This is a genomic window from Marinimicrobium koreense, assembly GCF_003762925.1.
Lineage (GTDB): Bacteria > Pseudomonadota > Gammaproteobacteria > Pseudomonadales > Cellvibrionaceae > Marinimicrobium > Marinimicrobium koreense.
The window spans coordinates 228210-285880 of record NZ_RJUK01000001.1; the positions used below are offsets into that span (position 1 = coordinate 228210).

A 57671-nucleotide genomic window follows, 5' to 3' on the forward strand; every position below is an offset into this window, starting at 1 on the left:
GCACGGATAACCCAAGGAAACTGAGCTTTGTGACCGAGGCGGTGGTGCAGCAGTGCGGGATGGACGTCTCTTCACTGACCTTTACGTTTGCCGCCATGGACAAGGCCCGGATCGGCAAACGCGAAGCGACCATGGCGGCCAAGGCGCAACAGGCACATCTGGCGTTTGTGGACGGTCAGCTTCAGGCACAGAGTGCAGCGGCTGCCTATGCCGACATGTTGCAGCGCGTCGACAACTTCTGAGTCGCAGGGAGGTGTTTCCATGACGGCATTACAGACAATGACACAAGAGTATGTGTTTTTTGATGTTGACGACACGCTGATCTCGATCAAAAGCATGCTCAGCTTTCAGGTCTTCTGGTATCAGCGAACCGGTGACGATGAAGGGCGGCGGGCTTATGAGCAGGACCTGCATCAGCACTTGCACCCCGGAGCCTCCTGGGAGTTTCTGAACCGCTTGTATTACCGCCATTTCAAGGGCCGGTGTCCGCTCGAGGTTCGTGCCATGGGGAGGGCCTGGTTTGATGAACTGCGCCACGGCCAGGTGCCGTTTTATCACCCCCGTCCATTGGACGAACTGCGAGCCCATCAAAGGGCTGGGCGAGAAGTGGTGTTCGTGTCCGGTTCTTTCCCGGCACTGCTAGAGCCGATTGCGCAGGAGTTACAGGTGCAGCATCTGTTGTCTACTCGCCTGGAGGTCCATCAGGGACGCTATACCGGTGAGATTCTTCCGCCCCAGACCATAGGCTCCGGTAAGGTGGAGGCGCTGACACAGTTCCTGGAAGCTCAGGGCGCTGTGCCTGAACACTGTTTTGCCTATGGCGATGATGTGTCGGACTTCCCGATGCTCAGTGCCGTCGGTCAACCGACGGTGGTCAGTGGTGGACGGGAGTTGGAGGCAAAAGCGAGAGCGATGGGTTGGCGGGTGATTGCCCCTGCCTGAGGCGCTGGTTGAAATAACAATTCAGCATTCTCTTGAGAGTGAACCTTTGACTCCCGCAGCAACCCCTGCGGGAGTTCTTTTATCCATCGGGCTGATTCTCCGAAAATGACGGCAGTTCCCGTACCGCTTTTTCGAGCAGTGGCCGAAGCTGCTCCAACGGCAGAGGATGACTGAACAGATAGCCCTGCCCCTGATCGCAGCCATGAGCCTTCAGAAACTGGCGTTCAAGGTCCGATTCAATTCCCTCCGCTACAATTTCCATACCCAGGCCGTGTCCCATGGTGATGATGGTGTCGATCAGCCGCGCCGTGTGGGTATTGATTCCAATGTTGCAGACAAAGCTGCGATCAATTTTCAGTGTGTGGAACGGGTAATTCTGAAGGTAGCCCAAGGAAGAGTACCCGGTTCCAAAGTCGTCAATCGACAGTCGCACGCCCATCTCACACAGGCGCTGGATGTTTTCCTGCGTAGAGTCGGAATTATCCACCAGCATTCGCTCGGTGATTTCCAGTTCAAGCTGTGAGGGAGTGACACCGTTGGCGGTCAGTTGCTCGGCAACGTATTGATGGAACCCTGGCATTTGCAGCTGTTGGGATGAAATATTCAGAGCCAGCCGCATGGCGTCATTGCTGCCTGAAAGCCAGGGGGCCATGGTCCGTAAGGCGCTGCGTAGAACCCAGTTGTCAATCGCATGGATCATTCCGATCTCTTCCGCCAGTGGAATAAACCGGTAAGGTCCCCAGAGGCTGCCGTCGGGTTGGCGCCAGCGAACCAATGCTTCCACGCCGGTAATGAAGTTCCGCTCGAGCGAGTAAATGGGTTGGTAATGAAGGGTCAGCTCTTCATTGTCCAGAACGCGACGTAGCCGCCCCTCCAGCTCCAATCGATCAATCAATTGTTGATTGATCTCTTCGGTGAAGAAGTGGTATTGGTTACGGCCGAGGTCCTTGGCTCTGTACATTGCCAGGTCGGCGTTGCGCAGAACCAAGTGGGGGTTTTTCCCATCTTCTGGGTACAGGGCAATACCGATACTGGCGGTGACCCGGTATTGTTTGCCAATAATGGTGAACGGCCGCTCGAACTGCTGGACAATCTGCTCAGCCACTTGCTGGGGTTCTCGGGCGGCCACGACCCTCGGCATGATGACCACGAACTCGTCACCGCCCATCCGGACCAGTGTATCTCCGCCGCGGATGCAGCCGCTGAGGCGCCCTGCGGACTCTTTCAGAAGGTTGTCTCCAATGCTGTGCCCGAGACTGTCGTTCACGTTCTTAAAGTGGTCAAGGTCAATGACCAGCAGGGCACACTTGTGATCATCCCGCTGGGCTGCTTCAAGGGCCACGGTCATCCGGTCGATCATCAGCACCCGGTTGGCCAGGCCGGTCAGTTGGTCGTAGTGCGCCTGACGCAACAGTTGTTCTTCATAGCTGCGCCGAACCGTCACGTCCTCTTTGATGACGACGTAGTGGGTGATCCGGTTTTCCGTGTCAGTCAGGGGGGAGACGCTGACTTGCTCCCACAGCAGTTGCCCGTCCCGGCGGGCGCTGCAGAACTCGCCACTCCATTCCCGGCCACCGCTGACGGTTGACCACAGCTCGGATAAAGCCTGGGCGCTGTCCTGGTCGACCATGGAGAAACCCAGTTCGCGTCCGGTGGCTTCCTCGGCGGAATAGCCGGTCAGTTCCTCGAACCGGGGGTTCACATACTCGATGTTGCCGCTGGGGTCAGTGATGACGACGGAAACCGGGCTTTGTTCAACCGCCCGCGACAGCACTCTGACCCGATCTTCGGCCTTGCGCCGTTTGACGCGAATTTCCGCTTCCCGAAGTTCCCGCTCGACAGCGGGCAGCAGGCGTGCGAGCGCATGTTTGTCCATGAAGTCGTGGGCACCCTGCTTGAGCAGGTTGACGGTGTCTTCGGCTTGCACGGCGCCTGACATGATGATGAAAGGGATGTCCTGGCCGCTTCGCTTCAGAGCGGCCAGCGCATCCTCGGCGCTGAAGCGCGGCAGGCGATAGTCGCAGATGATCAGGTCCCAGGGTTGCTCCAGCGCCGCTTCCAGGTCCGGCGCCGTTTCGACCCTATGGCCGTGAGGATCAAACCCGCCCCGAACCAGCTCGGCGGTGGTGAGCTCGGCGTCTGCTTCGGAGTCTTCAATAAACAATACTTTCAGCGATTTGGCCATGAATAATCCGTAAGTGCCGACGGAAACTGGTATTTTACAGGCATCTGGGCTATTTCAAGAGGAGACCTCAAGAGAATAGCCGCACAATCGTTGATGCGTCAGTGGTCGGAACGCCAAACGCGGCCCGACAGTAATTACTGTAGTCGGTTCGCCGGGAAAAAGCGAAGCCCGGTGGTGCCGGCCCGGTTCGGACGGGTGCGGCGCGCATTGAATTACAGGTTGTCATAAAAATGTCATTTTTACGACATAAAATATTCATTTAACGGACATCAGATCGACACCAAAGTGACATATTTGAGCCGGTTTTCGGTAGAATAGCCCGGTTTTCAAATGACGTGGTAGTGACTCTGGTTGTCTTTACAGCCTATTTAAACACCCGACTGCAAGTTAGGAGTATTCATGAAAAAGATTGTGATGCCAATGGTTTTGGCATTGAGCCTTCCGGGCCTGGCGATGGCGGATTTCCGCGTTTATGGTAAGGCCAACGTCTCTCTGCAGCATGCGGATGAGTCAGGCGACAGTAAAATGGAGCTGGTCAGCAATGCCTCACGTATTGGTGTCAAGGGCTCGGAAGCGCTGACCGACGAGCTGGAAGCCATTTTCCAGTTCGAATACGAAACCCAAGTGGACGATGGCGACAAGGGCGGCCAGACCTTCAGCCAGCGGGATATCTATGTGGGCGTGCGCGGCAAGGCCGGTACCCTGATGGTGGGTAAGGTGAATACCCCGCTGAAAAGTGCACAAGACAAGGTCGACCTGTTTAACGACCTGGAAGGGGATATCAACTACCTGTTCAAAGGTGAAGTGCGCGCCAACAACGTGGTGCAATACAAAAGTCCGGTATTTGGCGAGTACTTTGCCGGGTCGGTAGCGTACATCGCCAGTGAGGAAGACGGCGTTGATCCGGGTGTTTCCGCGACAATCAGTTATCGCAACGCGGGGCTGTACCTGGCCGTGGCTCAGGACACCGACGTGCAGGTAGAAGGCGCGGACCTGACCCGCCTGGTGGCGCGTTATTCCATTGACAATGTCCATGTGGGCGCCCTGTTTGAAACCTATGAAGATGCCACCACCGATGAAGATGGCGCCTTCGTTTCCGTCCTGTGGGAAGCCACCGATGTCTGGTCTTTCAAAGCACAGGCTGGCAGCTCCGACATCAATGAAGGTGGCGGTGAGGCCATCAGCCTGGGTGCGGACTACAAACTGACCGACAAGACCAAGCTTTACGGTTACTACACCAATGAGACCAGTGACTTGCTCGTTAATGGCGCCGGCCGTGACGATCAGTATCTGGGCGTGGGCATGAGCCTGTCGTTCTGATCATTTTGTATGACCAGCCCCCAGCGCTGCCGCGCTGGGGCTAACACTTTTTTACAGATCAATGTTAGCATCTACCGTTACACTGACGTCTTGGAGGCGTTGACCGCTGCCGTATAAGGAACATGCATCTGGCCCTCCCGCACGACACCACATCCCAGCCTTCGATGCGTTCGAAGCAGCCGACAGAGGTAGCTTGTAGTGATTGACCCCCGCCGTGTGGCCCTGAGATGGATCAAGGTTCCCGCCGTGCTTTTGTTGTTCAGCCTTTCCGGGCTGGCGCTGGCCAATGACGAGTTTGAAGACCCCTGGGAGGACTTCAACCGCCGTATTCACGCCTTTAATATGACCGCCGACCGTTTTGTGCTCAAGCCGGTCACCCGTGGCTATCGCTTCATCACCCCGAAATTTGTCCAGGCCGGGGTCCGCAATGTCTTCAATAATGTGCTGGAAGTGCCCAGCGCGCTCAACGGTGTGCTTCAGGGCAAGCCCGGATCCGCATTTCACGACTCGGGCCGCTTTTTGATCAACAGCACCGTGGGTGTGGGTGGGCTGTTTGACGTAGCCAAGCACGTGGGGCTGGAAAATGGCGACCATGAGGACTTCGGGCAGACCCTGGCGGTCTGGGGGTTTGACCGGGGTCCCTACCTGGTGTTGCCGATTCTGGGGTCAAGCACCGTTCGCGATACCCTGGCCCTGCCGGTAGACTGGCTCTCCGACCCGCTCTTTTATGTGGATCACACGCGCACCCGCAACAGCACAGTCGCACTGTACTACATCAACAAGCGCTCGGAGCTGATGGAGCTTGAGAAGCACCTCACCGGTGACCATTACATTTTCATTCGCGATGCCTACCTGCAGCGTCGTGACTTCCTGGTCAACGACGGCGAAGTCGAGGATGACTTTGGTTCTGATATGGATATGTCCGAATACGGTGATTTTGACGAAGAGGGCGGTGACCCCTTCTAAGGAAAGGTCGTCACCCGGTATCGGCCGTCCGGGGTGGGTCAGTGGAGGATCTCCAGAATTTCCAGCCCGACCCGGTGTACCTTGCCGTCGGTCTCCGTCCGGACCACATGGGTTTTGGCCTTCAAGGTAGGGGCCTGGCCGTGTTCGGAGGAAATGGTCACTTCCAGCTCGGTACCGGGCTCAAGATAGTGCTCGGTGGCCAGTTGCATACCGCCACCACTCAGCTCATGGCAGAGCCCCTCTGCCGCAACCCCCTCGCCACTGATCTGCGCCCTGAGTGGGGTATCGATTTTCATGCGGATGAAATCCCGCTTCTCCTGATGCGCTCTGTCGACGGTCATCTCTGGCCCTCCGGATGGGTTTGACGTCAGTGGGAGAACCGCTCGGCGGCCGGTTTCCCCGGTTAAACTTAGTCTATAAATCGCCGTTTGAACAGCTTGCGCCGACCCGGAGAAGGGAGTAGTGTATTGCGCCTTATGCAACCCATGACTTTTCCGGCACCCGGACCGACAACGAGATGACCGACGCGAGCAGAAAACTGCTGATCATCGACGACGACGCGCCGGTCCGCCAAAGTATCGTGGCCTATCTCGAAGACAGTGGGTTTGAGGTGCTGGAGGCGACCGATGGCCCGTCCGGGCTGGCGGTGTTTCGCGAGCACAAACCGGAGCTGGTCATAACCGACCTCAGAATGCCCGGCCTGGACGGTCTTCAGGTGCTCCAGGCACTGCACGAAGACGCGCCGGATCTGCCGGTAATAGTGGTCTCCGGGGCTGGAGTGATGGGCGATGTGGTCTCGGCCCTGCGGCTCGGTGCCAGCGACTATCTGATCAAACCCATTGTCGACATGGAAATGCTGGTGCACTCGGTGCGCCGGGCGTTGGAGCGGTGCGACCTGCTGGTCCAGAATCAACGCTACCGGGACAAGCTGGAGTTCGCCAACCGGGGCCTGCGGGAGAATCTTCGGGTGCTCGAACGCGACCAACAGGCGGGGCGCCAGGTTCAGCAGCGGTTGTTGCCGGTTCCCCTGGATACCCCGGAGGGCTATCACGTCGCCCACCACATAGCGCCATCGCTGTATCTCAGCGGGGACTTTGTGGACTATGCCTACCTAAAACATCGGTATCTGGCGTTTTATCTGGCCGATGTGTCCGGCCACGGCGCCTCCTCGGCATTTGTGACCATCTGGCTGAAACACCTGGTCAGCCGTATGGTGCGCGAAGAGGGGTTGTTCTGCGATGCTCAGTCTTTCGAGGATGGCGCGAACACCATGTTGCAGCAGATCAACCGCGAACTGAATGAAACCCGGCTGAACCACCATTTGACCTTTTTTGTCGGAGTCATTGATACTCAGACACGGGAAATGCGTTATGTTGTAGCGGGTCATCTGCCGATGCCCATTCTGATCACCCCGGAAGGGGCCGGGTTTCTGACCGGGAACGGCAAGCCGGTGGGTATCTTCGCCCATCCGGACTGGGAAATTTACCAGACACAGCTGCCGGAGCAGTTCTCTCTGGTGTGTTTTTCGGATGGAGTGCTGGAAGTATTGCCGCCGAAAGTGCTCAAAGACAAGGAGGACAGGTTGCTGGAGATCGTGCGAGATCACGGCGACAGCCTGGAATCTGTGTGTTCGGCGCTGGGTATTGAGGATGTCAGTGAAACGCCTGACGACATCGCGATTATGACGGTTATCAAGAGGTAATTACGCATGCGTCCCGGTCAGATTTTGGTTGCGGATCACGCAGGAGTCTACGTCATCAAAATGGTTGGTGACGTGAGGCTGACGCTGTGCATCTCGTTCGACCAGTTTATTGATACCATGTTCAGCCGGGACGATTTCTGTGATGTGATGTTCGATCTGTCCGAGGCTGAAGCCATCGACAGCACCACTTTGGGTCTGATGGCCAAAATTGCCTTGCAGGGGCGCGAGGAAAAAGGCATCACGCCGGTCATTTTCTCCAATAATGACAGTATCAACCGGCTGCTGCAGACCATGGGATTCCAGGAAATCTTCACAATTGTGAGTGACCTGGAAGCACCCGTGCAGCCTGAGCAGCCCCTGGCGATGGATGCCACCGAGGAGCAGCAGGTAAAGGAAAAGGTGATTGAGGCCCACAAGATATTGATGGGGCTGAACCAGGACAATCGCGAAACCTTCCGGAATCTGGTAAAAATGCTCGAAGAGCGCTGACTGCCGCGCGAGGTTATCTCCTCCCGGGCAGCAGAAAATCAACCGAGTCCGGTCCCGGCACCCTTGGCAACGCATGCAGATACCCGGCTATAAAATCATCGACACCCTGGGCGAAGGCGGTATGGCCCGGGTGTATCTGGCGATCCAGGAAAGTTTCGAGCGCGAAGTGGCGCTCAAGGTTCTGGACCCCCACCTCTCCCGCGACCCGACCTTCGGCGAACGATTCCTGCACGAAGCCCGTATAGTCAGCCGTCTGGTTCACCCGAATATTGTCACGGTCTACGATGTCGGTGTGCATCGGGGCAACCACTTTCTGTCCATGGAGTACGTTCCGGGCCGGGACCTGAAGCACCGCCGCTTTGAGCTGAGCCTCTATGAGTGCATCGGCGTGATCAAGGATGTCGCCCGGGCGCTGGATTATGCGGGTCGCAAGGGCTGTGTGCACCGGGACGTAAAACCCGACAACATCATGCTGCATGCCGAGGACGGGCGCGCGGTGTTGATGGATTTCGGTATCGCCCGCATCGTGGATCAGACCTCCGCCATGACCCAGACCGGAACCACGGTGGGCACGCCGCACTACATGAGCCCCGAGCACGCCCGGGGCGCGGCCGTGGACAGTCGTTCCGACCTGTACAGTCTCGGGGTGGTTCTCTTCCTCCTGTTGACCGGACACCTCCCCTACGACTCGGACTCCGCGGTCGCCATAGGCGTGATGCACATTTCTGACAGCATCCCGCGCTTGCCGGAGCATCTGGCGGCGCTTCAGCCCCTGATAGACCGGATTCTGGCCAAAGCGCCGGAGGATCGCTTCCAGACGGGGGATGAGCTGGTGGAGGCCCTGGAGGCCTTCGATCGGGACACGCTGGACGCCCTCGAACGGGCGGGAGAGCGGTCCCTGCTGCACGAAGCCGACGGTGAATCGCCCACGCTGGTTCAGCCTCAGGCGGTCATGGCCGAGTCCTCGAGTGGCGGTGAGGCGGGGGCTGATGCGGACCTCGGCGTTTCCGGTGATTACCTGGCAGTTCACGATGAGGACCGTATTGACCGGGAGAATAATGCGGGCGAACCCCGCCAGGGGGTGTGGGGCTGGGTCCTCCTGTTTGGGCTGCTGGTCGGTATCGGGGTTTATGTCTGGCAAGAGCCTTTGCGCGCCGAGTGGGAGCGCCGAGTGGCTCCACGGCTGTCAGAGGGAGAAACTCCCGGCCTAGTGGCTGAAGAACCGGAGCCGGTGTCCAGGGCGGCGGGTGACTCCAATGCTGGTCAGACGGTGGCACAGACCGATGATAGGTCGTCGCCCGAGCTTGACGTCGCTGAGGGGCAGCAGGAAACCGCCCTCAATGATCCGGAGACGGCGCTTGCCGAGGAAATGACCGCTGAGCGCTCAGTGGGTGACGCATCTGAAGAGCCTCAGGTCCCTGAAGAAGACGCGGCGTCCGGGACGGACAGAGACGAGCCCCCGTCGGATCCGGTCACGGTGAATCTGCCGCAATCCGATGAGCCTGTAGCGCAGCCGAGTCGGGATGAACGAATTGCGGCGGTGAGCGACGCGGCGGAGGCATTGGCCGGGCAGGGCGATTTGGCAGCCGCGCTGCTGGAAATCGATCGGGCCATGACCGAATTCCCGGACAGTGAGAAGCTGGCCCTGCAGCGTGAGCGACTGGAGGCACAAAGGTCCCGCCTTCAGGAGGCGGAAGCCGAACGCCGGGCCCGGGCGGCTCGAGAGGCGCAGTTACAGGAGTGGATCAGCGCGATCGAAACCCGGCTGGCCAATGACGACCTCGAGGGCGCGGGCGAGCAGTTGCGCGAAGCGCGCAACGAATTTGCCAACAGCAGCGCCCTGCTCGCGTTGGAGGTCGAGTGGAGTGAGCGTCGGGATCTTGCCCAGCAGCCGACCATTGAGCAGGCACAAGTCAGCTCTGAGCCCATGGACAACCTGCAGGGAGAGCAGCAGGGAACGCTGGCGCCAGCCCGAGTGCTCTATGCGGGGTTCGCCTACCGGAATTTCGGTGAGACAAGCTCGGTCATACAGGCTATTCTGTATGACGGCTCACGCCAACTGCAGATTGCACTGGTACCGGTGATCGTCCAGGGGGATGAGGGAGCCCGGTTTTTTCGACTTGAGCGCCCGGTGACCGGTTTTGTCGAGGGCGGCTATCATCTGGACCTGGTCTCGGATGGAGAGGCGCTGTCCAGCGTGTCATTTCAGATCGGTGGCTGATCAGGGAAAACCATCCCAACGCGGCCGTAACGACCCAAAAGAGAGAACAGCATGAAATCAGCGGTGATCGCCAGACGAATCTCGCCTTTGATCGTGACCCTGAGCCTGACGGCCTGCCTCACTCAGCCCAATGTGAAGGCGCTGCGGGATGAAAATAACCAGTTGCAGAGGCAGTTGGATCAGGCCAGCGATGAAATCACCGACATGCGGGTACGCGAGGAGCAGCTGCGTGCCGAGCTGGAGGAGCGCAACCGGGTGATCGATGTGTTGTCCACGGAAAAGAGCTCGCGCGCCCAGGAGTCGTCCCAGCTTCGTGGCCTGGTACGGGACTTTGTGCAGTCCCAGATCGACAGTTACCGGGATTTTCTGTTGCAGTCCGACCTGCTCGACTACGTTGGCGGGGAGCTGGTCAGTCGCGCTCACCGGGGGGAGGAATCCCGCACGCTGGTTGATCTGGCCAACCCGATTCCCAGGTCAGGCACCCTGACGGGGGTGGCGGGCTACTTCGAGTCGCCGGGCCAACTGGTGGTGAAAGTACTGCGCCCGGTGGATGACAGTCTGGTTGTGGTCTGGGAGAGTCTGCCGGTCGAGGCGGAGCAGTCCGGGGTGGTCCGTCTGAGTTTCCCGGTGAGCGTCGGTGTGGATGAAGGCGATATCATCGCCTATCAGTTCGACGGCGTGGTGCCCGTCAGCTTTGATCGGGGGACTGGCGATACCCGCTTTCAGCGCGAGGGGCTCACGCTGGGCAGCCTCGTGGAGCCCGAAGAGCTGGCCGGCGCTGACGAGCGCCGGGCCTACTCCATCGGTGTTCTGGGGTTGTTGAACTGACCGATCAGCCGTCGCTGTCCATTTTGGACTGCAGGTAATTCTGGATGCCCACCTTGTCGATCAGCGACAGTTGGGTTTCCAGCCAGTCCACATGCTCTTCTTCCGAGGTCAGGATGTTCTTCAGAAGGTCCCGGCTGCCGTAGTCCTGTACCGACTCGCAGTAGGCGATCCCGGCACGCAGGTCGGGAATGGCCTTCAGTTCGAGCTTCAGGTCGGATGCCAGCATTTCCTGGGTGTTCTCACCGATCAGCAGCTTGCCCAGATCCTGCAGGTTCGGGAGCCCCTCCAGAAACAGAATCCGCTCAATCAGCATGTCGGCGTGCTTCATCTCGTCGATGGACTCTTCGTATTCGTGATCGGCCAGCTCTTTCAGCCCCCAGTCCTTGTACATGCGAGCGTGAAGAAAGTACTGGTTGATGGCTACCAGTTCATTGCCGAGGCAGGTGTTGAGAATTTCGATGACTTTAGCGTCGCCTTTCATAGCCGTCTCCGTCGATAGGTGGGCGAATGGAATATTCAACCTTCGAGTCTGGGCTGAGACGGTGACGCTGTCAAGTAATGACTAACCCCTAAGTGCTTGATGTGCAAGGGGAAAGTGAATCTGAATAAGACTGATTTTCAGTGCGCTTGAAGGGCCCGGAGTTACGCCACCGCGTAGTGCAGCGGTTGGGCTTCGACGTATTCGGCCTGGGGCAGGGTTTCGTCGATCAGCTCACGGGTCAGGCAGGTGCACTTGCCGCACTGGGAGGCGACGCCCAACGCTTTGCGCAGCTTGCCCACGGTGGTGGCACCTGCGTAGATTGCATCTTTGATCTGATGGTCGGTAATGCCTTTGCAGACGCAGACATACATAGCCAAATACCCCGGAGCACGATTGACGAACAGTTGCATGTTAATGCTAATGAGAATTTGTGTCAATAATGCGTGAGAATAATTAACATTTGTGTTGCTATCTGTGAGGCTCGGGTGATAGTCAGATTTTATATAGTTCAGGCCTTTCACGGTCATTTATAAAATCAATAGAACACAAACCTTTCGGTCTGTATGATGTCGGCCTGCGATCTCATGCGAATCAGCGGTGACCACAACCCGAGCTGGTGGCCGCTAAATCATTGTTTTGTCGAGTATTTGTGATCTGGCATCTCTCCTCGAGCCAATGCCGGAGCCACAGATACGGGCTTTTTTCACCCTTAATGTCAACTTAATCAGGAGATTAAATATGGGCGTATTAGTTGGTAAACCCGCACCGGATTTCACAGCCGCCGCCGTTCTGGGTAACGGAGAAATTGTTGACGAGTTCAACCTGGCTTCTGCCATCAAGGGCAAGAAAGCGGTCGTTTTCTTCTACCCGCTGGACTTCACCTTCGTGTGCCCGTCCGAGCTGATTGCCTTTGACCACCGCGTCGAAGAGTTCCAGAAGCGCAACGTGGAAGTGATCGGTGTCTCCATTGACTCCCAGTTCACCCACAACGCCTGGCGCAACACCCCGGTGGATCAGGGCGGCATCGGCCCGGTCAAGTACACCCTGGCCGCCGACGTGAAGCACGAAATCTGCAAGGCCTACGACGTTGAATCCGAAGGCGGCGTGGCTTTCCGCGGCTCCTTCCTGATCGACGAAGACGGCGTGGTTCGTCACCAGGTAGTGAACGATCTGCCCCTCGGCCGCAACGTCGACGAGATGCTGCGCATGGTTGACGCGCTGGCGTTCCACCAGGAGCACGGCGAAGTATGCCCGGCAGGCTGGAACCAGGGCGACAAGGGTATGGACGCCTCTCCGGAAGGTGTGGCCAAGTACCTGGGCGAGAACAGCGGCAAGCTGTAAGCATCGCTCGGCGATCCCGAAAAACCCGGCTCTGAGAGCCGGGTTTTTTTTGCCCGAAATTCACGTAAACCCTTGTGGTTCCTGACTTTGCGGGCGGTTGGGCGGAGCGGTGAACTTGCTTTGAGCTCTAAAGGTTTGTAAACTATGCAATTCTTTTCAGGCGGATTTGCTGCCCGGCGCAGTGGATCTCGTCCGCTGGCGAGATCGTTTTTTGCCCGGATGAAGCCATTCACCCAGTGATGATAATGAGGATTATTCGATGAGAATTTTTGAAGAGATGGAGTCTGAGGTTCGTGGTTATGTACGTTCCTTCCCCGTCGTTTTTGACAAGGCCGAAGGGTCGGAACTGTTCGACGAAAACGGCAATCGCTTCATCGACTTCTTCGCCGGCGCCGGTACCCTGAACTACGGGCACAACAACCCGAAAATCACCGAAGCGCTGATCGAGTATCTGCAGCACAAGGGCATCGTGCACGGTCTGGACAAGGCGACCATGGCCAAGCGCGAGTTCATGACCAAGTTCCGCGACACCATCCTGGCGCCCCGCGGTCTGCAGTACAAAATGCAGTTCACCGGCCCCACCGGCACCAATGCCGTGGAAACCGCGCTGAAGCTGGCCCGGATGATCAAGCGTCGCTCCAACGTGATTGCCTTCACCAACGGCTACCATGGCCTGACCATGGGTGCGCTGGGCGTCACCGGTAACTACTTCTATAAAGACGAATCCTACGGTTCGCGCGCCAACACGGCCTTTATGCCGTTCGATGGCTTCCTGGGCGAGGGCGTGGATTCCATCGAATACATGCGCAAGTTCCTGTCCGACCCCAGCAGCGGTGTTGACCTGCCGGCGGCGGTGATTGTGGAAACCGTACAGGGCGAAGGTGGCATCAATGTCGCCAGCGTCGAATGGCTCAAGCGTCTGGAAGAGCTGTGTCGCGAATTCGATATCCTGCTGATCATCGACGATATTCAGGTGGGTAATGGTCGTACCGGTACCTTCTTCAGCTTTGAGCGTGCCGGAATTCACCCGGACATGGTCACCCTGTCCAAGTCCATCGGTGGTGGTTTGCCCATGGCTCTGCTGCTGATGCGTCCGGAGCTGGACCAGTGGTCGCCCGGTGAGCACACCGGCACCTTCCGCGGTAACAACCTGGCCTTTGTGGCCTCTACCCAGGCGCTGAGCTACTGGGACAACGACGACATGGGCAAAGTGGTCGAGTACAAGGGCAATATCATCGAGGAAGAGCTGAAGAAGATGGCAGCGGATTTCCCCGAGCTCGAGCCGCAGGTTCGCGGTGTCGGTATGGTCTGGGGTCTGGAGCTGGCCGCCGGTATGGCCAATGAAGCCTCCCAGGAAGCTTTCACCCGCGGTCTGGTGATGGAAACCGCCGGCGCCGATGACCAGGTGCTGAAGTTCCTGCCGTCGCTGTTGATTGAAGAAGACATTCTGCGCGAAGGCCTGCAGATTGTGCGCGACTCCCTGACCGCTCTGGTCGAGAAGCAGCGCAAAATGATCACCGGCGAAGAGAGCTAAATTTCGTCCGAGATCACGGCCCGCGCGGGTTTTCCCGCGGGCCGACTCCCTTCCTGAACCCTTTCTGCAGAATCCCACCCCAGGGTCTAAAATAGTGCTTGCCAAGTGGCGAAAACGTGTATTAAATCGCCGCCCGCGATCCCCGGCGCGCCTTGCCGGATGACGCTATTTTCGACGCCCAGGGGGTGCCATGACCGATTCGCACATTCAGCTGCAGGACTACTACAGCCCGGAAACCTTTGCTCGCCTGAAAAGTTTTGCGGATACCAAAGACACGCCGTTTGTCGTGATCGACACCGCGACCATTGATGCGGCCTATCAGGAACTGGAAGACAACTTTCCCTACGCCAATATCTACTATGCGGTGAAAGCCAATCCGGCACCGGCCATCCTCAAGCTGTTGACCGAGCGTGGCGCAAACTTCGACATCGCTTCCATCTACGAGCTGGACAAGGTCCTGGGCTTTGGTGTCGGACCGGAGCGGATCAGTTACGGCAACACCATCAAGAAAAGCCGGGATATTCGCTACTTTTACGAGAAAGGTGTACGCCTGTTTGCCACGGATTCCGAGGCGGACCTGCGCAATATTGCCCGGGCGGCCCCGGGTGCCCGCATATACGTACGCATTCTGACCGAGGGTACCCTGACCGCCGACTGGCCCCTGTCGCGCAAGTTCGGCTGTGAAATCGACATGGCCATGGACCTGTTGATTCTCGCCCGTGATCTCGGGCTGGAGCCCTATGGTGTGTCCTTCCACGTGGGTTCCCAGCAGCGCGAGATCAGCAGTTGGGATGCCGCGCTGGGCAAGGTGAAAGTGATCTTCGAGCGCCTGAAAGAGGAAGATGGCATTGAGCTGAAGATGATCAACATGGGCGGCGGCTTCCCGGCCAATTACATGACCCGCACCAATGATCTGCAGACCTACGCTCAGGAAATCACCCGTTTTCTGGAGGAGGACTTTGGCAAGGACTTCCCGGAGATCATCATCGAGCCGGGCCGGTCGCTGATTGCCAACGCCGGTATTCTGGTCAGTGAGGTGGTGCTGATATCCCGTAAATCGCGCACGGCGCTGCACCGCTGGGTGTTCACCGATGTGGGCAAGTTCAGCGGCCTGATCGAAACGCTGGATGAGGCGATCAAGTTTCCGATTTATGTGGAGAAGAAGGGCGAGCTGGAAGATGCGGTGATCGCCGGCCCGACCTGCGACAGCGCGGATATCATGTACGAGCACCACAAGTACCCGCTGCCGCTGAACCTGGCCATCGGCGACCGCCTCTACTGGCTCTCCACCGGCGCGTACACGACCTCCTACAGCGCCGTAGAATTCAACGGCTTCCCGCCCCTGAAAGAATACTGCATCTAGGCTATCTCACTCGCTACCGCCCCTATGCTCTGCGTAGGGCGCGGTAAGCGCAGCGCACCCGCCGTCTGTGCGCTTGATGCTGGGGCGGTTTTCTCGATAGGGGATCAATGCTAAATTGACGCGCTGACAAAACAGCTTGGGAAACGTTATGGCGGACGCGCAAAAGAAAATCGATCTTGAACCCAGTTGGTTGAGCCACCTGGAACCCGAATTTCAGCAGCCCTACATGCAACAACTCAAGCAGTTCCTGCGCGGCGAAAAACAACAGGGCAAAGTCATCTATCCGCCCTCCAGACACATCTTCAACGCCTTCAATAGCACGCCCCTTGAGCAGGTCAAAGTCGTCATCCTCGGGCAGGACCCCTACCACGGCCCCAACCAGGCCCACGGCCTCTGCTTCTCCGTGCAACCCGGCATCGCGCCACCGCCGTCGCTCAAAAACATCTTCAAAGAACTCGAACGCGACCTCGGCTGCCCCGTCCCCAACCACGGCTGCCTGCAACACTGGGCGGAGCAGGGCGTACTGCTGCTCAACGCCACCCTGACCGTCGAGCAGGGCAGGGCGGGCTCGCACCAGCGCCAGGGCTGGGAAGCGTTCACCGACCGGGCGATTGACCTGGTCAACCGGGAGCGCGAGGGCGTGGTATTTCTATTGTGGGGCAGCTACGCTCAGAAAAAAGCGGCCTTTGTGGATCGCAATAAACACCTGGTTCTGAAGTCGGTCCACCCTTCACCGTTGTCCGCTCACCGAGGCTTTATTGGTTGCGGGCATTTTTCGCAGGCGAATCGGTATTTGGTGGAGCGGGGTGAGACGGAGATTGATTGGTGTTTGCCTTTGGTTTGACGCATTTTTAGAGCCCGCCGGCTACAAAGACACCCGTTTGCAGACCCGCCGTGAACCCATCCATGGGGGCTTCTCGTCGGCTCCCTGCCTCCGAGAGTCTGCAAACGGGTGTCTTTGCATCCGCCTCAGTGCCATCGATTGCGCGACGTTTTTCCAAAACCCAAGTCCCCGGTGGGCAGGCAGGTTGTGCGAATTTTTCATCAAAAAGGATAGTAGGCACTAAAATTTGGCATTGAGTCGAAGGCGGGGTAGACCAGTTACAGACTCTCGGAGGCAGGGAGCCGACGAGAAGCCTACAGGGACGTATTCACGGCGGGTCTGTAACTGGTCTACCCCGCCTTCGACGGACCTTCTGGAGTAAGGAGTTTCTTAGAAGGAAAGAGGCACCACACAGGTACCCTACGTTTTTTTGAACCAGCGGCGTTTGGGTTGGGTGAAGTGTTCCAGGTGCGCCTCGCGCTGTTCGTCCGAGACGTAAAAGTAGAAATCGTGCTTCGGCTTGCGGGTCAGCAGAGGGTGAACCGTCGCGATATGCTCCACCGACAACTTTGGTAGCCCCGCCTTCCGGTCCGCATTAAAACTCTGATTCCACTGTACCAGAATATCGCGCTTGACCGTCGCAATCGCCAGCTTCTCCGAATCCGCTTTCAACAGACGGCAAGTGACAAAGCCCATCACCGGTTCCGGGCTGCCATAGTGGTCCACCAAAATGCCGCTGCCCGTCAGGACAATCTTGTAATGCATCATAATTTGAAAACGTCAATCCAATTCGGCGTCGCGCTTGCCGTTGTTTGAGCCCGGATACAGCGGGGCAGTGGCCGGTAATTGCTCAAAAAGCTTACTGAAGTGCTGCTGCACCCGTGCGATGTTCATCAGCGACAGACTGCTCGAAAAACCGAACCAGACATAAAGCCCATTCAGATCGCGGAACATCGGCGGCAAATGCCGGGGGGCGGAGATTACACCTTCCAGGTAGCGTTCGTACAGTAGCGGCAGATCATCCAGGGTCACTTTACCCACAAACAACATCGGAATAATCTCCGGAACCCCGGACTGAATGGCGCTGCGGATAAAGTTTACATTTTCCACAAAACCTTTCACATAGGAAATATCCTTGGTGAAAACCGCGCCCCGATCGCCACTGACCTGGCCGCCGCGAAACACCCGTTGGGTGACCCGATAGCTGTCGTGCTCACTGACCCCGCGCTCCAGAAAATAGCGATACACCTCGCAGAAATCCGCCCCCTGTTCTGCCAGGTCCACCGCCACCACCCGGTCGCTGACCCGTCGGGCCCGCTGCGGGAAAGAGCTGAAGGTCAGGGTTTCCATCAGGACCGCCATGCCCTCCTGGATGCCGGTTATCCGGGGCGAGCCCACGCTCAGCCAGGTGGCCCAGGGCTGCTCACGGCCGTTGAGAGTCGTGCCAATATGCACCCAGCCCTCATGGACTTCCAGCACCTGAATGTCCAGCTCGGAGAATGAAGCGCGTCGATTGACCTTGATGGTATCGCCCCCGGCGGCGGCATCGGAGACGATGTCATCGCTGATGCTGACCTTCACCTGGCCCGGGCCAAAGTAGCGGTCCATCCGTTGGCGCAGCATGGCGACGGCGGTTTCCGCGCCAATATCCCGGGGGTAGGGCCGGTTCAGGTGCTCCACGGCGGGCAGAGAGAAAATGTCGCACAGTCGTTCGCCCAGGGTGCGCAGGGTCTTCCGGTCACCCCGGATGCGGTCACTGGCGGAGCCGTAGAGCTGACGGCTGTAGTCCCCGAACTCGGCACGCCCGCGGTGGCGCAGCAGCTGTACCACCAACTGATACTGCTCCACCGTGGATTTGAGAATCTTGCCCAGGGCATCGCCCCGGCCCAACTGGCGCTTGATGTCCCGATCCAGGGCCAACAGTTCGCGGTCCAGGCGCTCGGGGTCAAACCCCAGGGCCTGGCGCTGGTAATACTCCGGGCCTACCTTGGGCAGGGCCTTGCCGCCACTGGCGTGGAAGGCCTGTTCGATCTCGGGCGTCCACTTGATGGCATCGAGGATACGGATCGGCTTCTGCAGTGCCACCAGCCGGTTGGACAGGGTTTTGAGCTGTTCCAGGTATTGCTGGGAGGGCATGGCGAGGCTCGCGTCGGTCGGGTGGTTCAACAGTTTGGCGTACGGGGTGTGCTAGTCTAGCGGAATTGATGGCTCTCGGGGGCAAAATCATGGCGTATCAGGCATTGGAAACTCTGCACCAGCTCTACGATGGCTACCGCCGGGTCTTTCGGCTCGCGGGGCAGGAGCTTCTGTTGTTGCAGGAGGAGGGGCGGACCTACCTGCTGGTCAACCGCTGCCCGCACATGGAGGCGCCGCTGCATAAGGCCAGCGTCCAGGGCGAGGTGTTGCGCTGCCCGGTCCATGGGATCGAATTTGACCTGCTCTCTGGGCGGGCGCTCAACGGCCCCGAGGGGTGTGTGGGCCCCCTGGCTTTTGTCCCCATCGTCTACGAGGGCAATACCCTGGGCGTAGACCTTTAAAACCGCCGCGCCGTCCCTATTTATATCTGGCTTTGCACCGAGTCGCCGCGCGGCCCATTCCGGGCGGCCACGGCGCAGTGTAAAACAGCTTACCCGGTTCTCGCTGGCGCCCCATTGGGTTATAATCGCGCGTTTTTTGGCCCCTGTGGGCATTGCTGGCGATGGTTGCTCTTGCAGAGCATTTGATTGAGGAACACGACAATGCCCATCTACGAATATCAGTGTCAATCCTGTAACCACAATATGGAAGCACTGCAGAAGCTCAGCGACGAGCCTCTGGTAGACTGCCCGGCCTGTGGCCAGGCGAGCCTGAAAAAGAAAATCTCAGCGGCGGGCTTTCGCCTGAAAGGCAGCGGCTGGTACGAGACGGACTTCAAAAAGTCCAACCAGAAAAACCTGGCGGGCGAGCGCGGCGGCAGTAAGAGCGCCGAGAGCAGCTCCGGGGGTGACAAGGCCTCCAAACCCGCCAACTCCAGCGCAGCGTCGGCCTGACAGACAGACGGCGCCGCGACGACTTTGAACCGAGACGGCAAATAACGGGAAAGCACTATGCGCAGTGATTACTGTGGCACACTGACAGCCAAAGACATTGATCGGGAAGTGACCCTGTGTGGGTGGGTTGATCGCCGCCGTGACCACGGTGGTGTCATCTTTATCGACCTGCGCGATCGCGAGGGTATTGTACAGGTGGTGTTCGATCCGGATACCGGCGATCATTTCAATCTGGCTGACCGGGTCCGCGGCGAGTACGTGCTGCAGGTGACCGGTAAGGTGCGCGCCCGGGATGCCGCCACGGTCAATCCCAACATGGCCACCGGTGAGGTGGAAGTCTACGGCACCGGCCTGACCATCCTGAACGAGGCGGAAACCACCCCCTTCCCGCTGGACTCCCACGCGTCCGTGGGCGAGGACGTCCGCCTCAAGTTCCGCTACCTGGACCTGCGCCGGGCGGAAATGCAGAAAGGCCTGAAATTCCGCTCCAAGGTCACCAATCTGGTGCGTAACTACCTGGACGACCAGGGCTTCCTGGACATCGAAACCCCGATTCTGACCCGCGCCACCCCCGAGGGTGCCCGGGATTACCTGGTGCCCTCTCGCACCCACGAGAACAAATTTTTCGCTCTGCCCCAGTCTCCCCAGCTGTTCAAACAGCTGTTGATGGTGTCTGGGTTCGATCGCTACTACCAGATCGCCAAGTGCTTCCGCGATGAAGACCTGCGCGCCGATCGCCAGCCGGAATTCACCCAGATCGATATTGAAACCTCCTTTATGGACGAAGAGGGCATCATGTCGGTCACCGAGGGCATGATCCGCACCATCTTCCAGACACTTAAAGAGGTGGACCTGGGCGACTTCCCGCGCATGACCTATGCCGATGCGATGCAGAAGTACGGCTCCGACAAGCCGGACCTGCGTATCCCGCTGGAGCTGGTGGATGTAAAGGATCTGATGGGCGAGGTGGACTTCAAGGTCTTCTCCGGCCCGGCCAAAGACCCCAAAGGCCGCGTCACCGCCCTGAAAGTGCCCGGCGGCAACGAGAAGCTGACCCGCAAGCAGATCGACGACTACACCAAGTTTGTTGGCATCTACGGTGCCAAGGGCTTGGCCTACATCAAGGTCAATGACAAAAATGATCTGGAAGAGGGCCTGCAGTCGCCGATCGTGAAGTTCCTGCCCACCGACGTGCGCAAAGCCATTCTGGAGCGGGTAGAAGCCGACAATGGCGACCTGATCTTCTTCGGTGCCGATAAGGCCACCGTGGTAAGCGAAGCCTTGGGCGCGCTGCGCTGCAAGCTGGGTGAAGATCTGGAGCTGTACACCTGCGAGTGGGCTCCCCTGTGGGTGGTCGACTTCCCGATGTTCGAGGAAGAAGACGACGGTTCTCTGAACAGTCTGCACCACCCGTTCACCGCGCCTTCCTGCTCCCCGGAGGAGCTGGAGAAGAGCCCGGAGACGGCCCTGTCCCGCGCCTACGATATGGTGCTCAACGGCACCGAGCTGGGTGGCGGCTCTATCCGTATTCACAACCAGACCATGCAGCAGGCGGTATTCCGCGCGCTGGGCATTGGTGAAGAGGAGCAGCGCGAGAAGTTCGGCTTCCTGCTGGATGCCCTCAAATACGGCGCCCCCCCGCACGGTGGCCTGGCCTTCGGTCTGGACCGTCTGATCATGCTGATGATCGGCGCCGGTTCGATCCGCGATGTGATCGCCTTCCCGAAAACCCAAAGCGCCGCCTGCGTCATGACCGACGCGCCGGGTGCGGTAGACGAACAGCAGCTCAAAGACCTGCACATCCGTCTGCGTAAAAAAGAGAAGCCCGCGAGCGAGTAGTTTTTAGAGCGTGAGGCAGTGATTTGACGCCTGGGTTCGGGGCAATACTTCCGGGACACGCCGTGAACCCGGTCCTACGCGCTCCCGGCGCTTACGGACACTTCCCACATCCATGTGGGTCGTCCACGGGGGCTCGGATCGCGGGTCCCCCGCTCTACGGTCCCGGAAGTATTGCCCCGAACCCAGGCTCGCTTGGTCACTCTGTAAGCAGTCTGAGTAGCGAGTAGGTCGGATTAACGCTCAGCGCGTAATCCGACACGCAAACACACAAGAAAACTCGGTGCCTCAATTGTCGGATTACGGCCAAGGCCTAATCCGACCTACGGGGACATGGACTCTGTAGCAGAATGGACAAAAGGTGCTACCAGTGTGCTGAGGGCCGATTTGGGGTGTATGGTTGCCAGACCGTGGAGCGGGGGACCCGCGATGCGAGCCTACAGGGATGTATTTACGGCGTGTCTGGCAACCATACACCCAAAGCGGACCGGACGTGATTTTAGCGACATACTCCGATTAAAAAGCAACTAACCCCGACTTATAACAGACCAGTAAGTGGAGAATATTCATGGCTGGCCACAGTAAATGGGCAAACATCAAACACCGCAAAGCCGCCCAGGACGCCAAACGCGGTAAAGTATTCACCAAAATCATTCGCGAGCTTACCGTCGCCGCCAAAGGCGGCGCCGCGCCTGAAGACAACCCCCGCCTGCGCACCGCCATGGACAAGGCGCTTGGCGCCAACATGAAAAAGGACACCATCGACAAGGCCATTGCCCGTGGCGCCGGGGCCGGTGAGGGCGACAACTACGAAGAAGTCACCTACGAAGGCTACGGCGCCAATGGCATCGCCGTGCTGGTCGAATGCATGACCGACAACAAAAACCGCACCGTCTCCGAAGTGCGCCACGCCTTCAGCAAACGCGGCGGCAACCTTGGCACCGACGGCTCGGTAGCCTACCTGTTCACCCGCATGGGCCAGATCAGCTTCGAGGGCATCACCGAAGAAGACATCATGGAAGCCGCGCTGGAAGCCGGGGCCGAGGACATCGTCACCAACAGTGACGGCACCATCGACGTGCGCACGCCCTTCGAGGAGTACTTCGCAGTGAAAGAAGCGCTGGTGGCCGCCGGCTTCGAGCCGACCAACAGCGAAATCATCATGCTCCCGTCCACCACCATTGAAGTGGACAAAGAAGGTGCTGAGAAGCTGTTGGCGCTGATCGACATGCTCGAAGACCTGGACGATGTCCAGAACGTCTACACCAACGGCGACATCCCCGATGAGGTGATGGAGCAACTGAACGCATAAAGGGGCGTCAAGCCCCAGAGGTGGCCATGACCCGCATACTGGGTATCGACCCGGGTTCGCGCAAGACCGGCTTTGGTGTGATCGAGCGCATCGGCGGCAAAGTGGCCTATATCACCAGCGGCGTGATTAGGGTGCCCGAAGGCAGTCTGCCGGAGCGTCTCAAGGTGATTTTTGACGCCATCACCCAGATCGTCCAGCAGCAGAGCCCGGATGTGGTGGCCATTGAGCAGATTTTCATGGCCAAAAATGCCAGCTCGTCCCTCAAACTGGGCCAGGCCCGCGGCGCGGCGATCACCGCCGCCGTGGTGCAGGACCTCTCGGTCTACGAGTACGAAGCCCGAAAGGTCAAACAGTCGGTGGTCGGTACTGGCGCGGCGGACAAGGCGCAGGTACAACACATGGTCAAGGCCCTTCTGCGCCTACCGGGCACCCCCCAGGAAGACGCCGCCGACGCCCTGGCCGTAGCCCTCTGCCACGCCAATACCCAAGACCAATTGATCGCCTTGGCGGGCAAACGCAGTTTCCGGCGGGGTAGGGTGGTGTAGTTTTTCCGAACCTCTCTGAATTACCTGCAGTGGTTGCGGAGAGTCCGGTCTGAAGTGGGGTAAGGGGTTCCCAGACACGCCGTGAATACGGTCCTACGCGCTCCCGGCGCTTACGGACACTTCCCACATCCATGTGGGTCGTCCACGTAGGCTCGCATCGCCGGTCCCCGGCTCCACGGTCTGGGAACCCCTTACCCCACACCAGACCTCCGAGCGCTGCAGAGAATAATTTGCGCGTTCTGCTCAGTCGTAGGTCGGATTAGCGAAGCGTAATCCGACATTGGGCACGGAATCCCAGAAAGCGTCGGGTTACGCTTCGCTAACCCGACCTACGGTTGTAGGTATTTAAGTGTGGGTTGAAAGAGCGTAAGGCCTGAATTTGGCACTGAGGCCCGATGCGGGGTAACCCCTTCGTGAACTCTCTGAGGCATGGATGCCGATGAGAAGCCCCCATGGATGGGTTCACGGCGGGTTCACGAAGGGGTTACCCCGTAGCGGGCCGGACCGGCTGGAGAATCCGACCTTCTGGGCACGGCGGGCTCTGCCCGGTAGCGGACCAGACTTGTTGATTCAGCAACAGATCAGAATAGACACAGGATGGCGGATGCGGGCTTTCGCCCTTATCCGCCCTACGAGTTACACGAATGCACCGGGGTAAAGTATGATCGGACGCTTACGCGGCACATTGCTCGAAAAACAACCGCCTCACCTACTGATAGACGTACAGGGCGTGGGGTACGAAGTTCAGGCGCCCATGACTACCTTCTACCGGCTGCCCGAACTGGGAGCCGACGTCACGCTCCACACCCACCTGGCCATCAGCGAAAGCGCCCACCAACTGTTCGCCTTCGCCGACCAGCGGGATCGGAGCTTGTTTCGCACCCTGATCAAAGTCAACGGCGTCGGCCCCAAAATGGCCATCGCCATCCTCTCGGGCATGGAAGCCGACGACATCGCCCGCTGCGTGCGGGAAGACAAAGTCTCCGCCCTGACCAAAGTGCCGGGAGTTGGTAAAAAAACCGCCGAGCGGCTGGTCATCGAGCTGCGCGACCGCCTCAAAGGCTGGGAGCTGCCCCGGGAAGACCTGGCCGGCGACCTGCTGCCTGAACCGGAGGCCTCGAGAGACGATCACCAGGAAGAGGCCGAGAGCGCGCTGATTGCCCTGGGTTACAAGCCCGCCGAAGCCGCCCGCATGATCAGCGCCGCCGCAAAACAGGACCCGGCCGCCGGCAGCCAGGAACTGATCCGCCTGGCGTTAAGAGCCCTCAGCGTATAGAAAAATAGCCCTCAGCGTTTAGGACGAACACATAACCGAGTGCCGGTGAACCTTTGCGGGACCGTTTGCCGCAGGGATAGCGGCAACCGAGCCTACAGGGAGGTATTTACGGCGTGTCCCGCAAAGGTTTACCGGCACTTGGCCACAAATTAAGCCTCAATAGAGCCCCTCCCGTCCGGTCTGATAGACTGTGCTCCGGATTGTGACCACTGAGTAGTTCCCATGATTGAAACCGATCGCCTGATTGATGCGGCACCTCGCGAGCGCGAAGACGTGATCGACCGCGCCGTGCGCCCCAAGGCGCTGGCCGACTACATTGGCCAGCCCGCCGTGCGCGAGCAGATGGAAATATTTATCGGCGCGGCCCAGAAACGGGGTGAAGCGCTGGATCACACCCTAGTGTTCGGCCCGCCGGGCCTGGGTAAGACCACCCTCGCCAATATCATCGCCACCGAGATGGGGGTCTCCCTGAAAAGCACCTCCGGCCCGGTGTTGGAAAAGGCCGGTGATCTGGCCGCGCTGATGACCAATCTGGAGCCCGGCGATGTACTCTTTATCGACGAAATTCATCGCCTGAGCCCGGTGGTGGAGGAAATTCTCTACCCGGCCATGGAGGACTTTCAGCTCGATATCATGATCGGTGAAGGGCCTGCGGCCCGCTCCATCAAACTGGATCTGCCGCCGTTTACCCTGGTGGGGGCAACCACCCGGGCCGGCCTGTTGACCTCGCCGTTGCGGGACCGATTTGGCATTGTCCAGCGCCTGGAGTTCTACTCCGTAGCGGATCTGACCCGCATTGTGCTGCGAGCGGCGGAGCTGATCGGGGTCAATATGGAAGAGTCCGGTGCGGTCGAAGTGGCCAAGCGGGCGCGAGGCACCCCTCGGGTGGCCAACCGCCTGTTACGTCGGGTACGCGATTACGCAGAGATGCGTGGCGACGGTGTGGTGACCTCGGAAATGGCCGATCTGGCCCTGAATATGCTCAAAGTGGACGAGCGTGGTTTTGATCATATGGACCGCCGCCTGCTGCTGGCGCTGATGGACAACTTTGATGGTGGCCCGGTGGGTATTGAAAGCCTGGCTGCCGCCATCAGTGAAGAGCGGGGCACCATCGAGGACGTGATTGAGCCCTACCTGATCCAACAGGGGTTCATGGCACGCACGCCTCGCGGCCGTATTCTCACCGCCAATGCCTATCTGCACTTCGGAGTGGATTTACCAAAGCGCCTCAGGGAGAGTGACTGACACTATGAGCCTGATTTCAAGCCGGAGTGAGACGGAGGTCTCAGAGTCAGCCTTGGCGGGTGAATTTTCCTTGCCGGTCAGGGTCTACATCGAAGACACCGATGCCGGAGGGATTGTCTACTACGTGAACTATTTAAAGTTCATGGAGCGTTGTCGAACCGAATTTCTGCGCCAGTTAGGGTATGATAAGCCGGCCATTCTGGATGACGGTCTGCTGTTGGTCGTACACAAGGCCGAGGTGCAGTACCATCGCTCCGCCCGACTCGATGACGCGTTGCGCGTGACCGCGCGGATCGAGAAACTGGCGCGCACCAACGTGGTTTTTCACCAGTCCGTCTGGCGAGGGAACGAACTGTTGTGTGACGGTCTAATCCGGATTGCCTGCGTGTGCGGTGAGAGTTTCCGCCCGCGTCCGATTCCAACGGAAATGCAGAAAAAAATCGCATCCACTACTGAGAGCTGATGATCTTATGCCTCAAGAAAATAACATGTCCATCTGGAGCCTGGTGGCTGAAGCCAGTCTGCTGGTTCAGTTTGTCATGCTGCTCCTGTTTCTCGCCTCTGTCATCTCCTGGGTCATGATCGTCCAGCGGGGGTTGTACCTGCGTAAGGCTCGTGGCCTGTTTCATGGATTTGAACGGCAGTTCTGGTCCGGCATTGACCTCAACCAGTTGTACCGTCAGGGCAATGGTAAAACCGCTGAGGGGGCCGAGAATATTTTCCGGGCCGGCTTCAAGGAGTTCACTCGCCTGCGTCAGCAGAGCGGAGCCAGCTCCGAAGCGGTGATGGAAGGCAGCCAGCGGGCCATGCGCGTGGCGCTTTCCCGCGAGGAAGAAAAGCTGGAGCTGCATCTGCCATTTCTGGCCAGTGTCGCCTCGGTCAGTCCCTATATCGGACTGTTCGGCACTGTGTGGGGCATCATGAATTCATTCCGGGGCCTGGCCAACGTCCATCAGGCGACCCTCGCCACGGTCGCACCGGGCATTGCCGAGGCACTGGTGGCTACCGCCATGGGGCTGTTTGCGGCGATTCCCGCGGTACTGGCGTACAACCGCTATTCGGCTCGCGCCGAGGCCATGCTCAATTATTACCATACCTTCGCGGAAGAGTTTTCGGCCATCCTGCATCGGCAGGTCCACAGCAAACAGGTTTCATCCTGATCAAGCGAGGTTGCCGACATGTCTCCGTTTGGGCGTAAACCCAAAAAGAAGCCTCTGGCTGAAATCAACGTGGTGCCCTACATCGATGTGATGTTGGTGCTGCTCATTGTGTTTATGGTGACCGCGCCGCTGCTGATGCAGGGCGTTCAGGTCGAATTACCTCAGGCGCCCTCCGAGCCGCTGGAAGACGATGACGTAGAGCCGTTGATCGTGTCCATCAAAAAGGACGGCACCTACTACATCAACCTGGGCGGGGATCAGGAGCAGGCGCGCCCGCTCGCGGAGATCAAGGAAACGGTCGGGAAGGTGCTGCGCCAGAAACCCGAAACCCCCGTGCTGGTATGGGGCGATCAGGAAGTGGGCTACGGCTTGGTCGTGCAACTGATGACCGAGCTGCAAAGTGCCGGGGCTCCCTCGGTGGGGCTTGTCACCGAACCGCCACAGTGATCACAGATTTATGACCCTGAAGGCTTATACACTTCCCCTGTTGATCAGCCTCTCGCTGCACGCTCTGGTGTTCGCTCTGGTGTTTTCGACCTGGGACGCACGCCCGGAGCCGCGTGATGTACAGCGGCCCCGTGTGGTTCAGGCCAAGGTGGTTGAGTATACGCCCAAGAGTCAGCGTCAGGCGGAACAGCAAGCGGCGCAACAGAAAGTGATTGATATGCGCCAGCGCCAACAGGAGCGTGAGCGCCAGGAGGCCGAACGTCGCCGCCAGCAGGAAGAGGCTCGTAGGGCGCAGGCACAGCGAGAAAAGCGCGAGCAAGAACAGCGGGCGCAGGCGGAAAAGGAGCGCCAGGAGGCTGAACGCCGACGTAAAGAGCGGGAAGCCGCCGAGCAACGGCGCCGGGAGCAGGAGCTACAGGCCGAACGCGAGCAGCTGGAGCGTCAGCAGCAACTGGACCGCGCCCTGGCGGAAGAAGCCGAATTTTTTGAGGAACAACAGGCCCAGGAAGTGGCTCAGAGCTACGTCGATGTCATGGCGCAGCGCATCGAAAACAACTGGAGCCGGCCGCCGTCTGCCCGCATGGGTATGCAGTGTGTACTGGAGATTCAACTGGTGCCCACGGGGCAGGTGGTCAACGTTACGGTCGTGGAGAGCAGCGGGAACAGTGCTTTTGACCGCTCGGCAGAGCAGGCGGTCAAGCGTATCGATCGCTTCGAGGAGATTCAGGGGATGCCTTCCCACGTGTTTGAAAGTCAATTTCGCCAGTTGCGGCTGGTGTTTAAACCAGAGGATTTGAGATTGTGAGACAGTGTCTGGCATTGGTCGTTTTGTGGGCGCTGTGTTTGGGAGCCCAGGCGCAGCTGACGATTGAAATCACCCGCGGGGTGGACAACCCGACCCGGATTGCGGTGGCGCCTCTGGAAATAGTCGGTGGTCCCGGCCTGCCGGAGGACATCAGCCGTATCATTGAAGATAACCTGCGTCGTAGCGGGCAATTTGCTCCGATAGCCCGTGAAGACATGCTGTCCTTCCCGCACCGGGAGCAGGATGTGCACTTCCGCGACTGGCGGGTGCTGGACGCCGAATATCTGATTGTCGGGCGGGTTGAGAACGTCTCAGGCCTTTATCAGGTGCATTATGACCTCTACGACGTGCTCAACCAGCGCAAAATCCTCAGCAAACAGATTGTCGAGGGCTCTGAACGACAGTTGCGGGATATTGCCCATGCGATCAGTGATCGTGTCTACGAGTCCTTGACCGGGATTCCCGGGGCGTTTTCCACCGAAGTGATCTACGTCGAGGTACTGCGCAATCGAACCCAGGGAGGAGAGGTCAACGATACCTTTCGCCTGATGCGCGCCGATGCCGATGGTGCCCGTCCGACCATGTTGCTCGAGTCCGACCAGCCCATTCTGTCGCCGGTATGGTCCCCCGATGGACGCCGGGTGGCCTATGTGTCGTTTGAAACCACTCGTCCGGCCATCTTTGTGCAAAACCTCGCTACTGGGGAAAGAGAGCAACTGACGGACTTCCAGGGGCTCAATGGTGCGCCGGCCTGGTCGCCGGACGGCAAGAAGCTGGCTCTGACCCTGTCGAAGGACGGCAACCCGGAAATCTACACTCTGGATATTGACTCGGGAAATTTCACTCGCATGACCCAACATTTTGCCATCGACACCGAGCCGAGCTGGACTGCCGATGGAAAAGGCATTATTTTTACCTCTAATCGGGGTGGAAAACCCCAGATTTACCAGGTAACGCTTGCCAATGGTCGTGTGGAACGCTTAACCTTCGAGGGTGATTACAACGCCAGGGGGCGCATCTCCCAGGACGGTCGCACCATGGTGATGGTGCACCAGCGCAATGATGTGTTCCACATTGCCGCACAGGATCTTGAGACCGGAACGCTGCGCATCCTGACAGAGACGTACCTGGATGAATCACCCAGCATTGCGCCAAATGGTGCTATGCTGATTTATGCGACGCGTCGCAACGATAAAGGCGTCTTGGCGGTAGTGTCGCTGGACGCCGGAACACGCTATTTTCTGCCTTCCGAGCAAGGGGATGTGCGAGAACCCGCCTGGTCGCCCTATTTCGACTAGGATGTGGGAGTCGTAAGCTGGTTTGTAAACCGCCCATCGGGCGGACTTGAGAAGATCAACAACTGATGATGGAGTCACACATGATGACCAACGTAAAAAAGCAGGGTTTGAGTCTGGCGTTTGTACTGGCGTTTCTGGCCGGTTGTTCGAGCACCGACACCACCGATGACAGCGATAGTGCCATGGGCGCAGATGGCCAGGCCGGCAGCGGTGTGACCACCGGCACCTCGGACCGTGACGGCGTCAGCTCACGTTCCGGAGACAGCGACGACATGGAAGAGCTGGACACCATTATTTACTTCGACTTCGACCAGGCGACCCTCAAGCCGGAAGCCCGTGCCTTGTTGCTGGCCCACGCCGAGCGCCTGAAAGAGTCTCCGGCAGATGTTCGTCTGGAAGGGCATGCCGACGAGCGCGGCTCGCGCGAATACAACATGGCCCTGGGTGAGCGTCGTGCCAACGCCGTGCGTGACTTCCTGGTGCTGCAGGGTGTGCGTCGCAGCGACCTGGAAGTGGTCAGTTACGGTGAAGAGCGTCCCCTGGCCATGGGCAGCAATGCCAGCGCCTGGGAGAAGAACCGTCGCGTTGAGATCAAATACTGAGAGTCATGATGAAGACCTTGATAACCGCCACAGCGTTCACCGTGATCGCCGTGGCGGCGCCGGTACTGCAAGCTCAGGTCCGGGTGGTTGAGTCTCAGCCGCTGGGCAACAATCAGTCTGCCAATTCCGGTGATGCCCAAGGAGCCTCCAACATGCAGGCGGAGCTGTTTTATCAGTTTCAGGCACTGCAGCAGGAAGTACTGGAGTTGCGCGGCCTGGTGGAAGAGCAGGCGCACGAAATTCAGCGTTTGAAGCAGCAGCGAATGGACGACTACCTCGACCTGGACCGCCGAATCGGCGAGCTGAGTCGCTCCGGTGGTGGCAACCCGGGGGCCAGCTTGGGCAGTGGCAGCTCCGGTGAGTCAGGTGAAACCGGTGATCGGGTGTCTGAAACCCAGATGTATCGCGACGCTTACCAGCTGTTGCGCGATCGGGAAATCGAGCAGTCCATCGAGGCGTTCAACGCTTACCTCGACGCCTATCCCCAAGGTAATTTCGCTGGCAACAGCCATTACTGGCTGGGTGAGATCTACCTGCTGAACGAGGATCTGGATGCTGCACAGGAGTGGTTTGAAAAACTGTTGCGCGAGTTTCCGGACGATCGAAAACGTGCCGATGCCCAGTACAAGCTGGGCCGCGTTTACCATCAGCAAGGTGATGAGCAACGAGCCCAGCAGCTGCTGCAGGATGTTGCCTCGGGTACCAGCGATGCGGCCCGTCTTGCTCGCCAGTACCTGCAGGACAATTTTCAGTAGGCAAAGCAGCGACAGACAGCCGGGTTGATTGTCTTTCGAGGCATCATAAAAACGGGGGTCAGTGCATGGCACTGACCCCCGTCCGGCTCGTCCTGAGCAAGCTCCCTTGACGCTCGAAGAGCGCTCCCTGGCCGGCGCTCCGCGCCGATATCCCTGACGTCCTGTCCCGAGCCCTCCCGGCCCGGTGAAAATAGGCGCTTCCCTTGACCCTTCCTGGTCGACGTCACGTCACTGTGTACCTCCCTGTTGATGAGTATTCTCTCGAATCACCCTCTCTGGCGATAGTCGCCATCGTCGGCAATGTTTGTGAGACATTGACCATGGTTTGCGGCGGCTCTTTCGGACACGCGACGGCAATCGGCGGCGTAATCAGATGATCCGGTAACAGGGGCGATAGGTCCGTCCCGGCAGTTTCATACGGTTTTGCGCCACGAAGGAGGCCAGCAGTTCGTCCACCGGGAGCATCACCTCCGGGTCGCCGTGAATTTCAAAATGCCCGTGTTGCTCAATCGCGCGGATGCCTTCATCCTTCACATTGCCGGCGACGATGCCGGAAAAGACCCGCCGCAAATTGGCCGCCAGTTCGTGGGGGGCCTGATTTTTATGCAACGCCAGTGAGCGCATGTTCTCGTGGTTGGGCACGAAAGGACGCTGGAAGTCCGGATCAATTTTCAGTTGCCAGTTGAAATAAAAGGCGTCATCGGTGTGCCGGCGGAACTCGCGCACATGCTTGACGCCCTCAAGCATCTCCCGGGCGACTTTAGGCGGATCATCCACAATAATCTGGTAGCGTTGCTGGGCCTCTTCTCCCAGGGTGGTGCCAATGAACTCATGGATGCGCTCGAAGTACGCGGCCGAGTCTTCCGGTCCTGTAAATATGACCGGAAAGGGAATGTCACGATTGTCCGGGTGCAACAGAATCCCCAGCAAATACAGGATTTCCTCGGCCGTACCTGCGCCGCCCGGAAATACCACGATGCCGTGGCCGGAGCGAACGAAGGCTTCCAGACGCTTTTCGATATCGGGAAGAATGACCAGCTCATTGACCATGGGGTTGGGCGCTTCGGCCGCGATAATGCCCGGCTCGGTAATACCCAGGTAACGGCCGGCCTTGATGCGCTGCTTGGCATGACCGATATTGGCGCCCTTCATGGGGCCCTTCATCGCACCAGGTCCGCAGCCGGTGCAGATATCCAACCCGCGCAGGCCCATCTGGTAGCCCACCTCCTTGGTGTAATCATACTCCTCGCGACTGATGGAGTGGCCGCCCCAGCACACGATCAGCTTGGGTTCCACGCCGGATTGCAGCGCCATGGCGTTGCGTAACATATGGAACACGGCATCGGTGGTGCCCTCCTGGGTGTCCAGGTCGAACTTTGGATTATTCTGAATCTCCGCGCTGGCGTAGAGTACATCGCGCAATACGGCAAACAGGTGCTCGGTAATCCCGCGAATCATCTTCCCGTCGACAAATGCGCTGGCCGGCGCCCCTTTGATATCAAGTTTTATGCCCCGCTCTTCCTGCAGCACACGGATGGAAAAATTCTTGTAGCGCTCCAGCAACTCCTTGCCGTCATCCATGTAGTTGCCGCTGTTCAGTACCGCGAGGGCGCAGCTGCGAAACAGGGAATACAGGCCGCTCTGACTGGCGTCCAGGAGTTTGGCCATTTCCACTTTGGATAGCACCTTCAGTGGCCCCACCGGGGACACGACGGCATCAATGGTCTGGTACTTTCTCTGCGAGTGGTCCAATACGGACCCCTGATACGGCTGCTGAGAATGAGTCATAAAATTGTGTATTCCTTGTTATCCATGGTTACCCTGAGTGTAGCGGGATTTGGCGGCGTGTGGGTAGGGCTTATTCTGTTTTTGCCAGACGCGTATACTGGGAAACCCTGCGCCGTCAAAGAATCAGGAACTGTTTTATGAGCTATTTACCCTGTGTGGAAATTGAACCCAACGCACCCGCAAACAGCGCGGTCATCTGGCTGCATGGACTGGGGGCCGACGGTAATGATTTCGCGCCGCTGGTCCCGCAACTGCAGCTGCCGGATTCGTGTCATACCCGGTTTGTATTTCCCCACGCGCCGCAGATACCGGTGACCATCAACGGCGGCATGGTCATGCGTGCCTGGTACGATATTCGTGAAATGAGCATCGACCGGAAAGTGGATGTCGAAACGCTGAAGGCGTCGGCGGGCGACGTCCATCGCCTGATTGAGCGGGAGTTGGAGCGTGGCATTGCGGCCGAGCGCATTGTGCTCGCCGGCTTTTCCCAGGGCGGTGCGGTGGCCTATGAAGCGGCGCTCAGCTATGAACAACGGCTGGGAGGGCTGTTGGTTCTATCGTCTTATCTGGCCACAGCGGACTCACTGGTGCGGGCGCCGGCCAACCAGACCCTTCCGGTACTGATTCAGCATGGTGTCCACGATCCGGTGGTGCCTGAGGTGTTGGGGCAGCGCGCGAAGGCGCAGCTTGAAACCTGGGGCTATCCGGTCCGCTACGAGCGCTACTCGGTGGAGCATGGTGTCTGTGCGGAGCAGATTCCGGTGATCAGCCGCTGGCTGGGCCAGCGGCTGTGTGGGGAGTGAGGGGTACACTGTCTCAGGCGCCCAGAATGCCCTCAATGGTGGTTAGCTCGTCATCGGAGAATTCCAGGTTATCCAGAGCCGCCACCGAGTTTTCAATCTGCTCGGGCCGACTGGCGCCAATGATGGCACTGGTCACGGCGTCGTTGTTCAGGACCCAGGCCAATGCCAACTGTGCCAGGGATTGGCCTCGGGCCTGCGCCACCTCGTTGAGTGCCTGGACCTTACTCAGGTTCTCGGCGCTGATGTCATCCTCACTGAAGTAGATCTGTTCGCTGCGCGAGGCCCGTGAGCCCTCGGGGATGCCGTTCAGGTATTTGTCGGTAAGCATTCCCTGAGACAGCGGTGAGAACACGATAGAGCCAACGCCCTCGTGTTTGAGCACATCGGTCAGGCCGTCTTCAATCCAGCGGTCGAGCATGTTGTAACGCGGCTGGTGGATCAGCAGCGGGGTGCCCAGGGATTTCAGGATGGCCACCGCTTCACGGGTCTTCTCCGGCGAATAGTTGGAGATACCAGCATAGAGGGCTCGACCGGAGCGGACAATGGTGTCCAGGGCGCCCATGGTCTCCTCAAGTGGGGTGTCCGGGTCCATACAGTGGGAGTAGAAAATATCAAAGTACTCCAGGCCGGTACGCTTCAGGCTCTGATCGCAACTGGCGATCAGGTACTTGCGCGAGCCGCCGATTCCGTAGGGCCCGGGCCACATGTCATAGCCGGCCTTACTGGAAATGATCAGTTCGTCGCGATAGGGCGCCAGGTCCTGCTTCATGATCTGGCCAAAGGTGGTTTCCGCAGAGCCGTAGGGCGGGCCATAGTTGTTGGCCAGATCGAAGTGGGTGATGCCCAGGTCGAACGCCCGCTGAACCATGGCTCGGGCATTGCTCAGTGAGTCCACGCCGCCAAAATTCTGCCACAGGCCCAGAGACAGGGCCGATAACCGCACGCCACTGCGCCCGCAGCGCGGGTAGGGCATGTTCTGGTAGCGTTCGGGGTTGGGGCGGTAGACCGGATTGGGTTCTGTTGTCAGCATAATATCGCTCTTTTTTGGTGTTGACCGAGCGGACTATGGTAACGCAAAAGCAAATTCGTAGGGTAACGAGCGGGTGGGCTGGTTATACCCGGTAAGCGAGTTGAAGTGGGGCGAGTTGAAGCAGGAAAGTACAGAGGGACGGCCGGAGCAAGCAGGCTCCGGCCTTCGGAACGACCTCAGCCGCGAGCGGCCCAGACATTACACCAGCCGCTGGCCTTGACCTGTTTGCCCGGGAACAGGTTGCACCCCACCCATTCGGCCTCCAGATCACCCTTGGCGTGGATGCAGTTATTACAACGTTGGCCTTCGGTTTCGCTGGTCTCCATGTAGTTCAGCGCCTTGGCCTGCGCATCATCCGGAGATAGCTTTTCGTCCTGAGCCGACACGGTGTGTACCGGGATCAGGGTGGCACCGGCTGTTGCCGCGGACAGCTTCAGAAAGTCTCTGCGCTTCATGGTCTTCTCCTGTTAGTACGGTTAATCACGGTATTGTTTTGTGTTGTGAGGCAAACTCTAGCACAGTTTTTTACCCGAAAGGTCGGGTTTCTATGCTGACCATCCCATTTGGGGTAGGTCCCTGTTAGAGGCGTTTAACCTGTTCAAGTTCTACGTGATGCGGATGTCTTTGGATCCGTTGCGCCCCTGAAAAGGCGGCTTACCGGGGCTCTTGCATAAATTTCCGTGCCAACTGCGCAAAGTGATCGCTGGCGAGCCAGGCATCGCCGCCGGGCAGGGTGTAGTCCTGCTTGCCTCGCGCGCTGTAATCCACACCCACACCGGGCTCCCGACCCATCTGGTAGTAGCCATTTTTGACGATCGCCGGATTGGTAAAGACGCCCTCGTGGACACTGCGCTCCTCCTCGGCCACAAACTCCAGAATATCCGGCACCCCGGCCAGGTTGTCGGGCCCGAACCAGGCCTGCTTGATCGCCTGGACGTTGCGCATCCCCTCGCACAGGCCGATACCGCCGGTGTGAGGGCAAATGCGCACATCTCGCCCCTCCTCCCGGGCTTTCTGGGCCATCAGCAGAATCGCCAGGTTGTCGCCGATACCGCCCACCCGGGAGTAGTCCATCTGGATCACGTCGATGGCGTATTTTTCCCGGGTTTTACCGCTCAGATCCGGGGCGTGCAACAGGTCTTTGAAGGTGGTGGGGGAGGCGCCCTGCTCGCCGGTGGAAATGGGCATTCGCAGGGGCGGGGCGTAGTCCTCGAAGGCGCGGTCCAGCGCCTGTTGGAGCTCCACATGGGCCATGGGGCTGTGCTGGTTGCAGGGCTCCTCAAACCACTCTACCCGGTAGTCCGGGCTGGCCTGGTAGAGTTTCAGGCCAAGCTGATGTGCGAAAATGAAGGCCGAGCGGGTATCGAACACCTGATTGCTGTCGATGGCCACTTTCATTTTGTCTGCTCGAGGGTCTTCCCGCTCAATGGTCTGGTACACCAGAATCATCCGCTCGGCATCCTCGTTGGCCGCTTCCAGGGCCATACGATCGATATCCTCCCGGGTCAGCAGGGTGCGGGCCTCGTCGGCCTTCATCCGCGCGGCGGAATAGCTGGCGCCCACCTTGATTTTGATCTGGGGCCAGCCCGCCTGCAGCATTTTGCGGGTCTGATCGACCAGGCCTTCCTTGCTGATTCCGCTCCAGCCGGCGGTGTTGTACGCCAGCAGCCCCTGTTGATAGATCGTGTGAACCCGCTCCTGTTTGCCGCCCTGGGCCCGCTGGAGCAGGTCCAGGGCCTCGGCCGGGCTTAACACATCGCCAATGGGTTCGAAATCGATGAATTCGAGCAGGTCCCGTGGCTCCATATCCACAATCAGTTGCCAGGCCGGTACCTGCTGGATTTTCGCGCTCAGGTCCCAGAGGGCGTTGGCAACGGCCCCGATGGCCATGCGTGAGACGCCCACACCGCCCAGCCAGCTGTAGTCGGAGTCCTGCAGCATACGCTTGCAGAAGCGGCCCAGATTGCCGTTTTTATGCAGCTCGGTGGGCGCCGGTAGCCAGTCTTCCTGGAGCAGGAAGCGGTTGGCCACCATCCGGGTGACTTCGCACATTTCCTTGAGGCCATGGCCGTTGGTGAAAATCACGCTGGTACCGCGCAACTCCGGGTGGTCGGTGAGAATCTCCAGTACCGCATTGGCGTAGGTGGGGCCACCCTGGGCAATATTGCGGGCGTCACCGCCAAAACCGGTGGGTGGGGCGCCGATGGGCTGAACGTCGATGCCAGTGATAGCAACCATGCGATTCATCTCCTGGTTTGGTTGATTGATGGAAGTATTGTCGTTGTCCGTTTCAGTATAGTCCGGGAGGCGGGTCTTGCGGGTCAGTAGCCGGGTGCTCGGACCCCAGCAGGGGGTAAAGGGAGTGAATAAAAAAGGCACCGCCGGGGTGCCTTTTTGAGTGTGGTCACAATACTGTGGGGTTACTGGTCCCACTGGGGAGCGAAATCCGGGTTGGCAATCCGCTCACCGGCGTCCAGGGCATTGATTTTTTCCATCTCACTGTCACTCAAGCGGACATCCAAGGCGGCCAGATTGGCTTTCTGGTGCGCGGGCTTGGTGGAGGAGGGGATGACCACGATGTTCTTTTGGGCCACCCATGCCAAAGCGACCTGAGCCGGTGTCACACCGTGGGCCTTGCCGATGTCTTCCAGTACCGGGTCCTTCATCACTTTACCTACCGCCAGGGGCATATAGCCGGTGACCTGCAGTCCTTTGTCCTGACAATGTTTGACCAGCTTTTTGTTCTGCAGGTAGGGGTGAACCTCAATCTGGTTGGTGACGATGTGTGCTCCACCGGGGGCTGCCAGGGCCTCGTCCACCTGGGCGATGGTGAAATTGGATATCCCGATATGCTTGGTCAACCCCAGTTCCCGTGCTTCGTTCAGCTTGCCGATATAGTGCGCCATGGGGACCGCATTGTCGGGAGAGGGCCAGTGGATCAACGCAAGATCGACATAGTCTGTGCCCAGTTTCTGCAGGCTTTCCTTGAGGCTTTCGACAGGTTTATCGCTGTCCAGGAAGTCGTGCCATACTTTGGTGGTAATGAACAGTTCGTGCCGGGGAATCCCACTCTCGCGAATGGCCTCGCCGACGGCTTCCTCGTTGTCGTAAAACTGGGCGGTATCGATGTGTCGATAGCCCAGATCCAGCGCGGATTTCACCGCGTCTTTCACTTCCTGATCTTTCAGACGGAATGTGCCCAGACCAATGGCGGGTAACACGGGTGCCTGACTCATGCAGATCTCCTCTCGATTTGTATCGGATATGCTTGTCGCATGTCGCTTAAATGGTTTGAAAGACCTTATCTTGTGTCGTGGCGTCGGGATTTCAACCGGAGTTCGCCAATCATCGCCATAGCGTGAACTTATCGAGCGGTGGAGCCGTGTCTTCCCAGGCTGGGTCGCTGGGTGAGCAGTATTTGCTCTGTCAGGAAGGACGGATTTGCTGCATACGTATTCATCCCTATGCATACGTATGCAATGTGTTGTTCGCCCCGAGCCGCCCACCTACCATCACTTCGGATAACAGCTCATAACATAAAATCCTGGAGTGACAATAATGAAAACCCTATCAAGACAGTGGTACGCCCTGGTGCTCAGCGCCCTGGTGTTATCCTTTTCCGCATTGGTTGGCTGTGGTGGTTCCTCATCGGGGGATTCCGGTCCCGATGTGGTCAATCCCGATCCTGACGACGACAATGATAACGACAACGACGATGATGATACCGGTGGGGATGATAACGACGGAGATGGTGACCACACCGCCGAGCCTCTCACCTGTGACAACCCCACCTACGCCGAGGCCATGAACCTGCGCATTTATCAGGTGATGACGGAGTCCTTCATTGATGGCGACCCGGGCATTGGCCATGGGGTGGGTTATGGAACCAGCCACCACAGCGGTGATATTCGCGGCATCATCGACAGTCTGGAGTACATCAAGGGCCTGGGCTTCAATGCCATCTGGTTGACGCCGGTTTTTGACAGTGTGCCCCTGTCCGGCCAGGATCTGGCCGCCGACCGATTGGATGCGACCGGCTACTACGCGACTAACTACTTTGCGGTTGATCCGAACTTCGGCTCCATGGACGACGCCCGGGAGCTTGTCGAAACGGCCCATGAGCTGGGGTTGTATGTGTTCTTCGATGGTGTGTACGGTCACTTCAAAAATAACGCGGAAGACTATCCCTCCATTGACGGTCAAACCGTCAGTACCGGTGGTGCGAGTGTGGCCGGAACCGGTCGCATTGCCGAGTATCCGGATGATCTGGAATTTTTCAAAGAGGTCGCTACCTACTGGGTGGAGGAACTGAAAATCGACGGCTGGCGTCTGGACCAGGCCTATCAGGTGCCCCTGGATGCCTGGGTCGAGATTCGCCGCGCCGTGGAGGACGCCTCGGCATCGGTCACCTATACCAACGCCGACGGTGAGGCAGTGAATCCACTCGGCTATATGGTCGCGGAAATCTGGAAAGGCGAGGCGGACATTGCGGCCGAGGCCTATGGGTCGGATGACAACCCTGCGCTTTGCTCGGCGTTTGATTTCCCTGTGCGGTACGCGCTGGTTCAGGCCCTGGCGGTGGAGGAGAGCGGGGCAAATAACCCGAGCGCCGCGCGACTTAGAAGCGGCTTCAATTCTTACGACGCCTATCCCGATCACGCCATTCCCAATGGCTTTATGGGCAATCACGATCTGGTGCGCTTCGGGGATCTGTTGCAGCGCGGCGACATTGCCGATCCGCAAGAGGATCTTTATTGGGCGCGTCACAAAGCGGCCTACAGTTTCCTGGCGGCGTATACCGGACCCATCACCCTCTACTACGGGGAAGAGATAGGTGAGGAGGTGCCGGATTACGCCGATCAGGTTACCGCTAACTGTGCCGACCAGGGGCTGTGCGATGACCACGTTGCCCGCACCAGCGGAAAGGTCGAAGGTCTGCCCAGCGGGACTGAGCGCGAGGTGTTTGTCGCCAATGAGAAACAAGCGGAGCTGCGCGATTATCTGACGGAGCTGATGGAACTGCGCGCGGCGCAACCGGCACTGTATCGCGGTGAACGCACGGCTATTGTTGCGCCCATTGACGTGGCCGGTGCGTTCTATGCGGATTACAAAACCTATGCCGACGATGCGATCCTCTACCTGCTGAATATGAGTGATGAGCCCATCGAAACGACGTTTGAAGCCTGCGCGCTGGGAAGCACCGGAACCTTGACCAACCTGCTCACCGACGAAACCATCAACGCTGACGAGGAAGGGCAGTATCAGATCCAGATTCCGGCCAGCGCTGCACTGTTTCTGAACGTTGAGTCACCTACTGAGGACGGACCGGGTTGTACCACCAGCGATGGGCCGGTCGGGTCTGGCCCCCTGGCAGCGTGCGATACGCCCGATGCGGACGGCACCGGCCCACTCGCATCCGACATGTACATTCGCGGTTCTTACGCGGGAGGCGACGGGTTTGGCGCAACCCCAAGCGATCGTCGCTTTGGCTACAAAGGCGATAACCTGTATCAGGTTGTGGTGAACGAACCCTCGGCAACCAGCTACGGCTTCAAGTTCGCGAACGCGGAGTGGACCTATGAATTCGCCGTTGCAGGCAGCGCCGATGTCGTTCTGGGGGCAGAGCAGGCCATGGCGGTTGCGTCCGGGCCCGGAACTGAATCGTCTATCGACATTCCCGAGTCGGGGGACTATGTGTTCAGTTTTCAGATCAACGACGCACTTGACGGCGGCACCATGATGGTCAGTCAGTGCGCTGAGTGACCGCCGTTAGAATCATGGCAAAAAGGGTGCTTCGGCGCCCTTTTTTTATTCCGTTTTCAGAGTCCCAGCTCGTCGAGCAATGCCGGGTCGTCAAAGTGGCGTCGCCCGATGAAGGCAATGGCGTGAGTGCCCAGTATTCGCATCGCACCCGGGCTGCGAATCCCCATGGGCCAGAAGATCCAACGCTCCAGACGTTCAGAGCCCGGTAACAACCCGTCAGCATCAAACGCCGCCACGATGGGTTCGGCGTTGTCACTCTCCAGAGCCCTCAGTTCATTGTAATTCGCAAGTTCAAATGGTACGGCGGACGCGTTCACCGATCCGGTGGAAATGCCCAGCAAATGATGGGTGTTGGACTCCAGCCACAGCGTCAGCCGGGCTCTGGGGTCCAGTGGTTGGCCGATATGGAAGGGCTCCTGACCGAAGGCGAGTGAGGGGCGTGTGCGAAACCCCATGGCCGGGAAAAATTGGTACCAACAGCCGCACTGGTGCATTTTGTCGAATCCGATCACCGCGCCTGAGGGCAGCAGGTGTACCCGCCAGGCGATACCGTTGTAGCGTCCGGCCAGCAGGTCCAAGGTGCCTTCCGGGCGCCGTTCGCTGAACCACACGCTGTAGATCAGTTGGACAGTGACCTGATTGCGGTATCGGCCATAGGCAATGTCGGTATACAGTGTCGGTTCCGATAGCAGAGGTTGCAGGTCTCCGGATTTACTGACGGATAACCGCAATGGACGATCGTTGTCGGCGAGTCCCCCGTCGCTTGCCGGAACGGCAATAGTGGGTTGAAACGCGGTCAGTAATTGCTGTCGTGTCGAGGCGTCCATGAGGGGGATACCCAGCGGGTCCACAGACTGTTGGCTTAGTAGCGTCAGGGCGTTGTTGGGAGATGGGGTCGTGTTTTGTTGGCCGAAGTAATGCCATGGGTCCGCTTCAGGCTCATCGGAACGGGGCGGTGTAAACCCGGCTTGACGCTGATTCAGTGTGCGATGTTCTTCCACCACGCCCCGATAAAAGGGCAGTGCCGCCAGGGGGTATAACCCCAGCCACCGCTTCCAGCCCTGGTAGTGATCCGGTACATCGAAAGGCGCCAGCCTCGGTTGCAATGCCTGCTCCGCCACCATTTGCACACCACAGTGGATCAGTGCTGCCGAAATGTCGTCATGGTGGTCTGGCAATAATGTCAGTAGGGCACGTTGTTGTGAGTCCGGCAGGCGCAACCATTCCAGAGTCAGCCCTTCAATGGCCAGCGCGTTCTGATGTTCCAACCAGGCGCGGTAGGTGACGGGTGTCATCGACGCCGGAGAAAAACTCGCCCAGAAGCGGGACGTCCGTAGAAACGGCAATCCCGGAACTCGCGTATGTCGCACATCCAGAGTACGCCGGGTTTCCATTGTCTGATCCAGGACCCGATAGAATTTGAGGCAGGTCGTCTCCGGGCTTTCAGCGTCGACCGGTGGCGGGGCAGGGGGCAGCGCTGCGCAGCCGATGAGGCTCAAACACAGAATGATCCACCGCCAGGGGTATGCGAACCACCAACACTGTTCAGACAAAATCGGCTCCATCAATGTGTCCACACTATTGAGTACTATAGTGGAATCCCGGGGTGATCTCGACGAGCGGATCGTGTAGGATTCAAATGGTATGATAATTACTGAAAAGGACCCGTTATGACCTTCCGGACTTCCATCATTTCTCTCGTGACTTTAACGATGGCTTTCTTGCTCGGCTGTCAATCGCCGGGCAAACCGAACGACACCGGTGCTTATGTCTTTTCCTCCTTTCGGGGCAACGGAGAGGGCGGTTTGCACCTGGCATACAGTCACGATGGGCTGACCTGGAAGGCGTTGAAAAACGATACGACGTTCCTCGAGCCCGAGGTCGGTCAGGGGCTGATGCGTGACCCCTGTATCATTCAGGGCCCCGAGGGGACTTTCCACATGGTGTGGACCACCGGTTGGTGGGATAAGGGGCTGGGGGTGGCTCACTCCGATGACCTTGTGAACTGGTCCGAACAACAGTTCGTCCCGGTAATGGCTCACGAACCAACGGCGAGAAATACCTGGGCGCCGGAAATCATCTGGGATGATCAGAATGCTCAGTATGTGATTTATTGGGCCAGCACCATTCCGGGACAATTTCCTGAAACCGCCGATAGCGGCGACGACGGCCTGAACCACCGGATCTATTACACGACCACCAAAGATTTTCAGACCTACAGCGACACGGAGTTGTTTTATGAGCCCGGGTTCAATGTGATTGACTCCACCATCATTCCCGATGGGGATGGTTATGTCATGATCCTGAAAGATGAGACCCGTCACCCCGCCGAGAAAAATCTGCGGGTGGCTCGCAGTGACAGTCTTTATGGGCCCTGGACGGAGCCGTCCGAGCCGTTCACGCCCGAGGGCGTATGGGTGGAGGGGCCAACCCTGCTCGATCAGGGGGAGACGGTTACCGTCTATTACGACGAGTACACCAACAAACGCTACGGCGCGATGCGCACCCGTGATTTCGATACATGGACGGATATTTCAGACGAGATCAGTTTCCCGGAGGGAACCCGACACGGGACGGTACTGCCGATATCAAAAGCGACGTTGGAAGCGTTGTTGGAAGACGTAGAGTAAGGTTGGCGGCACCCCTGTGGTGCCGCCGCTTGTTGCGAACGTTTTATTCCGCCTGACTCACATCAACCAGAATCACTTTGATGTTCTGATCTTCAAAAAAGCGCACGGTCTTTGGATCGGCTTCACTGTCCGTGATCAGAATGTCCACATCCGAGAGCGGACACAGAATGAAGTTGCTGCGTTTGTTGAGCTTGGTACTGTCCGCCAGGATGATCAGCTGATCCGCCTGCTTTTTCAGCTTCTGCTCGGTCTGGATCAACAGCGGGTCTGATTCCATGACCCCAAACTCGCCAATCCCCGGCGTTCCCATGAACATTTTGCTGGCGTGGTAATACTGGATGGTGTCGTTCTCAAAGGCGCTCAGGATGATGCCCTGTTTCCGGTAGAGCTCCCCGCCGGGCAGCGTAATCTGGTTGTCACTGACTTCCGACAGGTCCTGGGCAAGCACAAAGGAGTTCGTCAGCACGTTCAGGTGACGGTCGGCCAGAAACTCCTTCATCATGTAGGTCGAGCTACCGCCGTTGATGATGATGAATTCACCGTCCTCACACAACTTCACTGCTTCCTGTGCGATCAGCCGTTTGACGTCGGCCCGCTGTTCCTTGGCCGCGAGAAACGCCGAGCCTGAAATGTGCGGGCGACGGACTTTCCGGTCCTGGACTTTGAGCACCTCGGCCCCACCCCGGATTTTGCGCAGCTGGCCCTGATTGGACAGCTTGGTGATGTCCCGCCGGATGGTGGCTTCAGAGGCGTTCAGTTGCGTGGACAGGTCGTTGACACTGACAAACTGTTGTTCGTCGAGAATGTCCAGCAGCAGTTTGTGGCGTTGTTTTTCCAGCATGGAAGTCGAGGCCCCGAGATGAAATGATCATGTGAAGGAAATTTGACGAAAAACTAGCATAAAATTGCCGAAAAAACAAACAAAATCAGTCATAACCTTTCACTAAAAGTCTTGGTAGCGGACGTTATTCGTGGATTTCATTTCGGGCTCGGGCGGCCGGGTCTGAGCGGCCCAGCAGATGTCCAGAAAGTCGGCGGCTTTCAGGGAGGCACCGCCAATCAGACCGCCATCGACATTGGGCAATGAAAAGATCTCCTCACTATTGCCGGGTTTTAGACTGCCGCCATAAAGCAGGGTGACGTCATCAGCGTCCAGGCCGTTGTCGGATAATTGCGCTCTGATCACGGCGTGGGTGGACTGAATGTCCGCCAACTCCGCGGATACCCCGGTACCAATCGCCCACACCGGCTCATAGGCGATGACCGCGTTGCGCAATGCGTGCGCACCACAACGATCAATCACCGTCTGAATCTGGTGGGAAATGACCGATCGGGTCTGACCATGTGCCCGCTCCTGTTCCGTTTCACCGACACACAACACCGGGGTCAGCCCCGCAAGGGAGACCAGCTTGAACTTCTCGGCAATATCCGCGTCTCGCTCTCCCATGCGGGCCCGTCGCTCGGAGTGGCCGACGATCACATAGCGGCACTGGAGCTCCTTGAGCATGTTGACACTGATTTCACCCGTGAAAGCGCCAATACACTCGGAGCTTACATCCTGGGCGCCAAGCTGTACGATATCGGGCAGTATCGAACGAATGGATTGCAGGTAAGGAAAGGGAGGGCAGACGGCGACCTCCACGTCCTGAAGTGTCTGGGATTTCAACCCGTGGCGAAAGTGGGTCGCCCAGAGAATATTGTCAGCCAGGCTGCCGTTCATCTTCCAGTTGCCAATCACCAGGCGTTGTTTCACGGTCTACTCCAAAATAATTCAACGGATTCGATATCAATCAATAGGGTTTGGTCACTGGGGCAGGGACTCAACAATCAGGTAATCGGTCCGGCGCGGTCCATGGGCGCCAATCTGAATCTGCTGCTCGATATCGGCGGTCCGGGAGGGGCCGGTAATCAGGTTGACCGTTCGCGGCAGTGGCTGACCATCGTGCAGCCTCTCCCAGGCATCTTCCTGAAAGCGGACAATGTCCCGCTTGTCGATCAACACAATCAGCCGCTCCACCAGAAACAACAACCTGCTCGGGCAGTCACGACTCAGGGACATGATGGTCCCGGTTTCAGCCATCGCCGAGTGGGCGCGCACCAGCCCCCAACTCTGAACCGGCTGTGGTGTGTCGTCGGAAATGGTCAGTGATCCCCAATCGGATTGGCTCGCGGCGATTTGGGGGGACAGCGACAGGGTGGGAGGAACGCTCTGACTGTCCGCTTCGCGCTCCAGCCAGTGCTGAACCTGCTCCAGACTTTCCAGCTCGGTCACCACAGCGCCGTTGCGCTGGGCTTCGCTGATAAAGCGCGAGACGGTTTCCACATGGCTGAGTGCCGGTTGGACCGGCATGTCGGCCTGCGTCTCACACACTGTTTTGAAGGCAGTTTCCAGGTCCTTGCCCGCGTGGTCGCTGCCGATGGACTGACGAATGCGCTCGATAATACGGGTGCGACTATCCATGACGACGGTTCTCCGGGTGTGATTGACGCTGCTGTTGCCGCCACTGAGTCTGGAAGCTGGACCCCTGCGGCGCAGAGAAATCCCGATACCGGGTCCAGCCGGACATCATCGGCAGTGAGCGGAAGCGTCCGCGGTTGCCTGCCAGCCAGCGCAACACCTTCACCGCCGGACTGGTCAGACGCCGGTAGAGTCCGGGGCGGCGGCTGAGACGGCAGAACAGCCTCACGGCCATCGTTGATGCCTTGGAACGGGTTGCTTCACGCTGCTCTTTGTCCCGTAACTTGCGCATCAGGCCGGGCAGGGGAATACGCACCGGGCACACCGATTCACAGCGACCGCAGAAGGTACTGGCATTGGGCAGCTGATAGTCATCTTTGCCGTGGCGCAGCAGGGGGGTGAGCACGGCGCCCATGGGGCCGGGGTAGACGCTGTTATAGGTGTGCCCGCCCACAGATTGGTAGACCGGGCAGTGATTCATACAGGCACCGCAGCGAATGCAGTGCAGCATGTCCTGGAATTCCGTGCCCAGAATTTCCGTGCGCCGGTTGTCCATCAGGACGATGTGTAAGTTCTCCGGCCCGTCTTTATCCTGGGTTCCCTTGGGGCCGGTAAAAAAAGTGGTGTAGGTGGTAATGTCCTGCCCGGTGGCGCTGCGGGCCAGTACCCGGAGGATGGCGCTGGCGTCTTTCCAGGTGGGAATCACCTTGTCGATGGACGTGGTCACGATATGGGTTTTGGGCAGCGTCGCCGTCAGATCGCCATTGCCTTCATTGGTCACAATCGCGGCGGTGCCGGTTTCGGCAATCAGCATATTGGCGCCGGTGATACCCACATCCGCCTGCAGGAACCGCTCGCGGATCACGTCCCGGGCTTCGTTGACGATCGACTCGACGGCGTCAAGATCCCGCTCGCCCAGCGGATGATTGTCCCGGAACAAGGCCTGAACCTGAGCCTTGGTTTTGTGCAGTGCCGGGGCGACGATGTGGCTGGGGCGTTCATGTGCCAGTTGGATGACATATTCGCCCAGGTCGGTTTCCTGAGGTTCGATGCCCGCTTCTTCGAGCGCCTCATTCAGCTCGACCTCTTCGCCCACCATGGACTTGCCCTTGGTGACAGTTTTGGCCTCGTACTGACGACACAGCCCGACGACGGTCTCGCGCATCTGTTCGGGGGTTTCGACCCAATGGACCTTTCCGCCGGCTTCCTGCACTTTCTTTTCAAAGTGCAGCAGGTAAATGTCCAGATTTTTCAGCGCACGCTGGCGTGCGCGCAGGGCGCGATCGCGCATGGCTTCGAAGTTGGGCACGCGCTCGATCGCCGCCTGGCGTTTGTGCACAAAGCCTGAGCCGGCCTTTTCCAGGGCCTGCTGCAGGTTGTCATCATCCAGGGCGCCCCGGGAGCGGGCGATGAAGTCCGGTTCCTGTATCTGGACGCCGCTCATGATGTTTCCCCGGAGTCGGCGGCGGCTTCGCCGATAGCGGGCGCGGCGAGATCACCCGCCAGCACTTCGGCAATATGACGCACCTGAACCACAGAATTGCCGGAGGCCGGATCGGTATCCCGTTGCAACTTGCCGGCAATATTCAATAGGCAGGACAGATCCCCGCCCAGTACCATGGAGGCGCCGGATTGTTGAATGTTTCGGGTTTTGTCGCCGACCATGCGGTTGGAGACATCCGAGTACTTGACGCAGAAGGTGCCGCCAAAGCCGCAGCAGACATCGGTGTCGGCCATCTCGGTCACCTCGACCCCTGAGCACTGCTTCAACAGACGGCGTGGCTGCTGCTTGATGCCCAGCTCGCGCAGGCCTGCGCAGCTATCATGGTAGGTCACTTTATGTGAGCTCAAATCGATGTTGGGTGTGTCCGGAGTGTAGTCCAGCACATCCGTGAGAAAACTGGTCAGCTCAAACACCTTGCGGCAGAAGGATTCGACCTCGGCACTTCGGGAGTCACCGGCGAACAGTTCGGGGTAGTGCTCCCTGATCATGCCACCACAGGAGCCGGAGGGCGCAACGACGTAATCAAAGTCTTTGAAACTCTGCACAATGTTCCAGGCCAGTGCGCGGGTCTCGTCGGGAAGTCCGTTGTTGAATGCGACCTGCCCACAGCAACTCTGTTCCGGCACGCTGACGGTGCAACCGGCCTGCTCCAACAGCTTTACGGTCGCAAAGCCGATGCTGGGCCGTATCAGGTCCACCGGGCAGGTAATAAACAGGCCGACATGAGGGCCTTGTGATGACTGGTTATTCGACATAATTGTCCGTCTGATTCACAGCGACCGGGAGAGAGATAAAAACGGTGCCGACCGACACATTGAAGCCGGCACCCAATGCGCTACACAATACCGGAACGGCTGCCACCGGTATCCGGGCGAGCCACCGCCGCCTGCTCGCGGTACTGGGAGGCCCGGTAGGTGGCGAGCGGATTGATCGCAGCGTTTTTCCGGAAACGGGCCATGGCCAGGATCGGAGACACGTCGACGTTGAACGCTCCTTTCAGTGTGTTGCTCGCCATCAGGGCATCATTGTCCTGCTGATAACCTTCCAGTGTCGTGCGGTCAACCAGCAGGGCCTTAATGTAAGAGCGCTGCACCTCAATCGCGGAATTGATCAGACTTTCGATCGGGTCGGTGACATTGTGCGACTGGTCGAGCATATAGGCCGGTGAAAAACCGGGCTGTTTGCGGTGTTCGGCATCCACCAGCTCGTTGAATATAAGGAACTGCTGGTAGGGATGAATGGAGCCGCTGTCCAGATCATCATCGCCGTACTTGCTGTCGTTGAAGTGGAAGCCGCCCAGCTTCTTGAACTGAATCAGGCGTGAGACGATCATCTCGATGTTGACGTTGGGTGCGTGATGACCCAGGTCCACCAGAGACTTGCACCGCTCGCCGGTTTCCATGGCCGCCAGGATGTTGCTGCCCCAGTCCTGAATGACTGTAGAGTAGAAGGCCGGTTCAAACATCTTGTGTTCCAGGTGCATTTCCCAGTCACCGGGCAGGGCAGCGTAAATGGCCTTGGCGCTGTCCAGGTAGCGCTCAAACGCGCGCTGGAAGTGTTGTTGGCCCGGATGGTTTGAGCCATCGCCGACCCAGACCGTCAGGGTGTCGGAGCCCAGCTTTTTACCCCACTCAATCACCTGGGTGTTGTGGGCGATGGCCTGCTCGCGTACCGCCGCACTGGTGTGGGTGAGGCTGCCGTATTTGTAGGACTGCGCCTGGTCCGGCTGATCCTGGAAGGTGTTGGAGTTGACCGAGCTCCAGCTCAGGCCGTAACTGTCGGAGTGGGCTTTCAGTTCACTGAAGTCATCCACCACGTCCCAGGGAAAGTGGGGCGAAATGGCGCTGGCACAGCCCGAGAGCTGATGGATGACCGCGCAGTCTTCCACTTTCTCGAAAATGTTCCGCGGTTCACCGACGCCGGGAAAGCGGGCAAAGCGGGTGCCGCCGGTGCCGGTGCCCCAGGAGGGCACGGCGATGTCGAAGGCCTGAGCTTTTTCGGTCAGGGCGTTGATATCAACTCCCTTGCGGGAGAGCTGCTCGCCCAGAACCTCGAAATCCCGGTTGAGATCGGAGGCCAGTTTGTCGTTGTGCGCCGAGACGACGTCAGGCTGAATGGCGTATTTCATGATTATTTTCCTGCTGGCTCGGGTTATCGGGTAAAGGACGGCGCGTGACCGGCATCGACGTTGATAATATTGCCGGTGGACTTGGCCGACAGATCCGCGGCGAAGAAGTAGGCGGCCTCGGCGATGTCTTCCGGCAACACCGAACGCTTGAGCATACTGCGCTGGCGGTAATGCTCTTCCAGTTCTTCGTTACTGATATCGTACGCTGCGGCACGCTCCTGGCGCCACTCGCCGTCCCAGATTTTGGAACCGCGCAGTACCGCGTCGGGGTTGACCACATTGCAGCGAATACCCAGCGGGGCTCCCTCCAACGCGATGCAGCGGGCCAACTGGATTTCGGCGGCTTTGGCTGTGCAGTAGGCCGACGCACCGGGCGAGGCCACCAGGCCATTCTTGCTTACGATAAAGACCACGGAGCCGCCGGTGTTCTGCCGTTTCATCAGTTTGAAGCCTTCGCGACCGACCAGGAAATAACCGGTGGCCAGGATGCTGATGTTCTTGTCCCACAGGTCCAGGCTGGTTTCATCCAGCGGGGCGGAGCTGGCAATGCCGGCGTTGGACACCAGAATGTCGATGCCGCCGAACTCCCGGGCAACGTCGGCCATGGCACCGGCGACCGATTCGGGTTTGGTCACATCGCAGTGCACCTGGCGAATGACGTCCTTCCCGAACGCCTGAGTCAATTCGCTCTGTGCGCGGTCGAGACCGGCCTGGTCAATGTCGGCCAACATGATGCAGGCGCCTTGCTCGGCCATACGGATGGCCGTGGACTTGCCGATGCCACCGGCGCCACCGGTGATGAAGGCGATGCGACCGGCCAGAGACTTGGGCTTGGGCATGCGCTGCAATTTCGCTTCTTCAAGCAGCCAGTATTCAATATCAAACGCCTCCTGCTCCGGCAGGCCCACATACTCGCTGACGCCGTTGGCTTCGCGCATCACATTGATGGCGTTGACATAGAACTCACCGGCAATGCGCGCGGTGGCTTTGTCTTTGGCAAAGGTGATCATGCCGACCCCCGGCACCAGGTAAACCACCGCATTGGGGTCGCGCATGGCCGGGCTGTTGTTCCGCTTGCAACGATCGTAATACGCCGCGTAGTCCTCGCGATAGGCTTCAAGTTGCTGATCCAACCCCTTCACGCAGCGTGCCAGTTCAGCATCAAGGTCCTTGGCTGTGGGGTCGAAATCCAAAACCAGCGGGCGAATTTTGGTGCGCAGGAAGTGATCCGGGCAGGACGTGCCCAGGGCGGCCAGTGGCTCCAGGTCTTTGGAATTCACGAACTGCAGCACGGTATCGGAATCGTTGAAGTGGCCGATTTTGCGTTGATCGTTGGTGATTTTGCCGCGAATCAGGGGCATCAGCTCGCTGATGACGTCTTGGCGTTTGGTTTCATCCAGCGGGTCCTTGAACTTGGAGCCGCCGAAGGCGTCGGTTTTGTTGTTCGCTTCCAGCCAGTCCTGCGCGCGCTGAATGATGTTCAGCGTGGTCAGGTAACAGTCTTTGGCCGTGGGGCCCCAGGTAAAGATACCGTGACCTTCCAGCATGATGCCCTTCAGGTTGGGATTGTCTTTGGCCACTTTTTCCAGCTTCAGCCCCAGGTCGTAGCCCGGGCGCTGCCAGGGCAGCCAGCCCATTTCGCCTTCGAAAATCGTTTCGGTCAATTCTTTGCTGTTCTTGGTGCAGGCAATGGCGATGGCGGCATCCGGGTGCATGTGGTCGACATGCTTGTGGGGGATGTAGGCATGCAGCGGGGTATCGATGCTGGCGGCGCGGGGGTTCAGATTGAAAGTGCAGTGGGGCAGGTAGCCCACCATCTCGTCTTCGTGCTCCAGGCCCCGGTACAGGTCTTTCAGTTGGTGCAGCTTCTCCATATAAAGGGTGGAGAAACCATCGAGCTTGATCGAGCCCAGATCACCTCCGGAGCCTTTTACCCAGAGCACCTCGGCATCCTGACCGTTCAGTGGATCCTTCATGGTGAGTTTGGCCGAGGTGTTGCCTCCGCCGAAGTTGGTGATGCGCAGGTCGGAACCGAGCAGGTTGGAGCGGTACTTCAACAGCTCGGGCTCGCTCATCTTGGCGGCTTCTTGATCATTCCAGAGGTTATCTAATTTCGAGGCCATGGTCGTCGCTCTTATTTCAGGTGAATAATGGATTCATAATCCGAATTTCTGATTGAGAGTGATTATAAATGAGCAAAAATGGAGGGTCAAGGTGAATCTGATCGAATCTTTATGGGTTTTGAGGTTGTTTAAATGCTATTTTGACGTTATTGTTCATAACTGATCATTAATGTTCAGTTTGAGCCTGCTTGTCGCGGCCCGAACCCTCGAATACCGTCAACAATACAAATAAGTATAGTGAACATGCCGTCCTACGATGAGTTTGAGCAGGCGCCCTTGCGGCCCGATCAGTTGAAGCCCGCCCGCCATTTTGCCGCCAGCTACGCCGGCGAGCATGTGGCGGGCACGGAATTTGTTATTGGCGCCAGCTTTGTGGCCTGGGGCGTTGGCGTTGCCGATGTGCTCTGGGGGCTGCTGTGGGGCAATCTGGCCGCGGTGCTGACCTGGGGCCTGGTGTGTGCACCCATCGCGGTGGACACGCGTCTGACGCTCTACGCCTACCTGAAGAAAATTGGCGGAAAGGGGTTGATCAACCTTTATAGCGTCGTGAACGGCCTCCTTTTTTGTGTGCTGGCGGGCGCCATGATCACGGTATCGGCTTCGGCGGCCCGAATTCTGTTCGGTATCGGCCCGCAGGTTGAGTGGTACCCGACCGATCCCGCCTTCGTGGCCGTGGCCCTGCTGGTGGGTGCTGTGGTGACCATTGTCTCTACCAAGGGGTTTCGCCGTCTGGCGGTGTTTGCGCAAGTCTGCGCACCCTGGATGATCATGATGTTTGTGGTGGGCGGCTTGACCATGCTCACCGTTCTGCGTGACGCGACTCCGCTCGCGCCCGAGTCCTCTTTTTTTCAGCGTCTGCTATTGATCGCCGACTCTCACATATGGCGCGGTGACGAAGACGGGCTCGGGCTCTGGCATGTGGCGGCTTTTGCCTGGGTGGCCAACCTGGCCATGCATGGCGGCCTGTCAGATATGACCATACTGCGCTATGCCAGAAAGTCGTCCTACGGGTTTCTGTCTGTGTTGGGGATGTTTATTGGCCACTATCTGGCCTGGGTGTGCGCGGGCGTGATGGGCGCCGGGGCGGCGCTCGTTCTCAACACCTCCATTGAGAAACTGGATGCCGGCTCGGTTGCCTATCAGGCCCTTGGCGCGACCGGGATATTGGTCGTCATCATCGCGGGTTGGACAACGTCCAATCCGACCATTTATCGGGCCGGGTTGGCGTTTCAGTCATTGCACCCCCGGTGGCGTCGCACCACGGTCACCGCCATTACCGGCGCGGTGACTACCGTCATCGCCTGTTTCCCGTTTGTGTTTACCCAACTGATGAGTTTTGTGGGCCTGATGGGGCTGATCCTGGCGCCGATTGGTGCGGTCATTGTGACCGAACACTGGATTTTTCCCCGGATCGGCCTGACCCGATACTGGAATCATTATCGAAAGGCCTATCTCAATTGGCCCGCCGGCCTGGCCTGGCTTCTGTCGCTGTGCGCAGCATGGGGTTTTCACCGGTTGGGCATTCATCTGTTTTTCCTGCTCATTCCGACCTGGATGACCGCTACGGCTGTGTATACCGCCCTGGCGGCCTGGAGTGGGGCGGCCGGCTCCTATGCGCAATCCTCGGTGCACGAAGCGGAGGAGGCGCAGCGCAAGCAGGCCGAACAGCAGTATCTGCATGCGCCACAGACGCGAGCCGGCGCCGACGGAGGCCGCTTCGGTTCGCCCGCCATGGCCGCATCCGCTGTGGTGGCGATCGGCTCGTTGTTGGTTTGCTTGGGGCTCGGGCTGTATAGCGTCGATTCGGGTAACATTGACCTGGTCAAACACTGGGTCTTTCTTCCAACGGCGACTTATCTGCTATCGGCGTCCCTTTGGTCCCACTTGAAAGAGAAGCACGCCCAACGTTAACCGGAACACTTGACTTGAACCGGGGTGAATCATGCAGCTATCCCGGCGACAACACGACATGGTGAATTTGTCTCAATGAGTAATATTCTGATTCTGGATATTGGTAAAACCAACATTAAAGTGCATGTTCTCGATGAGCATCTCGAGAGCCGGTTCGAGAAAACCAAACGCAATGCCGTGGTTGAGAATCCGCTTTATCCCCACTTCGATGTGGATGCCATATGGGACTGGTTCTGCGAGGCGGTTCGCGAGGTGTCGGACGCGTTTTCCATCACCGCAATCAGTGTCACCACCCACGGCGCTACGGCGGCCCTCGTTGATAGGCAAGGCTCCGGTAATGGGCTGGTGCTTCCGATTCTGGATTATGAATACGCGGGCCCTGGCGCAATAACTGGGGACTACACCGGCGTTCGACCGGATTTCTCCGAAACCCGCTCTCCCGATCTGTCGGCGGGCCTGAACCTGGGGCGGCAATTGTACTGGTTGCAGCAACGGTTTCCCCAGGCGTTCGGGCAAGCCACCGATATTCTGTTGTACCCCCAATACTGGGTGTGGCGGATGACCGGTGAGCGCTGCGCCGAAAGAACCTCGCTCGGTTGTCATACCGACCTTTGGGCTCCGGAGCGAAACGATTACTCATCGCTGGTTGACCGGATGGGGTGGCGAGCACTGTTTCCCGAGCTGAAAACCGCCGACAGTCTGGTGGGCCCGGTGTGTTCCGATTTCATCGCCCGAACCGGTTTGCCCGCTTCCTGTCAGGTTGCGGTGGGCATCCATGACAGCAACGCCAGTTACTTGCGGTATCTGCTCCAGAATGATGGCCAGCCTTTCTCTGTGATTTCTACCGGGACCTGGGCGATCACCATGACAAACAGCGGAGGTAACGCCGAACTCGACGAATCCCGGGACATGCTGATGAATGTCGATTGCCGGGGGACTCCGGTGCCCTGTGCCCGCTTTATGGGCGGGCGGGAGTACGAAGCCATCTGTTACCGCCTGGGATCCTATCCGGAGGAGCCCTTCAGTGTTGAGGATATCGACACCGTCCTGGCGGACGCCGTCTACGCGCTGCCTCAGTTCTGTGATACCTCGGGCCCGTTTTCCGGAACGCCGGGGCGAATTGAGGGAAGTATCGATCGAATAAACGGGGCCGCTCTGGCGTCGGTTTACAGTGCATTGATGCTGGATCTTGAGCTAGATCTTCTCAAGGCTCGGGGCGCGGTGTTTGTTGAGGGGGCCTTCCTGAAGAACAGCCTGCTGTGCCGAATGCTTGCAACGCTGCGCGGTGATAATCCGGTGTATCTGTCCAATGACTCGACGGGAACCGTCAAGGGCGCGGCGTCTCTGGCGCTTTCCGACCCGCAAAGTCCCGAAGGCGGACTCCTTTGTGAGCCATTGTCGATCGACGGCCTGGATCACTACAGGGCGCAATGGCGGAACTATTGTCAGGCGTTGGCAGTGGAGTCGTCGGCTGCATCGCTCTGAGAAAACTCACATCGTTTCTATAGCCAATAAACCTTATCGACCAAATGCAGGTTCAATCATGAAAATATCGTTGCATAACACCAAGCTTTCATTCCGCCGGGCCCCGCTGGGACTGCTGTTGCTCGCCACACTGCCCGGTTGTGGTACCGCATTGAATGACAGTGATCCATCGGTGGCGAAGGGAGCGGATCAGAAGGTAATAAAACTGGCCGACGTAAAATCCGGAAGCCAGGACGGCCGGTTCCTGGAGCACCTGAATCGCGGATTGGTGGCGATACCTTCTGATAAGGGTGTGCTTGTTTCCTGGCGACAGTTGTATCAGGACCCTGACGGTCTGTCATTTTCAGTGTATCGGAACGGCGAATTGATTTCGGAGCAGCCCATTAACGGGCGTTCCAACTTTATGGACCCGGAAGGAAAAGCCGGTGACGAGTATCAACTGAAAACCGATGGCCAGATCGTTGATGTGGCAACCACCTGGAGCGCCCCTTATCTTGAAATTCCGTTGGATGTGCCGGAAGACGGTGTGACGCCCGATGGTGATCGCTATCACTACACCGCCAACGATGCCAGCGTTGGCGACCTGGATGGCGATGGCCAGTATGAAATCATTCTCAAGTGGGATCCCTCAAACGCAAAAGATAACTCCCAGGGTGGCTATACGGGTAACGCCCTGATCGATGCCTATACTCTGGACGGTGAGCGGCTCTGGCGGATCGATCTGGGCCGGAATATCCGCTCCGGTGCCCACTACACCCAGTTCATGGTGTATGACTTTGATGGCGATGGCCGCGCGGAGATCGCCATGAAAACCGCTGATGGAACCGTGGATGGAGAAGGCAATGTGATCGGGTCGGCGGACGCCGATTGGGTCTCTCACAGCGGGAATCCTGAGGTGAGAGACCGCACGGGATCAAAGGTTACCGAAGACGGGCGCTATCTGGGTGAACTCAAAGGACGAATTCTCCAGGGCCCGGAGTACTTTTCCGTGTTCGATGGTGAAACCGGTCGGGTTATGGATACCAAGCCCTATATTCCCCAGAGGGCTCCGGGCAACGATAACCCGACGATGGATGAGATGAAGTCCCTGTGGGGGGATGGCTATGGCAACCGGTCCGAGCGCTATCTTGCCGGTGTTGCCTTTCTGGACGGCGAGATGCCCAGTATCGTTATGGCCCGTGGCTACTACGAGCGCACCGTCATTGCCGCTTACGATTTCCGGGATGGCGAAATTTCTACCCGGTGGACCTTTGATACCCTGTCAGAGGAGATACCTGACGAGTACGCCGGGCAAGGCAATCATCAGCTGTCCGTAGCGGATATCGATGGCGACCGAAAAGATGAAATCATTTACGGTGCCATGGCCGTCGATCACGATGGTTCCCCGAAATGGAGCACTGGGTTCGGTCATGGCGATGCTCTGCACGTATCGGATCTGGACCCGGAAAACCCCGGCCTTGAAGTGTTTGGTGTTTATGAGGACATTCGCGGAAACGGTGGCATTGGCTCCGCGCTGATTGATGCGCAGAGCGGCCGGGTCCTCTGGACGAAAAGCGCCCGGAAAGACAATGGCCGGGGGCTGGCCGCCAATATTGATCCGCGCTTCCCCGGGGCTGAGGTCTGGGCACTGAATGCGCCGGAGTTGTTCGATATCAACGGAAAATCCGCCGGCGCCCAGCGTCCTGGTCCGGTCAATTTTGCCGTCTGGTGGGATGGTGACCTGCAGCGAGAGCTGCTCAATCACAATACCGTCTACAAGTGGAATTGGGAAACCGAGCAGGTCGATACTCTGATGAAGGTCAGTGGTATGACCTCCAATAACGGAACCAAAGCCACTCCGGCGCTATCGGGTGATATCTTTGGTGATTGGCGCGAGGAGATTATATTGCGCTCGGAGGATAATCAGTTTCTCCGGGTCTACTCCACCCCTATTCCCAGCGAGCACGGATTCACCACACTGATGCATGACCTGCAATACCGGCTCGCCATTGCCTGGCAGAACACGTCCTATAATCAGCCTCCCCATCCCAGCTTCTATATTGGAAGTGATCACGAATGAGGACCATCCCTGGGGGGCATAGAGTGGTCGGTGCCGCGATGCTGGTCGCGGTCGCACTGGGTGCCTGTAGTATGCATTCGCTCGAGGGCGACTGGCCGAGGTCTCAGGCCGCAGGGGTCGATCAGATTCCGCTGGGGCCTGAGGCCTTCTCGGGAAGTTCGGTCAATGTGGTGGCCGGAACCCGCCAGATGCTCTTTACTCACGGCGGGCACCAGTACGCCGGGTACTACGACCCCGAAGGCCGGGTGATCCTGGCCAAGCGCCCACTGGGCTCGTCGCAATGGCAAAGGAGGGAGACCCCGTTTTTTGCCAATACGCGGGATGCGCACAACTCCATCAGTCTGATCGTGGACGGAAAGGGCTACCTTCATCTGGCGTGGGGACATCACGACTCGCCGTTGAGTTACAGCGTATCCGACGCCCCTGGCAGTCTGGACATGACAGAGCCAGTCGAGATGGTTGGCCCTGATGAGGATAAAGTCACCTATCCGCAATTCTTCCGACTCAGCAACGGCAACCTGTTGTTTGTTTACCGGGATGGCGCGTCGGGCAGAGGCAAGGTGGTTCTGAATCACTACGATGCACAGCGCCAACGCTGGACCCGCAGACAGGATAACCTCATCGACGGAGAAGGGGAGCGAAGCGCTTACTGGGATATGGTGGTTGGCCCCGACGATACACTGCATCTGGCGTGGGTGTGGCGGGAGTCGCCCGACGTCGCCACCAATCACGATCTGCTGTATGCAGAATCAGTGGATGGCGGGGATACCTGGCGACGTCGCGACGGTACGCCGTACAGGCTCCCGATCACCCAACGTAGAGCGGAGGTCGCCCACGTCATCGAGCAGGACAGCAACCTGATGAACCCTCCCGCCGTTGCGGTTTCGGCAAACGGCGTTCCTTTTGTGACCTCCTACTGGTCTGAAAACCCGGGTGATAATCCGGGGTTCAACATTGTGTACCCCTCGTCAGAGGGCTGGAATTTTATTGCCGGACCCAAGGCGGCGCAGCCGTTCACTCTGGCGGGAGGCGGTACCAAGAAACCGCCGATCTCCCGGGCGGCGTTGCTGGTGGAGGAGAACGCGGATCGAATTCACCTTGTGTATCGCAGTGACCACCACGGTGGACGCGTTGTCGGCGCCTCGTTAGCGAATCTGTCCGGGGCTGAATGGCGTTACCGGTACCTGACTGAGAGTTCGGTTGGCGCCTGGGAGCCCTCCATCGATCCGGCGCAATGGTCTGGCAATCAGCAAGCTCATATGTTGTTACAGCGTGTGGCGCAGGTTGACGGTGATGACGCCGTTGGAAAACAGCAGGAAGCAACCGCCATTCATGTGTTGGAGTGGCGCCCTCGCTAAGAACTGACTCGCGGAAGTCCTGCCCGGCGAAACGAGACAGATAACGACCTTAAATGATTTATAAAGATTGTTAGTGATTTAAAATGATTGACGAGTTGGCTGAAAAAACCTACCATAGTGTGGAAG

52 protein-coding genes (1 of these 52 only partly in view) are annotated in these 57671 nt (G+C 58.5%); 33 read left to right on the top strand and 19 right to left on the bottom strand.

The genetic code is table 11. The features are described 5' to 3' along the window. Positions 1-242, top strand: partial view of an AfsA-related hotdog domain-containing protein gene (locus tag EDC38_RS01035; protein WP_123636953.1) — the 3' end only. 577 nt of this gene lie to the left of the window's left edge; only the last 242 of its 819 coding nucleotides appear in the window; its start codon lies off the left edge, out of view; it ends in the stop codon at positions 240-242. Between the two features lie 19 nt (positions 243-261). Further along, positions 262-942 (top strand): HAD family hydrolase, encoded by a 681-nt coding sequence (locus EDC38_RS01040; protein WP_170162826.1) that lies wholly within the window; start codon positions 262-264, stop codon positions 940-942. Positions 943-1021: 79 nt separating this feature from the next. Here the strand turns inward: EDC38_RS01040 and EDC38_RS01045 are convergent, their stop codons facing one another. Beyond that, positions 1022-3127, bottom strand: coding sequence for a putative bifunctional diguanylate cyclase/phosphodiesterase (locus EDC38_RS01045; RefSeq protein WP_123636955.1), 2106 nt, complete (start codon positions 3125-3127; stop codon positions 1022-1024). 399 nt (positions 3128-3526) lie between these two features. Here EDC38_RS01045 and EDC38_RS01050 point away from each other — a divergent pair, with 399 nt between their 5' ends. Next, positions 3527-4447: a porin gene (locus tag EDC38_RS01050; protein WP_123636956.1), complete on the top strand. Its 921-nt coding sequence runs from the start codon at positions 3527-3529 to the stop codon at positions 4445-4447. Between the two features lie 198 nt (positions 4448-4645). Beyond that, entirely contained in the window at positions 4646-5413 is a 768-nt protein-coding gene (locus tag EDC38_RS01055) for an MlaA family lipoprotein (RefSeq protein ID WP_246004307.1), read from the top strand. 38 nt (positions 5414-5451) lie between these two features. On the opposite strand, the gene EDC38_RS01060 is transcribed toward EDC38_RS01055, so the two are convergent. After that, positions 5452-5754: a PilZ domain-containing protein gene (locus EDC38_RS01060; protein WP_024459665.1), complete on the bottom strand. Its 303-nt coding sequence runs from the start codon at positions 5752-5754 to the stop codon at positions 5452-5454. Positions 5755-5930: 176 nt separating this feature from the next. Here EDC38_RS01060 and EDC38_RS01065 point away from each other — a divergent pair, with 176 nt between their 5' ends. The 4 genes from EDC38_RS01065 to EDC38_RS01080 all read left to right on the top strand — a co-directional run bounded on the left by EDC38_RS01065 (position 5931) and on the right by EDC38_RS01080 (position 10653). After that, on the top strand, positions 5931-7115 hold the full coding sequence (locus EDC38_RS01065) for a SpoIIE family protein phosphatase (RefSeq protein WP_024459666.1): 1185 nt from the start codon (positions 5931-5933) through the stop codon (positions 7113-7115). Positions 7116-7121: 6 nt separating this feature from the next. After that, a complete protein-coding gene (locus EDC38_RS01070; RefSeq protein WP_024459667.1) occupies positions 7122-7604 on the top strand; it encodes an STAS domain-containing protein in 483 nt (160 codons plus the stop codon). 73 nt (positions 7605-7677) lie between these two features. Continuing rightward, positions 7678-9825 (top strand): serine/threonine-protein kinase, encoded by a 2148-nt coding sequence (locus EDC38_RS01075; RefSeq protein ID WP_123636957.1) that lies wholly within the window; start codon positions 7678-7680, stop codon positions 9823-9825. Positions 9826-9876: 51 nt separating this feature from the next. Then, complete coding sequence (locus EDC38_RS01080; RefSeq protein WP_123636958.1) at positions 9877-10653, top strand: coiled-coil domain-containing protein; 777 nt, start codon at positions 9877-9879, stop codon at positions 10651-10653. Positions 10654-10657: 4 nt separating this feature from the next. Here EDC38_RS01080 and bfr read toward each other — a convergent pair whose 3' ends face one another. After that, the gene (gene bfr, locus EDC38_RS01085; RefSeq protein WP_024459670.1) at positions 10658-11134 is read right to left on the bottom strand and encodes a bacterioferritin; all 477 of its coding nucleotides are present in this window, start codon (positions 11132-11134) and stop codon (positions 10658-10660) included. Between the two features lie 161 nt (positions 11135-11295). Next, entirely contained in the window at positions 11296-11544 is a 249-nt protein-coding gene (locus tag EDC38_RS01090; RefSeq protein ID WP_414673682.1) for a bacterioferritin-associated ferredoxin, read from the bottom strand. Between the two features lie 328 nt (positions 11545-11872). Here EDC38_RS01090 and EDC38_RS01095 point away from each other — a divergent pair, with 328 nt between their 5' ends. The 4 genes from EDC38_RS01095 (at position 11873) to ung (ending at position 16216) form a co-directional block, all read left to right on the top strand. After that, entirely contained in the window at positions 11873-12475 is a 603-nt protein-coding gene (locus EDC38_RS01095; protein ID WP_024459672.1) for a peroxiredoxin, read from the top strand. Positions 12476-12734: 259 nt separating this feature from the next. Then, a complete protein-coding gene (ectB, locus tag EDC38_RS01100; RefSeq protein ID WP_024459673.1) occupies positions 12735-14009 on the top strand; it encodes a diaminobutyrate--2-oxoglutarate transaminase in 1275 nt (424 codons plus the stop codon). Between the two features lie 190 nt (positions 14010-14199). Further along, positions 14200-15372 carry a type III PLP-dependent enzyme gene (locus EDC38_RS01105; RefSeq protein ID WP_123636959.1) on the top strand — a complete coding sequence of 391 codons (1173 nt, stop codon included), beginning with the start codon at positions 14200-14202 and terminating at the stop codon, positions 15370-15372. A gap of 148 nt (positions 15373-15520) precedes the next feature. Further along, on the top strand, positions 15521-16216 hold the full coding sequence (gene ung, locus EDC38_RS01110; RefSeq protein ID WP_123636960.1) for a uracil-DNA glycosylase: 696 nt from the start codon (positions 15521-15523) through the stop codon (positions 16214-16216). Between the two features lie 399 nt (positions 16217-16615). On the opposite strand, the gene EDC38_RS01115 is transcribed toward ung, so the two are convergent. Continuing rightward, positions 16616-16963, bottom strand: coding sequence for a hypothetical protein (locus EDC38_RS01115; protein WP_123636961.1), 348 nt, complete (start codon positions 16961-16963; stop codon positions 16616-16618). Positions 16964-16975: 12 nt separating this feature from the next. Next, positions 16976-18331 (bottom strand): flavohemoglobin expression-modulating QEGLA motif protein, encoded by a 1356-nt coding sequence (locus EDC38_RS01120; protein ID WP_123636962.1) that lies wholly within the window; start codon positions 18329-18331, stop codon positions 16976-16978. 89 nt (positions 18332-18420) lie between these two features. Here EDC38_RS01120 and EDC38_RS01125 point away from each other — a divergent pair, with 89 nt between their 5' ends. The 14 genes from EDC38_RS01125 to EDC38_RS01190 all read left to right on the top strand — a co-directional run bounded on the left by EDC38_RS01125 (position 18421) and on the right by EDC38_RS01190 (position 30505). Beyond that, positions 18421-18732, top strand: coding sequence for a Rieske (2Fe-2S) protein (locus tag EDC38_RS01125; RefSeq protein ID WP_024459678.1), 312 nt, complete (start codon positions 18421-18423; stop codon positions 18730-18732). 201 nt (positions 18733-18933) lie between these two features. After that, positions 18934-19224 carry an FmdB family zinc ribbon protein gene (locus tag EDC38_RS01130; RefSeq protein WP_123636963.1) on the top strand — a complete coding sequence of 97 codons (291 nt, stop codon included), beginning with the start codon at positions 18934-18936 and terminating at the stop codon, positions 19222-19224. Positions 19225-19281: 57 nt separating this feature from the next. Next, on the top strand, positions 19282-21063 hold the full coding sequence (gene aspS / locus EDC38_RS01135) for an aspartate--tRNA ligase (RefSeq protein WP_123636964.1): 1782 nt from the start codon (positions 19282-19284) through the stop codon (positions 21061-21063). Positions 21064-21628: 565 nt separating this feature from the next. After that, positions 21629-22372, top strand: a complete 744-nt coding sequence (locus EDC38_RS01140; RefSeq protein ID WP_024459681.1) for a YebC/PmpR family DNA-binding transcriptional regulator — start codon at positions 21629-21631, stop codon at positions 22370-22372. Between the two features lie 26 nt (positions 22373-22398). Continuing rightward, positions 22399-22917 (top strand): crossover junction endodeoxyribonuclease RuvC, encoded by a 519-nt coding sequence (gene ruvC, locus EDC38_RS01145; RefSeq protein WP_123636965.1) that lies wholly within the window; start codon positions 22399-22401, stop codon positions 22915-22917. Between the two features lie 661 nt (positions 22918-23578). Next, positions 23579-24193 carry a Holliday junction branch migration protein RuvA gene (gene ruvA, locus EDC38_RS01150; protein WP_123636966.1) on the top strand — a complete coding sequence of 205 codons (615 nt, stop codon included), beginning with the start codon at positions 23579-23581 and terminating at the stop codon, positions 24191-24193. 222 nt (positions 24194-24415) lie between these two features. After that, positions 24416-25438 carry a Holliday junction branch migration DNA helicase RuvB gene (ruvB, locus tag EDC38_RS01155; protein WP_024459684.1) on the top strand — a complete coding sequence of 341 codons (1023 nt, stop codon included), beginning with the start codon at positions 24416-24418 and terminating at the stop codon, positions 25436-25438. A gap of 4 nt (positions 25439-25442) precedes the next feature. Next, positions 25443-25901, top strand: a complete 459-nt coding sequence (ybgC, locus tag EDC38_RS01160; RefSeq protein WP_123636967.1) for a tol-pal system-associated acyl-CoA thioesterase — start codon at positions 25443-25445, stop codon at positions 25899-25901. 25 nt (positions 25902-25926) lie between these two features. Next, complete coding sequence (tolQ, locus tag EDC38_RS01165; RefSeq protein ID WP_414673700.1) at positions 25927-26598, top strand: protein TolQ; 672 nt, start codon at positions 25927-25929, stop codon at positions 26596-26598. Positions 26599-26616: 18 nt separating this feature from the next. Beyond that, the gene (gene tolR / locus EDC38_RS01170; RefSeq protein WP_024459687.1) at positions 26617-27045 is read left to right on the top strand and encodes a protein TolR; all 429 of its coding nucleotides are present in this window, start codon (positions 26617-26619) and stop codon (positions 27043-27045) included. A gap of 10 nt (positions 27046-27055) precedes the next feature. Next, entirely contained in the window at positions 27056-27850 is a 795-nt protein-coding gene (gene tolA / locus EDC38_RS01175) for a cell envelope integrity protein TolA (protein ID WP_123636969.1), read from the top strand. After that, entirely contained in the window at positions 27844-29148 is a 1305-nt protein-coding gene (gene tolB, locus EDC38_RS01180; protein WP_123636970.1) for a Tol-Pal system beta propeller repeat protein TolB, read from the top strand. Before tolA ends, tolB begins: the two co-directional genes overlap by 7 nt. An 83-nt stretch (positions 29149-29231) precedes the next feature. Further along, entirely contained in the window at positions 29232-29750 is a 519-nt protein-coding gene (gene pal / locus EDC38_RS01185; RefSeq protein WP_123638815.1) for a peptidoglycan-associated lipoprotein Pal, read from the top strand. Between the two features lie 5 nt (positions 29751-29755). Next, positions 29756-30505 carry a YbgF trimerization domain-containing protein gene (locus tag EDC38_RS01190; protein ID WP_246004308.1) on the top strand — a complete coding sequence of 250 codons (750 nt, stop codon included), beginning with the start codon at positions 29756-29758 and terminating at the stop codon, positions 30503-30505. 369 nt (positions 30506-30874) lie between these two features. On the opposite strand, the gene ppnN is transcribed toward EDC38_RS01190, so the two are convergent. Continuing rightward, a complete protein-coding gene (gene ppnN, locus EDC38_RS01195) occupies positions 30875-32293 on the bottom strand; it encodes a nucleotide 5'-monophosphate nucleosidase PpnN (protein WP_123636971.1) in 1419 nt (472 codons plus the stop codon). Positions 32294-32430: 137 nt separating this feature from the next. Here ppnN and EDC38_RS01200 point away from each other — a divergent pair, with 137 nt between their 5' ends. Then, positions 32431-33096 (top strand): alpha/beta hydrolase, encoded by a 666-nt coding sequence (locus EDC38_RS01200; RefSeq protein ID WP_123636972.1) that lies wholly within the window; start codon positions 32431-32433, stop codon positions 33094-33096. A gap of 13 nt (positions 33097-33109) precedes the next feature. Here EDC38_RS01200 and mgrA read toward each other — a convergent pair whose 3' ends face one another. From mgrA to dkgB, 4 genes are all read right to left on the bottom strand, one after another. Then, positions 33110-34126: an L-glyceraldehyde 3-phosphate reductase gene (mgrA, locus tag EDC38_RS01205; RefSeq protein ID WP_123636973.1), complete on the bottom strand. Its 1017-nt coding sequence runs from the start codon at positions 34124-34126 to the stop codon at positions 33110-33112. A 176-nt stretch (positions 34127-34302) separates the two neighbouring features. Beyond that, the gene (locus tag EDC38_RS01210; protein WP_024459695.1) at positions 34303-34581 is read right to left on the bottom strand and encodes a high-potential iron-sulfur protein; all 279 of its coding nucleotides are present in this window, start codon (positions 34579-34581) and stop codon (positions 34303-34305) included. A gap of 199 nt (positions 34582-34780) precedes the next feature. Beyond that, entirely contained in the window at positions 34781-36364 is a 1584-nt protein-coding gene (locus EDC38_RS01215) for an enolase C-terminal domain-like protein (protein WP_170162827.1), read from the bottom strand. Positions 36365-36546: 182 nt separating this feature from the next. Further along, entirely contained in the window at positions 36547-37362 is an 816-nt protein-coding gene (gene dkgB / locus EDC38_RS01220) for a 2,5-didehydrogluconate reductase DkgB (RefSeq protein ID WP_123636975.1), read from the bottom strand. Between the two features lie 322 nt (positions 37363-37684). On the opposite strand from dkgB, the gene EDC38_RS01225 reads away from it, so the two are divergent. After that, positions 37685-39889: an alpha-amylase family glycosyl hydrolase gene (locus tag EDC38_RS01225; RefSeq protein ID WP_123636976.1), complete on the top strand. Its 2205-nt coding sequence runs from the start codon at positions 37685-37687 to the stop codon at positions 39887-39889. A 56-nt stretch (positions 39890-39945) separates the two neighbouring features. Here the strand turns inward: EDC38_RS01225 and EDC38_RS01230 are convergent, their stop codons facing one another. Beyond that, complete coding sequence (locus EDC38_RS01230; protein WP_123636977.1) at positions 39946-41442, bottom strand: hypothetical protein; 1497 nt, start codon at positions 41440-41442, stop codon at positions 39946-39948. A gap of 159 nt (positions 41443-41601) precedes the next feature. Here EDC38_RS01230 and EDC38_RS01235 point away from each other — a divergent pair, with 159 nt between their 5' ends. After that, on the top strand, positions 41602-42519 hold the full coding sequence (locus EDC38_RS01235) for a glycoside hydrolase family 43 protein (protein ID WP_246004309.1): 918 nt from the start codon (positions 41602-41604) through the stop codon (positions 42517-42519). A gap of 43 nt (positions 42520-42562) precedes the next feature. Here EDC38_RS01235 and EDC38_RS01240 read toward each other — a convergent pair whose 3' ends face one another. From EDC38_RS01240 to EDC38_RS01270, 7 genes are all read right to left on the bottom strand, one after another. Continuing rightward, on the bottom strand, positions 42563-43360 hold the full coding sequence (locus tag EDC38_RS01240) for a DeoR/GlpR family DNA-binding transcription regulator (protein ID WP_123636979.1): 798 nt from the start codon (positions 43358-43360) through the stop codon (positions 42563-42565). A 102-nt stretch (positions 43361-43462) separates the two neighbouring features. Further along, positions 43463-44272, bottom strand: a complete 810-nt coding sequence (tpiA, locus tag EDC38_RS01245) for a triose-phosphate isomerase (RefSeq protein ID WP_123636980.1) — start codon at positions 44270-44272, stop codon at positions 43463-43465. 51 nt (positions 44273-44323) lie between these two features. Continuing rightward, positions 44324-44980 carry a LutC/YkgG family protein gene (locus tag EDC38_RS01250; RefSeq protein WP_123636981.1) on the bottom strand — a complete coding sequence of 219 codons (657 nt, stop codon included), beginning with the start codon at positions 44978-44980 and terminating at the stop codon, positions 44324-44326. Further along, positions 44973-46421 (bottom strand): LutB/LldF family L-lactate oxidation iron-sulfur protein, encoded by a 1449-nt coding sequence (locus tag EDC38_RS01255; protein ID WP_123636982.1) that lies wholly within the window; start codon positions 46419-46421, stop codon positions 44973-44975. Before EDC38_RS01255 ends, EDC38_RS01250 begins: the two co-directional genes overlap by 8 nt. Continuing rightward, the gene (locus EDC38_RS01260; protein ID WP_123636983.1) at positions 46418-47236 is read right to left on the bottom strand and encodes a (Fe-S)-binding protein; all 819 of its coding nucleotides are present in this window, start codon (positions 47234-47236) and stop codon (positions 46418-46420) included. The genes EDC38_RS01255 and EDC38_RS01260 overlap by 4 nt, the downstream gene beginning before the upstream one ends. Positions 47237-47316: 80 nt before the next feature. Continuing rightward, positions 47317-48609 carry an L-rhamnose catabolism isomerase gene (rhaI, locus tag EDC38_RS01265; RefSeq protein WP_123636984.1) on the bottom strand — a complete coding sequence of 431 codons (1293 nt, stop codon included), beginning with the start codon at positions 48607-48609 and terminating at the stop codon, positions 47317-47319. A 23-nt stretch (positions 48610-48632) separates the two neighbouring features. Next, positions 48633-50732 (bottom strand): bifunctional rhamnulose-1-phosphate aldolase/short-chain dehydrogenase, encoded by a 2100-nt coding sequence (locus EDC38_RS01270; protein WP_123636985.1) that lies wholly within the window; start codon positions 50730-50732, stop codon positions 48633-48635. Positions 50733-50975: 243 nt separating this feature from the next. On the opposite strand from EDC38_RS01270, the gene EDC38_RS01275 reads away from it, so the two are divergent. The 4 genes from EDC38_RS01275 (at position 50976) to EDC38_RS01290 (ending at position 57545) form a co-directional block, all read left to right on the top strand. Then, the gene (locus tag EDC38_RS01275; RefSeq protein ID WP_123636986.1) at positions 50976-52643 is read left to right on the top strand and encodes a purine-cytosine permease family protein; all 1668 of its coding nucleotides are present in this window, start codon (positions 50976-50978) and stop codon (positions 52641-52643) included. A 75-nt stretch (positions 52644-52718) separates the two neighbouring features. Beyond that, entirely contained in the window at positions 52719-54128 is a 1410-nt protein-coding gene (locus EDC38_RS01280) for an FGGY-family carbohydrate kinase (RefSeq protein WP_123636987.1), read from the top strand. 58 nt (positions 54129-54186) lie between these two features. Further along, positions 54187-56187: a rhamnogalacturonan lyase gene (locus EDC38_RS01285; RefSeq protein ID WP_170162828.1), complete on the top strand. Its 2001-nt coding sequence runs from the start codon at positions 54187-54189 to the stop codon at positions 56185-56187. Next, the gene (locus EDC38_RS01290; RefSeq protein WP_123636988.1) at positions 56184-57545 is read left to right on the top strand and encodes a BNR repeat-containing protein; all 1362 of its coding nucleotides are present in this window, start codon (positions 56184-56186) and stop codon (positions 57543-57545) included. Before EDC38_RS01285 ends, EDC38_RS01290 begins: the two co-directional genes overlap by 4 nt. Positions 57546-57671 lie beyond the last annotated feature (126 nt).

Bases quoted from the DNA above. Each gene is read 5' to 3' on its own strand.
- EDC38_RS01260 (WP_123636983.1), bottom strand. From the start codon at position 47,236: ATGTCGAATAACCAGTCATCACAAGGCCCTCATGTCGGCCTGTTTATT.
- EDC38_RS01235 (WP_246004309.1), top strand. From the start codon at position 41,602: ATGGCTTTCTTGCTCGGCTGTCAATCGCCGGGCAAACCGAACGACACC.
- EDC38_RS01240 (WP_123636979.1), bottom strand. From the start codon at position 43,360: ATGCTGGAAAAACAACGCCACAAACTGCTGCTGGACATTCTCGACGAA.
- EDC38_RS01270 (WP_123636985.1), bottom strand. From the start codon at position 50,732: ATGGCCTCGAAATTAGATAACCTCTGGAATGATCAAGAAGCCGCCAAG.
- ruvA (WP_123636966.1), top strand. From the start codon at position 23,579: ATGATCGGACGCTTACGCGGCACATTGCTCGAAAAACAACCGCCTCAC.
- EDC38_RS01115 (WP_123636961.1), bottom strand. From the start codon at position 16,963: ATGATGCATTACAAGATTGTCCTGACGGGCAGCGGCATTTTGGTGGAC.
- EDC38_RS01285 (WP_170162828.1), top strand. From the start codon at position 54,187: ATGAAAATATCGTTGCATAACACCAAGCTTTCATTCCGCCGGGCCCCG.
- EDC38_RS01215 (WP_170162827.1), bottom strand. From the start codon at position 36,364: ATGGTTGCTATCACTGGCATCGACGTTCAGCCCATCGGCGCCCCACCC.
- EDC38_RS01045 (WP_123636955.1), bottom strand. From the start codon at position 3,127: ATGGCCAAATCGCTGAAAGTATTGTTTATTGAAGACTCCGAAGCAGAC.
- EDC38_RS01125 (WP_024459678.1), top strand. From the start codon at position 18,421: ATGGCGTATCAGGCATTGGAAACTCTGCACCAGCTCTACGATGGCTAC.
- aspS (WP_123636964.1), top strand. From the start codon at position 19,282: ATGCGCAGTGATTACTGTGGCACACTGACAGCCAAAGACATTGATCGG.
- ung (WP_123636960.1), top strand. From the start codon at position 15,521: ATGGCGGACGCGCAAAAGAAAATCGATCTTGAACCCAGTTGGTTGAGC.
- EDC38_RS01075 (WP_123636957.1), top strand. From the start codon at position 7,678: ATGCAGATACCCGGCTATAAAATCATCGACACCCTGGGCGAAGGCGGT.
- EDC38_RS01290 (WP_123636988.1), top strand. From the start codon at position 56,184: ATGAGGACCATCCCTGGGGGGCATAGAGTGGTCGGTGCCGCGATGCTG.
- rhaI (WP_123636984.1), bottom strand. From the start codon at position 48,609: ATGAAATACGCCATTCAGCCTGACGTCGTCTCGGCGCACAACGACAAA.
- tolR (WP_024459687.1), top strand. From the start codon at position 26,617: ATGTCTCCGTTTGGGCGTAAACCCAAAAAGAAGCCTCTGGCTGAAATC.
- EDC38_RS01090 (WP_414673682.1), bottom strand. From the start codon at position 11,544: ATGCAACTGTTCGTCAATCGTGCTCCGGGGTATTTGGCTATGTATGTC.
- pal (WP_123638815.1), top strand. From the start codon at position 29,232: ATGACCAACGTAAAAAAGCAGGGTTTGAGTCTGGCGTTTGTACTGGCG.
- dkgB (WP_123636975.1), bottom strand. From the start codon at position 37,362: ATGAGTCAGGCACCCGTGTTACCCGCCATTGGTCTGGGCACATTCCGT.
- EDC38_RS01210 (WP_024459695.1), bottom strand. From the start codon at position 34,581: ATGAAGCGCAGAGACTTTCTGAAGCTGTCCGCGGCAACAGCCGGTGCC.
- bfr (WP_024459670.1), bottom strand. From the start codon at position 11,134: ATGAAAGGCGACGCTAAAGTCATCGAAATTCTCAACACCTGCCTCGGC.
- ybgC (WP_123636967.1), top strand. From the start codon at position 25,443: ATGAGCCTGATTTCAAGCCGGAGTGAGACGGAGGTCTCAGAGTCAGCC.
- EDC38_RS01280 (WP_123636987.1), top strand. From the start codon at position 52,719: ATGAGTAATATTCTGATTCTGGATATTGGTAAAACCAACATTAAAGTG.
- mgrA (WP_123636973.1), bottom strand. From the start codon at position 34,126: ATGCTGACAACAGAACCCAATCCGGTCTACCGCCCCAACCCCGAACGC.
- EDC38_RS01140 (WP_024459681.1), top strand. From the start codon at position 21,629: ATGGCTGGCCACAGTAAATGGGCAAACATCAAACACCGCAAAGCCGCC.
- EDC38_RS01120 (WP_123636962.1), bottom strand. From the start codon at position 18,331: ATGCCCTCCCAGCAATACCTGGAACAGCTCAAAACCCTGTCCAACCGG.
- tolA (WP_123636969.1), top strand. From the start codon at position 27,056: ATGACCCTGAAGGCTTATACACTTCCCCTGTTGATCAGCCTCTCGCTG.
- EDC38_RS01190 (WP_246004308.1), top strand. From the start codon at position 29,756: ATGATGAAGACCTTGATAACCGCCACAGCGTTCACCGTGATCGCCGTG.
- EDC38_RS01130 (WP_123636963.1), top strand. From the start codon at position 18,934: ATGCCCATCTACGAATATCAGTGTCAATCCTGTAACCACAATATGGAA.
- EDC38_RS01225 (WP_123636976.1), top strand. From the start codon at position 37,685: ATGAAAACCCTATCAAGACAGTGGTACGCCCTGGTGCTCAGCGCCCTG.
- EDC38_RS01080 (WP_123636958.1), top strand. From the start codon at position 9,877: ATGAAATCAGCGGTGATCGCCAGACGAATCTCGCCTTTGATCGTGACC.
- EDC38_RS01275 (WP_123636986.1), top strand. From the start codon at position 50,976: ATGCCGTCCTACGATGAGTTTGAGCAGGCGCCCTTGCGGCCCGATCAG.
- ppnN (WP_123636971.1), bottom strand. From the start codon at position 32,293: ATGACTCATTCTCAGCAGCCGTATCAGGGGTCCGTATTGGACCACTCG.
- ruvC (WP_123636965.1), top strand. From the start codon at position 22,399: ATGACCCGCATACTGGGTATCGACCCGGGTTCGCGCAAGACCGGCTTT.
- EDC38_RS01065 (WP_024459666.1), top strand. From the start codon at position 5,931: ATGACCGACGCGAGCAGAAAACTGCTGATCATCGACGACGACGCGCCG.
- ectB (WP_024459673.1), top strand. From the start codon at position 12,735: ATGAGAATTTTTGAAGAGATGGAGTCTGAGGTTCGTGGTTATGTACGT.
- ruvB (WP_024459684.1), top strand. From the start codon at position 24,416: ATGATTGAAACCGATCGCCTGATTGATGCGGCACCTCGCGAGCGCGAA.
- EDC38_RS01255 (WP_123636982.1), bottom strand. From the start codon at position 46,421: ATGAGCGGCGTCCAGATACAGGAACCGGACTTCATCGCCCGCTCCCGG.
- EDC38_RS01040 (WP_170162826.1), top strand. From the start codon at position 262: ATGACGGCATTACAGACAATGACACAAGAGTATGTGTTTTTTGATGTT.
- EDC38_RS01200 (WP_123636972.1), top strand. From the start codon at position 32,431: ATGAGCTATTTACCCTGTGTGGAAATTGAACCCAACGCACCCGCAAAC.
- EDC38_RS01250 (WP_123636981.1), bottom strand. From the start codon at position 44,980: ATGGATAGTCGCACCCGTATTATCGAGCGCATTCGTCAGTCCATCGGC.
- EDC38_RS01095 (WP_024459672.1), top strand. From the start codon at position 11,873: ATGGGCGTATTAGTTGGTAAACCCGCACCGGATTTCACAGCCGCCGCC.
- EDC38_RS01105 (WP_123636959.1), top strand. From the start codon at position 14,200: ATGACCGATTCGCACATTCAGCTGCAGGACTACTACAGCCCGGAAACC.
- EDC38_RS01070 (WP_024459667.1), top strand. From the start codon at position 7,122: ATGCGTCCCGGTCAGATTTTGGTTGCGGATCACGCAGGAGTCTACGTC.
- EDC38_RS01060 (WP_024459665.1), bottom strand. From the start codon at position 5,754: ATGACCGTCGACAGAGCGCATCAGGAGAAGCGGGATTTCATCCGCATG.
- tolQ (WP_414673700.1), top strand. From the start codon at position 25,927: ATGTCCATCTGGAGCCTGGTGGCTGAAGCCAGTCTGCTGGTTCAGTTT.
- EDC38_RS01050 (WP_123636956.1), top strand. From the start codon at position 3,527: ATGAAAAAGATTGTGATGCCAATGGTTTTGGCATTGAGCCTTCCGGGC.